Annotated in this window: 57 protein-coding genes and 3 tRNA genes (2 of these 60 running past the window's edge); 26 read left to right on the top strand and 34 right to left on the bottom strand. The window is 30.9% G+C overall.

The window, feature by feature from the left end:
- From bamA to UXY25_RS07720, 5 genes are all read right to left on the bottom strand, one after another.
- Positions 1–2,209 carry the 5' portion of an outer membrane protein assembly factor BamA gene (gene bamA / locus UXY25_RS07740; RefSeq protein ID WP_320815426.1) on the bottom strand. The gene continues 494 nt to the left of window position 1, outside the view, so only the first 2,209 of its 2,703 coding nucleotides appear in the window; its start codon is at positions 2,207–2,209; its stop codon lies off the left edge, out of view.
- Positions 2,139–2,882 (bottom strand): isoprenyl transferase, encoded by a 744-nt coding sequence (locus UXY25_RS07735; protein WP_320815507.1) that lies wholly within the window; start codon positions 2,880–2,882, stop codon positions 2,139–2,141. The genes bamA and UXY25_RS07735 overlap by 71 nt, the downstream gene beginning before the upstream one ends.
- A 1-nt stretch (position 2,883) precedes the next feature.
- Positions 2,884–3,567, bottom strand: a complete 684-nt coding sequence (locus UXY25_RS07730; protein ID WP_320815425.1) for a DUF6089 family protein — start codon at positions 3,565–3,567, stop codon at positions 2,884–2,886.
- Between the two features lie 108 nt (positions 3,568–3,675).
- Positions 3,676–4,551, bottom strand: coding sequence for an NAD kinase (locus UXY25_RS07725; protein WP_320815424.1), 876 nt, complete (start codon positions 4,549–4,551; stop codon positions 3,676–3,678).
- 9 nt (positions 4,552–4,560) lie between these two features.
- Positions 4,561–5,220 carry a CBS domain-containing protein gene (locus UXY25_RS07720; protein ID WP_320815423.1) on the bottom strand — a complete coding sequence of 220 codons (660 nt, stop codon included), beginning with the start codon at positions 5,218–5,220 and terminating at the stop codon, positions 4,561–4,563.
- 91 nt (positions 5,221–5,311) lie between these two features.
- Here UXY25_RS07720 and UXY25_RS07715 point away from each other — a divergent pair, with 91 nt between their 5' ends.
- From UXY25_RS07715 to clpX, 8 genes are all read left to right on the top strand, one after another.
- A complete protein-coding gene (locus tag UXY25_RS07715) occupies positions 5,312–6,025 on the top strand; it encodes a pyridoxine 5'-phosphate synthase (RefSeq protein ID WP_320815422.1) in 714 nt (237 codons plus the stop codon).
- Positions 6,025–6,789 carry an alpha/beta fold hydrolase gene (locus UXY25_RS07710; RefSeq protein ID WP_320815421.1) on the top strand — a complete coding sequence of 255 codons (765 nt, stop codon included), beginning with the start codon at positions 6,025–6,027 and terminating at the stop codon, positions 6,787–6,789. Before UXY25_RS07715 ends, UXY25_RS07710 begins: the two co-directional genes overlap by 1 nt.
- Before the next feature lie 120 nt (positions 6,790–6,909).
- Positions 6,910–8,145: an OmpP1/FadL family transporter gene (locus tag UXY25_RS07705; RefSeq protein WP_320815420.1), complete on the top strand. Its 1,236-nt coding sequence runs from the start codon at positions 6,910–6,912 to the stop codon at positions 8,143–8,145.
- An 18-nt stretch (positions 8,146–8,163) separates the two neighbouring features.
- The gene (locus UXY25_RS07700; protein ID WP_320815419.1) at positions 8,164–9,672 is read left to right on the top strand and encodes a G-D-S-L family lipolytic protein; all 1,509 of its coding nucleotides are present in this window, start codon (positions 8,164–8,166) and stop codon (positions 9,670–9,672) included.
- Between the two features lie 69 nt (positions 9,673–9,741).
- Positions 9,742–10,086 carry a phage holin family protein gene (locus tag UXY25_RS07695; RefSeq protein WP_320815418.1) on the top strand — a complete coding sequence of 115 codons (345 nt, stop codon included), beginning with the start codon at positions 9,742–9,744 and terminating at the stop codon, positions 10,084–10,086.
- Positions 10,087–10,187: 101 nt separating this feature from the next.
- Complete coding sequence (gene tig / locus UXY25_RS07690) at positions 10,188–11,513, top strand: trigger factor (protein ID WP_320815417.1); 1,326 nt, start codon at positions 10,188–10,190, stop codon at positions 11,511–11,513.
- Between the two features lie 91 nt (positions 11,514–11,604).
- Positions 11,605–12,279, top strand: coding sequence for an ATP-dependent Clp endopeptidase proteolytic subunit ClpP (gene clpP, locus UXY25_RS07685; RefSeq protein WP_320815416.1), 675 nt, complete (start codon positions 11,605–11,607; stop codon positions 12,277–12,279).
- Positions 12,280–12,322: 43 nt separating this feature from the next.
- Complete coding sequence (gene clpX, locus UXY25_RS07680; protein ID WP_320815415.1) at positions 12,323–13,555, top strand: ATP-dependent Clp protease ATP-binding subunit ClpX; 1,233 nt, start codon at positions 12,323–12,325, stop codon at positions 13,553–13,555.
- Between the two features lie 53 nt (positions 13,556–13,608).
- Here clpX and UXY25_RS07675 read toward each other — a convergent pair whose 3' ends face one another.
- From UXY25_RS07675 to UXY25_RS07660, 4 genes are all read right to left on the bottom strand, one after another.
- Complete coding sequence (locus tag UXY25_RS07675) at positions 13,609–13,743, bottom strand: hypothetical protein (protein WP_320815414.1); 135 nt, start codon at positions 13,741–13,743, stop codon at positions 13,609–13,611.
- 2 nt (positions 13,744–13,745) lie between these two features.
- Positions 13,746–15,320, bottom strand: coding sequence for an OmpA family protein (locus tag UXY25_RS07670; RefSeq protein ID WP_320815413.1), 1,575 nt, complete (start codon positions 15,318–15,320; stop codon positions 13,746–13,748).
- Positions 15,321–15,510: 190 nt separating this feature from the next.
- Positions 15,511–15,678, bottom strand: coding sequence for a hypothetical protein (locus UXY25_RS07665; protein WP_320815412.1), 168 nt, complete (start codon positions 15,676–15,678; stop codon positions 15,511–15,513).
- 10 nt (positions 15,679–15,688) lie between these two features.
- Positions 15,689–17,212, bottom strand: a complete 1,524-nt coding sequence (locus UXY25_RS07660) for a GH3 auxin-responsive promoter family protein (protein WP_320815411.1) — start codon at positions 17,210–17,212, stop codon at positions 15,689–15,691.
- 94 nt (positions 17,213–17,306) lie between these two features.
- Between UXY25_RS07660 and UXY25_RS07655 the strand changes: the two genes are divergently transcribed.
- Positions 17,307–18,098, top strand: a complete 792-nt coding sequence (locus tag UXY25_RS07655; RefSeq protein ID WP_320815410.1) for a DUF2797 domain-containing protein — start codon at positions 17,307–17,309, stop codon at positions 18,096–18,098.
- Between the two features lie 72 nt (positions 18,099–18,170).
- On the opposite strand, the gene UXY25_RS07650 is transcribed toward UXY25_RS07655, so the two are convergent.
- The 3 genes from UXY25_RS07650 to sppA form a co-directional block, all read right to left on the bottom strand.
- Positions 18,171–20,804: an AsmA-like C-terminal region-containing protein gene (locus UXY25_RS07650; protein WP_320815409.1), complete on the bottom strand. Its 2,634-nt coding sequence runs from the start codon at positions 20,802–20,804 to the stop codon at positions 18,171–18,173.
- A 103-nt stretch (positions 20,805–20,907) separates the two neighbouring features.
- Positions 20,908–21,618, bottom strand: a complete 711-nt coding sequence (locus UXY25_RS07645) for a queuosine precursor transporter (RefSeq protein WP_320815408.1) — start codon at positions 21,616–21,618, stop codon at positions 20,908–20,910.
- Between the two features lie 79 nt (positions 21,619–21,697).
- Positions 21,698–23,464: a signal peptide peptidase SppA gene (gene sppA / locus UXY25_RS07640; RefSeq protein ID WP_320815407.1), complete on the bottom strand. Its 1,767-nt coding sequence runs from the start codon at positions 23,462–23,464 to the stop codon at positions 21,698–21,700.
- 121 nt (positions 23,465–23,585) lie between these two features.
- On the opposite strand from sppA, the gene folK reads away from it, so the two are divergent.
- Complete coding sequence (folK, locus tag UXY25_RS07635) at positions 23,586–24,716, top strand: 2-amino-4-hydroxy-6-hydroxymethyldihydropteridine diphosphokinase (protein ID WP_320815406.1); 1,131 nt, start codon at positions 23,586–23,588, stop codon at positions 24,714–24,716.
- On the opposite strand, the gene UXY25_RS07630 is transcribed toward folK, so the two are convergent.
- A complete protein-coding gene (locus UXY25_RS07630) occupies positions 24,713–24,886 on the bottom strand; it encodes a hypothetical protein (protein WP_320815405.1) in 174 nt (57 codons plus the stop codon). The two genes, folK and UXY25_RS07630, sit on opposite strands and share 4 nt — an antisense overlap.
- Before the next feature lie 3 nt (positions 24,887–24,889).
- Positions 24,890–25,414: an RNA methyltransferase gene (locus UXY25_RS07625; protein WP_320815404.1), complete on the bottom strand. Its 525-nt coding sequence runs from the start codon at positions 25,412–25,414 to the stop codon at positions 24,890–24,892.
- A 197-nt stretch (positions 25,415–25,611) separates the two neighbouring features.
- On the opposite strand from UXY25_RS07625, the gene mutS reads away from it, so the two are divergent.
- The 5 genes from mutS (at position 25,612) to UXY25_RS07600 (ending at position 29,224) form a co-directional block, all read left to right on the top strand.
- A complete protein-coding gene (mutS, locus tag UXY25_RS07620) occupies positions 25,612–28,182 on the top strand; it encodes a DNA mismatch repair protein MutS (protein WP_320815506.1) in 2,571 nt (856 codons plus the stop codon).
- A gap of 144 nt (positions 28,183–28,326) precedes the next feature.
- Positions 28,327–28,399: transfer RNA gene (locus UXY25_RS07615), tRNA-Gly, on the top strand.
- Positions 28,400–28,423: 24 nt separating this feature from the next.
- A tRNA-Leu gene (locus UXY25_RS07610) sits at positions 28,424–28,509 on the top strand.
- 165 nt (positions 28,510–28,674) lie between these two features.
- Positions 28,675–28,760: transfer RNA gene (locus UXY25_RS07605), tRNA-Leu, on the top strand.
- 104 nt (positions 28,761–28,864) lie between these two features.
- Entirely contained in the window at positions 28,865–29,224 is a 360-nt protein-coding gene (locus UXY25_RS07600) for a DUF1508 domain-containing protein (protein ID WP_320815403.1), read from the top strand.
- 55 nt (positions 29,225–29,279) lie between these two features.
- Here UXY25_RS07600 and UXY25_RS07595 read toward each other — a convergent pair whose 3' ends face one another.
- The 3 genes from UXY25_RS07595 to UXY25_RS07585 form a co-directional block, all read right to left on the bottom strand.
- Entirely contained in the window at positions 29,280–29,468 is a 189-nt protein-coding gene (locus UXY25_RS07595) for a hypothetical protein (protein ID WP_320815402.1), read from the bottom strand.
- A gap of 148 nt (positions 29,469–29,616) precedes the next feature.
- Positions 29,617–31,761: a S46 family peptidase gene (locus tag UXY25_RS07590; protein ID WP_320815401.1), complete on the bottom strand. Its 2,145-nt coding sequence runs from the start codon at positions 31,759–31,761 to the stop codon at positions 29,617–29,619.
- 53 nt (positions 31,762–31,814) lie between these two features.
- Positions 31,815–33,044, bottom strand: coding sequence for a 3-deoxy-D-manno-octulosonic acid transferase (locus UXY25_RS07585; protein WP_320815400.1), 1,230 nt, complete (start codon positions 33,042–33,044; stop codon positions 31,815–31,817).
- 96 nt (positions 33,045–33,140) lie between these two features.
- Between UXY25_RS07585 and UXY25_RS07580 the strand changes: the two genes are divergently transcribed.
- On the top strand, positions 33,141–34,268 hold the full coding sequence (locus UXY25_RS07580) for a DegT/DnrJ/EryC1/StrS family aminotransferase (RefSeq protein ID WP_320815399.1): 1,128 nt from the start codon (positions 33,141–33,143) through the stop codon (positions 34,266–34,268).
- Between the two features lie 55 nt (positions 34,269–34,323).
- Complete coding sequence (gene galE, locus UXY25_RS07575; RefSeq protein WP_320815398.1) at positions 34,324–35,337, top strand: UDP-glucose 4-epimerase GalE; 1,014 nt, start codon at positions 34,324–34,326, stop codon at positions 35,335–35,337.
- Between the two features lie 59 nt (positions 35,338–35,396).
- Here the strand turns inward: galE and UXY25_RS07570 are convergent, their stop codons facing one another.
- The 7 genes from UXY25_RS07570 to UXY25_RS07540 form a co-directional block, all read right to left on the bottom strand.
- Positions 35,397–35,627, bottom strand: a complete 231-nt coding sequence (locus UXY25_RS07570; RefSeq protein ID WP_320815397.1) for a hypothetical protein — start codon at positions 35,625–35,627, stop codon at positions 35,397–35,399.
- A gap of 52 nt (positions 35,628–35,679) precedes the next feature.
- Positions 35,680–36,357 (bottom strand): peptidoglycan DD-metalloendopeptidase family protein, encoded by a 678-nt coding sequence (locus tag UXY25_RS07565; RefSeq protein WP_320815396.1) that lies wholly within the window; start codon positions 36,355–36,357, stop codon positions 35,680–35,682.
- A 69-nt stretch (positions 36,358–36,426) separates the two neighbouring features.
- Entirely contained in the window at positions 36,427–37,302 is an 876-nt protein-coding gene (gene fabD, locus UXY25_RS07560) for an ACP S-malonyltransferase (protein ID WP_320815395.1), read from the bottom strand.
- An 85-nt stretch (positions 37,303–37,387) separates the two neighbouring features.
- Complete coding sequence (locus tag UXY25_RS07555; RefSeq protein WP_320815394.1) at positions 37,388–38,194, bottom strand: energy transducer TonB; 807 nt, start codon at positions 38,192–38,194, stop codon at positions 37,388–37,390.
- Between the two features lie 32 nt (positions 38,195–38,226).
- Positions 38,227–38,757, bottom strand: a complete 531-nt coding sequence (locus tag UXY25_RS07550) for an NAD(P)H-dependent oxidoreductase (RefSeq protein WP_320815393.1) — start codon at positions 38,755–38,757, stop codon at positions 38,227–38,229.
- 3 nt (positions 38,758–38,760) lie between these two features.
- Positions 38,761–38,988 carry a (4Fe-4S)-binding protein gene (locus tag UXY25_RS07545; RefSeq protein ID WP_320815392.1) on the bottom strand — a complete coding sequence of 76 codons (228 nt, stop codon included), beginning with the start codon at positions 38,986–38,988 and terminating at the stop codon, positions 38,761–38,763.
- A 17-nt stretch (positions 38,989–39,005) separates the two neighbouring features.
- Positions 39,006–39,290 carry a GNAT family N-acetyltransferase gene (locus UXY25_RS07540; RefSeq protein WP_320815391.1) on the bottom strand — a complete coding sequence of 95 codons (285 nt, stop codon included), beginning with the start codon at positions 39,288–39,290 and terminating at the stop codon, positions 39,006–39,008.
- A gap of 98 nt (positions 39,291–39,388) precedes the next feature.
- Between UXY25_RS07540 and UXY25_RS07535 the strand changes: the two genes are divergently transcribed.
- On the top strand, positions 39,389–40,033 hold the full coding sequence (locus tag UXY25_RS07535; protein WP_320815390.1) for a hypothetical protein: 645 nt from the start codon (positions 39,389–39,391) through the stop codon (positions 40,031–40,033).
- A gap of 13 nt (positions 40,034–40,046) precedes the next feature.
- Here the strand turns inward: UXY25_RS07535 and UXY25_RS07530 are convergent, their stop codons facing one another.
- The 4 genes from UXY25_RS07530 to purT form a co-directional block, all read right to left on the bottom strand.
- Positions 40,047–40,763, bottom strand: coding sequence for a pirin family protein (locus UXY25_RS07530; RefSeq protein ID WP_320815389.1), 717 nt, complete (start codon positions 40,761–40,763; stop codon positions 40,047–40,049).
- Between the two features lie 79 nt (positions 40,764–40,842).
- Positions 40,843–41,418, bottom strand: coding sequence for a Crp/Fnr family transcriptional regulator (locus tag UXY25_RS07525; RefSeq protein WP_320815388.1), 576 nt, complete (start codon positions 41,416–41,418; stop codon positions 40,843–40,845).
- 1 nt (position 41,419) lies between these two features.
- Complete coding sequence (locus UXY25_RS07520) at positions 41,420–41,746, bottom strand: DUF6370 family protein (protein ID WP_320815387.1); 327 nt, start codon at positions 41,744–41,746, stop codon at positions 41,420–41,422.
- Positions 41,747–41,757: 11 nt separating this feature from the next.
- The gene (gene purT, locus UXY25_RS07515; protein WP_320815386.1) at positions 41,758–42,924 is read right to left on the bottom strand and encodes a formate-dependent phosphoribosylglycinamide formyltransferase; all 1,167 of its coding nucleotides are present in this window, start codon (positions 42,922–42,924) and stop codon (positions 41,758–41,760) included.
- Positions 42,925–43,275: 351 nt separating this feature from the next.
- Between purT and UXY25_RS07510 the strand changes: the two genes are divergently transcribed.
- Positions 43,276–44,223, top strand: coding sequence for a hypothetical protein (locus UXY25_RS07510; protein WP_320815385.1), 948 nt, complete (start codon positions 43,276–43,278; stop codon positions 44,221–44,223).
- 134 nt (positions 44,224–44,357) lie between these two features.
- Here the strand turns inward: UXY25_RS07510 and UXY25_RS07505 are convergent, their stop codons facing one another.
- Both UXY25_RS07505 and UXY25_RS07500 read right to left on the bottom strand, forming a co-directional pair.
- Entirely contained in the window at positions 44,358–45,542 is a 1,185-nt protein-coding gene (locus UXY25_RS07505) for a pyridoxal phosphate-dependent aminotransferase (protein ID WP_320815384.1), read from the bottom strand.
- A 24-nt stretch (positions 45,543–45,566) separates the two neighbouring features.
- On the bottom strand, positions 45,567–46,664 hold the full coding sequence (locus UXY25_RS07500) for an acyl-CoA desaturase (protein ID WP_320815383.1): 1,098 nt from the start codon (positions 46,662–46,664) through the stop codon (positions 45,567–45,569).
- A gap of 110 nt (positions 46,665–46,774) precedes the next feature.
- Between UXY25_RS07500 and rsmG the strand changes: the two genes are divergently transcribed.
- Positions 46,775–47,404, top strand: a complete 630-nt coding sequence (gene rsmG, locus UXY25_RS07495; RefSeq protein WP_320815382.1) for a 16S rRNA (guanine(527)-N(7))-methyltransferase RsmG — start codon at positions 46,775–46,777, stop codon at positions 47,402–47,404.
- A 45-nt stretch (positions 47,405–47,449) separates the two neighbouring features.
- On the opposite strand, the gene pruA is transcribed toward rsmG, so the two are convergent.
- From pruA to UXY25_RS07475, 4 genes are all read right to left on the bottom strand, one after another.
- Positions 47,450–49,075, bottom strand: a complete 1,626-nt coding sequence (gene pruA, locus UXY25_RS07490) for an L-glutamate gamma-semialdehyde dehydrogenase (protein ID WP_320815381.1) — start codon at positions 49,073–49,075, stop codon at positions 47,450–47,452.
- 102 nt (positions 49,076–49,177) lie between these two features.
- Positions 49,178–49,564, bottom strand: coding sequence for a Co2+/Mg2+ efflux protein ApaG (gene apaG / locus UXY25_RS07485; RefSeq protein ID WP_320815380.1), 387 nt, complete (start codon positions 49,562–49,564; stop codon positions 49,178–49,180).
- Positions 49,565–49,567: 3 nt separating this feature from the next.
- Positions 49,568–50,641, bottom strand: a complete 1,074-nt coding sequence (locus UXY25_RS07480; protein WP_320815379.1) for a DUF3667 domain-containing protein — start codon at positions 50,639–50,641, stop codon at positions 49,568–49,570.
- Positions 50,642–50,643: 2 nt separating this feature from the next.
- Positions 50,644–51,891, bottom strand: a complete 1,248-nt coding sequence (locus UXY25_RS07475; protein ID WP_320815378.1) for a DUF5103 domain-containing protein — start codon at positions 51,889–51,891, stop codon at positions 50,644–50,646.
- Positions 51,892–52,088: 197 nt separating this feature from the next.
- On the opposite strand from UXY25_RS07475, the gene UXY25_RS07470 reads away from it, so the two are divergent.
- The 6 genes in view from UXY25_RS07470 to nqrF are tightly spaced (at most 27 nt apart) and all read left to right on the top strand, a layout consistent with a single transcriptional unit that may run on beyond the window.
- Positions 52,089–53,435, top strand: a complete 1,347-nt coding sequence (locus tag UXY25_RS07470) for a Na(+)-translocating NADH-quinone reductase subunit A (RefSeq protein ID WP_320815377.1) — start codon at positions 52,089–52,091, stop codon at positions 53,433–53,435.
- A 27-nt stretch (positions 53,436–53,462) separates the two neighbouring features.
- Positions 53,463–54,677 (top strand): NADH:ubiquinone reductase (Na(+)-transporting) subunit B, encoded by a 1,215-nt coding sequence (locus UXY25_RS07465; protein ID WP_320815376.1) that lies wholly within the window; start codon positions 53,463–53,465, stop codon positions 54,675–54,677.
- 2 nt (positions 54,678–54,679) lie between these two features.
- Positions 54,680–55,405 (top strand): NADH:ubiquinone reductase (Na(+)-transporting) subunit C, encoded by a 726-nt coding sequence (gene nqrC / locus UXY25_RS07460; RefSeq protein WP_320815375.1) that lies wholly within the window; start codon positions 54,680–54,682, stop codon positions 55,403–55,405.
- A 2-nt stretch (positions 55,406–55,407) separates the two neighbouring features.
- Positions 55,408–56,082 (top strand): NADH:ubiquinone reductase (Na(+)-transporting) subunit D, encoded by a 675-nt coding sequence (locus UXY25_RS07455; protein ID WP_320815374.1) that lies wholly within the window; start codon positions 55,408–55,410, stop codon positions 56,080–56,082.
- 3 nt (positions 56,083–56,085) lie between these two features.
- Positions 56,086–56,835: an NADH:ubiquinone reductase (Na(+)-transporting) subunit E gene (gene nqrE / locus UXY25_RS07450; protein WP_320815373.1), complete on the top strand. Its 750-nt coding sequence runs from the start codon at positions 56,086–56,088 to the stop codon at positions 56,833–56,835.
- 2 nt (positions 56,836–56,837) lie between these two features.
- On the top strand, positions 56,838–57,671 hold the 5' portion of the coding sequence (nqrF, locus tag UXY25_RS07445; RefSeq protein WP_320815372.1) for an NADH:ubiquinone reductase (Na(+)-transporting) subunit F. The gene runs 480 nt beyond the window's last position; 834 of the gene's 1,314 nt are visible here — the first part of the coding sequence; it begins with the start codon at positions 56,838–56,840; the stop codon falls past the right edge of the window.

Here is a 57,671-nt window from a genome sequence, read left to right as displayed (position 1 = left end):
CCTTAAATTTAACTTTATAATATTCTAACCAATTGAATTTTTTCTGATCTACTTTTGCTTGATCTGCTACAGCATCATTGAAATCTGCTACAGCATCTCCATTTTCATCTAGATAAGCACCACTCGGAACCCAATTACTATTTGAATTAAAATAACCATTTCCAGTATTGTTTGTAACTTTATATGATTCCTGATTTTCTAAATCTCCATAATCTATACCGTTTAATAATGAATAGGGTAATGTAAACCTACCTGTCACGCTAAATTCAGATCCATAAGTAGGGAATACTGGGTTAGTTCCTTTACTATTTCTACTTAATCCAATTGTGTATGCTAAGTTTCTAGATGCACCATCTCCAAATGTAAATAATCCGGTGTTATAATTATTTAGTTTATAAAACTGAAATGAAGCTGTGTGTGATAATACAAAGAAGTCATCTGGTACAGTTAATCTTTTGGCAAGTCCAACTGTTAAAGATATAATGTCAAAGCTTTGATCTCTAGCTACGTCTCTACTTTGAAAATTAAATAAATATTGTTTACTATATGATATAGATGTTGACAAACTAACAGGTTTTTTTCCTCCAAACCATGGTTCAGAAAATGAAAGGCTATAGGTTTGGAATTGTTGACTTCCTTGCAGTCTTAATGACATTTTTTGACCATCTCCCATGGGTAGTGGTTTATAAGCACCTCTTTTAAACATGTTTCTAGCTGAGAAATTGTTAAATGACAATCCTAAGGTCCCAATAAAGCCTCCTCCGCCATAACCACCTTGAAGTTCTACTTGACTAGATCCTTTTTCAACCACACTATATTCGATGTCTACAGTTCCTGCTTGTGCATCTACATTTTTAAAGTCTGGTTTAATTGCCTCAGGGTCAAAAAAGCCAAGTTGCCCAAGTTCTCTTATTGATCTAATTAATTCTTCTTTGCTGTATTTTTGACCAGGCTTAGTTCTTAATTCTCTATAAATTACATGGTCATTCGTCTTGTCGTTACCTACAACTGATATTTTATTAAAATAAGCAATTGGTCCTTCTGTTATTCTTATTTCAAAATCAATTGTGTCGTTATAAGTTTTAACTTCAACAGGATTTATGCTTGAAAATAAATAACCGTTATTTTGATAAAGATTTGTAATATCCTCTCCATCCGGCTTAGATTGGTCAGCTATTCTTTTTTGAAGCATAACCCCATTATAAACATCACCTTTTTTAATTGCTAATATTCTATCTAATTGCTGGTCTGTATATATAGTATTTCCTAAATAACGAATATTTCCAAAATAATATTTCTTACCTTCTTCTAGGTTAACTTTGATCGAAACTGTATTTGATTTTTTATCATATGAAATTGAATCAGAAATTACACGAGCATCTCTAAATCCTTTTTCTTTATACTTGTTAATTACAGTAACTAAATCTTCTTTATATTTATCTTTTATATACTTTGATCTCTTAAAAACATGTAAAGGGCTTTTTTGCTTAGTATTTTTAAATGCTTTTTTTAGCTTACTATCTTTGATTTCATTGTTGCCTGTGAATTCTATTTTTTTAACTTTTACTTTGTCTCCTCTATTGATGCTTAGAAGCATTTTTACATTATTGTCTGTCGAGTCAGGAGTAGTACTTATAAAAACTTTAGTATTATAAAAACCTTCTTTTTTGTATTTACTCTCAATGTAGTTTTTAGTAGTAGTAATTAAATTTTCATTAACTATTCTGCCTTTTTTTAAATCAGCTTGCTTGATAATTTCATCAGCTTTTCCTTTTTTTAAACCAACAACTTTAACATCAGCTAATTTTGGAGATTCATTCAGGTTTAATTCAAGAAAAATACTATCGCCTTCAATTTTATTAATGTAAAAATTCACATCACTAAATAAGCCAAGCTTCCATAATTTCTTAATAGCCGAACTAATGTCTTCTCCAGGAACCATTATGTTTTGTCCTTTTTCAAGACCAGAGAACGTTACTACAGTTTGTTGGTTGTAACTTACTTTTCCGGTTACTTCAACATCAGCTAAAATATATTCTTTTCCGTTTTCAAATTTTGTTTCTTGAGCAACTGTTGTATTGTAACTACCTATTAACAATAAGGTAAATAACGCTTGTATTCCTTTTTTTAACATTTTTTTACTTTGAAATTTGTTCGCTTGTTTTTCCAAATCTTCTTTCTCTTTTCTGATAACTGATAATTGCTTCATATAGGTTTTCTTCACTAAAATCTGGCCATAAAACATCTGTAAAATAAAATTCTGCATATGCAATTTGCCATAATAAGAAATTACTTATTCTGTGTTCGCCACTAGTTCTGATTACTAAATCAACGTCAGGTAAATCTTGCGTGTAAAGATGCTGATTAATAATTGATTCATCAATAGCTTCATTGGAAATTATATTATTTTTAACTTTCTCACTTATTTTTTTAACAGCTTGAATTATTTCGTCCCTTGAACCATAACTCAAAGCTAAGGTTAAAGTCATTTTAGTGTTTGTTGCTGTTTTATCAATAACCTCGTTTAATTCTTTTTGTACTTTTATAGGTAAATTTGTTAAATTCCCTATGGCATTTAATTTGATGTTGTTTTCTTGAAAAGTGTTAACTTCTTTTTTTAAAGATGAAATTAATAACCTCATTAAGGTGTCGACTTCTAATTTTGGTCTATTCCAGTTTTCTGTTGAAAAAGCATAAAGTGTTAGGTTTTTAACTCCAAGTTTAGCACAACATTCTACAGTAGTTTTAACAGATTTAGTTCCGCCTTCATGCCCAATAGTCCTTAATAAGCCCCTTTGTTTTGCCCAACGACCGTTCCCATCCATTATTATTGCTAAATGGGTGGGTATATTTTTCTTGTCTATGTTGTTAAGCAAACTCATATCATTCTGTGCAAAAGCAAGGGTTTCTCCCAAAAGTATAAGTTAGAGTGAATCCTGAAAAGACATACCAATCTTTACTGTTTAAATTTCCAAATTTTAACGTTTCAAAATTTTCATTTATTGGGTTGCTTCCGTCAAGATTATCGGTAAATGTATATCTAGCTCCAACTTCAAACCCGATTATAAAATTTCTGATAAGTCTTGTTTTTAATCCTACTACTATAGGTATCGCAAAAGAACTATGTCTATAATCTATGTGGCTTTCGTTTCCTAAAATAAAAATTTCATTATAAATAAAATGGTTAATTCCTGTAAATACATAAGGAGTTGTTGTTTTTTCATTACTATGTAAGTCAAACTCCAAGAAATTAAACTCAATTCCAGCAGAAAACTCTTTAATGTTGTTTTTAAAACTATTACCTCTTAATTTTCTACCTGGCACATCGCTATCTATATCTCTTGAAGTAATGTTTCCTTGATAATATGAAAATCTATAGGAATGTCTTGTGCTTCTGTTCCATTTATAAATAACGCCAAATGCAGGCTCGTTAGGAGATATGTAATCAGTTGGACCAACGTCGCCAATATAATTACTTCCTCCTAAAAAAACTCCTAATTCATTGATTTGAGCAGTAGCATCTAAAGCACAAAACAATAATATTATATATAGGTATACTCTTCTCATTTTATTTATAGTTTGCAAATATAACAATATTGACTTCTTTACCACATTTTATGGTAATTTTTATAGTTATATTAAAACGTAAAAAAATGAATTTCTTATATGTTGTGATTAATTTCTTCTGTCTTCACCCCAGAGTAGTTTTTTTCTGATTGTTTTTAAGAAGCCTTCATCTTTAAATTCAATCATGTTTACTTGAAAGGATGTTTTGTTTATTTTTAGAAGAGTTTCGTTTGTTACAGAAGTAATTCTAGAGTCTAATGAAACAAGATATTGTTCTTCTCTACCTGTAACTCTTAGTTCAATCTCGGTATTGTCTGGAATAACAAGTGGCCTTGCGTTAAGGTTATGAGGAGCAATAGGGGTTATGACTAGACTGTTTACATCTGGCATTAAGACTGGGCCACCACAACTTAAAGAGTATCCGGTCGAACCTGTTGGTGTTGAAATAATTAATCCGTCTGCCCAGTATGATGTTAAGTATTCTCCATTTAAATAAGTTTCTATTGTAATCATAGAAGTTGAATCTTTTCTAGATACAGTAACTTCGTTTAAAGCAAAATTTAAATCTACTAAATCGGGATTCCTAGGCGTGCATTGAAGGCTTAGTAGGCTTCTTTTAGAGATTGTGAAATCTCTATTAATTACCTTATTTAGTAAAAGATTAATGTTTTCAATTTGAACCGTTGCTAAAAAACCAAGTCTACCAGTATTAATACCTACAATTGAGATGTTTTTATCTCTAACAAATGTTACTGCTCTTAAGATTGTTCCGTCACCACCAATACTTATCAAAATATCAATAGAATTGTTAAGCTGTTCGTGAGACGAAAATGTTTTATGATTAGTATCTATTGTTTTAAAACTATTTTTGAATTTTTCTTCAATTATAATTTCAATATTGTTTTCATCTAGAATCTTAATAACTTCTGAAACAATGTTTTCAGTGTTGCCTTGGTAGTTTTGACCAAATATTGCAATTTTCATAACAGTAAATTATATGTTTAAATATTTGTCTAAATATTCAGACCTCTCTTTAAGATTTTCTATATACGAATCCTCTTGATGTTGAGAAATTATTTCATATTCAAATCTTCTAAAAGTTTGAACAATACCATTTAATTCCCCTAAACTTATTTTTAATGTAATTTCAATTTCGTTGTTTTCAATTTTTGAAATAAATAAGCCTAATAATTTTGCGTTATTGCTTTCAACTATTTGGATTACTTGACTCATTGAAAAGTCATTGTTATTTTTCTTAACAACAATTATACCTCCTTCTTCTTTTAAAAATGGAGTTTCATTGAATATTTTAATGATGTCTTCCATTTCAAAATAACCAAGATACTGGTTTTTTTCGTCTAAAACAGGCATAAGGTTAGTTTGATTTCGAGCAAAAAGTTCTTGAACATCTAGCCAACTCATTGTGTTTTTAGCAAAAAAACGATCAAAATTAATTTTATTAGAATCAATCTTCACATCATGACCTAATGTTTCAGCATCTTCTCTGCTTAAACAACCTATGTAGATTTTATTCTCTAAAACAGGAAAATGTGAATATGAAAAATCTATGAATAAATCTTGCGCTTCATTCATAGTTTGATTGCAATCAAATGGTTTTATGTCGTTATTGATGTATTCTAAAATAGCATTCATTTATTGTTGTTCAATTTTAATGCAAAATAATCAAAAATTGCTTACTAAAGCTATATATAGTTTGTATTTTTGTAAAATTAATAAATAAAATATGACTAAATTATCAGTAAATATAAATAAAATTGCAACCTTAAGGAATTCAAGAGGTGGTGATGTTCCAAATTTATTAAAAGTAGCAAAAGATATTCAGACTTTTGGAGGCGAAGGAATTACAATTCACCCAAGACCAGACGAAAGACATATTCGTTACCAAGATGCTCGTGATTTAAAGTCAGTTGTTTATACCGAATATAATATTGAAGGTAATCCTCAGCATAATTTTATTGATTTAGTATTAGAATGTAACCCAACACAGGTAACACTAGTTCCAGACGCTGTGGGTGCTTTAACATCTAATGCAGGTTGGGATACCATTAAGCATCAATCTTATTTAAAAGAAGTTATTCAGGAATTTCAGCGTAACGGAATTAGAACGGCAATTTTTGTTGATGCTAATGAAAAAATGGTAGAAGGGGCAAAAGAGACTGGTACAGATAGGATTGAATTGTATACGGAAAGTTTTGCTCATGAATATGGATTAGGGAATAAAGCCGGAATCGATCCTTTTATAAAAGCAGCAATGAGAGCGAATGAATTGAATATTGGTATTAATGCAGGTCATGATTTGAATTTGGATAACATTAAGTTTTTTAAAGATAATATTCCAAATTTGTTGGAAGTATCAATTGGTCATGCTTTAATTTCAGAATCTTTATATCTTGGATTGGAAAATGTAGTGAATATGTATCTTCAAAAATTGAAATAATGTTATATTCAAAAATAGAGGGAGAAGGAAAACCTTTTTTAATATTACATGGCTTTCTTGGAATGTCGGATAATTGGAAAACACTTGGATTAGAGTTTTCTAAATTAGGTTACCAAGTTCATATGTTAGATTTAAGAAATCACGGAAGAAGTATACAGTCGCCAGAATTTAATTACCAAATTATGGCGCAAGATGTAAAAGACTATTGTGCTGAAAAAGGTTTGGAGAATATAGTTTTATTAGGTCATTCTATGGGTGGTAAAGTGGCTATGGAAATTGCTTGTGCTTGGCCTGATTTAATAGATAAACTTATTATTGCAGATATTGGTGTAAAGTTTTATCCGCCACATCATCAATCAATTATAGATGGGTTGATGTCAATTGACTTTTCGTTAAAGCCTTCTCGCTCAACAGTAGATGAGCAATTGTCTCAATACATTAAAGATTTTGGGACGAGACAATTTTTGCTTAAGAGTTTGTATTGGAAAGAGCCAGGTCAGTTAGATTATAGATTCAATATCAATTATTTAAATAATAATATTGATGAAATTGGTAAAGAATTGTCAAGTGATAAGTCTTTTGAAAAAAAAGCATTGTTTTTAAGAGGAGGTAAATCAAATTACATTTTAGATGAAGATGTTTTGCATATTCAAAACCATTTCCCAAATATGACCTTGAATACTGTTTCTAATGCAGGGCACTGGCTACACGCTGAAAATCCATTAGAGTTTTACGACTATGTCGTTAATTATTTAAATTCTTAGAAGAATTTACTATGAATGCATAATATTTTTTAACAAAATATTGGTAATTCCATATTTTATTATAATTTTGAATAATTGATTTTAATAAATTCAGAAAAAAAACTAACACAATTTTACATTATGAGAAAATTACTTTCTTTAACATTATTAGCCTTGGCTGGTTCTTCTGCTTTCGCAGGAGGATATAGAGTATCTATACAAGGGCAAAAGCAATTAGCTATGGGACACACAGGTGTTGCTGTGGTTAATAGTGCTGAGGTTACGTTCTTTAACCCAGCCGGAATGGCTTTTTTAGAAAATAAATTTAATTTATCTGTTGGGGCTAGTGCACTTTTTGCAGAAACAAAATTTCAAAATTCTACTTACAATTGGACGGCGTCTACAAGTAATGTGGGAACACCATTTAATGTTTATGCTACATACAAAATTAACGACTGGTTAACTGCAGGTATGGCAATTTATACGCCATATGGTAGTACTGTAGAGTGGGATCAAGATTGGCAAGGTTCTCATTTGGTAAATAATATTGATTTAAAAGCAATTTTTGTTCAGCCAACAGTTTCTGTAAGATTAGGAGAGCACTTTAGTATTGGTGGTGGTCCAATATATGTTACTGGTTCAGTAGATTTTAATAGAAATTTATCTAGAAATTTAACTGATGAAGATGGAGATAGAACAGATTTACAAATTAGCGCAAAAGGAATTTCTGCATGGGGTTATACTGCGGGTTTAATGTTTAATCCAACGGATAAGATAAGATTAGGACTTAATTATCGTTCTGAAATTATTATGGAAGCTAGAGATGGAGATGCTACATTTAATGATGTGCCTGCATATGCTGCTGGAACTCTAACAAATACTACTTTTAATGCTGATTTACCTTTGCCGGGTGAATTAACTACAGGATTGTCTGTTCAGGTTACTGATAAATGGTTGTTAGCATTTGATTATAACTATACTCTTTGGAGTGTTTATAAATCTTTAGATGTTGAATTCAATAATGGATTGCCAACTTCTGTTAATCCAAGAAATTATAAAAATTCTAGTTCTTATAGAGTAGGAACGCAATATACTGCTACAGATAAATTTACTTTTAGAGCAGGTTGGTATATTGATGAAAGTCCAGTACAAGATGGTTATTTTGCGCCAGAGACTCCAAGAAATGATGGAATGGGTTTCACGGGTGGTTTAACTTATCAAGTTAATAATAAATTAGGAGTTGACTTTTCATTCCTTTATTTACACTTTGATGAAATTGATAATTCTTATGATCATTATAGTGACGGTAGTAGTTTTGGTGGTACATATAAGTCTAGTGTGTTTTCACCTGGAGTTGGTGTAACTTATAGTTTCTAATTTAAAAAAAAGATTAAAATGAAAAATAAATTTATATACTTAGCTGTTTTGGCTGCAGGTTTCATTTCTTGTGAGCCAGAATTTGAAAATGAAGTTTCGAATGCAAGTTATTCATCTGGAGATGCAGACTTTTCTTCTTATGTTGCTGTTGGTAACTCTTTAACTGCCGGATATATGGACGGTACAGTTTCTAGAGTAGGACAATCGTATTCTTATCCAAATACCCTTGCAGGTCAATTTGCAGTAGTAGGTGGTGGAATGTTTACTCAGCCTTCTTTTGCAGACGATGTTAATAATTTGGGAGGTTTAACTTTAGGAGGATTTCCAATTGCTAGTACAAGACTAATAATTAATGCTGATCCATCAGTTGGAGGCCCTCAAAACATTGCAGGATCTTCAACTATTGAAGTGTCAAACTTACAAGCTCAGGCTTATCATAATATGGGAGTTCCTGGCGCGAAATCTTTTCATTTGCTTTCAAATACTTATGGAGATGTAGCAGGTGTTGTGCCTCAGACTTCAAACCCTTATTTTGTACGTCATGCTACTTCTGCTTCTGCTACTGTTTTAGGAGACGCAATGTCAATGAATCCTACTTTTTTCACAAACTGGATTGGTAACAACGATATTTTATCGTACGCTACTTCTGGTGGTATTGGAGTTGACAGATTAGGAAACTTAAATCCTGCAACTTATGGATCTAACGATATTACTGACCCTCAGGTTTTTGCAAGTGTATATTCTACTATAATAAATACTTTAACTTCTGGTCCTGTTCCAGCAAAAGGTGTAGTTGCGACAATTCCAGAGGTTACGTCAATACCTTATTTTACTACAGTGCCTTTTAATGCTGTGCCTTTAGATGCTGCAACTGCGGCACAATTAAATTCAGGTTATGCTCCTTATAATGCAGGTTTGGTATTTGCATTTAATAACGGTTTTATTTCTGAAGCAGAACTTTCTAAAAGAGCAATTAGCTTTAGAGCTGGTAAGAATGCAGTGGTAATGGTTGATGAATATTTGACAAATTTATCTGGATTTGGTATTCCTTCTTACCGTCACGCAACTTCTAGTGATCTTATTGTTTTACCTGCAATGTCTTTTATTGGGACTTTAGTAGGAGGGGATCCTTTACGAGTTAATGGTGTAAGTGAGCCTTTAGCTGATAAATGGGTTTTATCAAAAGAAGAAAAAATGTTAGTAGCTAACGCTACTGCAGCTTTTAACAATGCAATTGTTTCTATTGCAGCTTCAAAAAATATTGCTGTTGCAGATATGAATGCAATTATGACTAAATTAAAAGGTGGATTGACTATTGAAGATGGTACAATTTATACTGCTAATTACTTTTCTTCTGCTACTGCAGGAACTGTGTTGTTTTCATTAGATGGTGTTCATCCAAATGCAAGAGGTTATGCGGTTATTTCTAACGAAATAATTAAAGTAATCAATTCTTTTTATAATGCTAACATTCCTTTAGTTAGTGCAGCTGGGTTCCCTGGAGCTACAATCCTGACATCAAACTAAAAAATTAATATAATTTTAAAAAAGGCACCATTTTTGGTGCCTTTTTTTGTACAATAAAAATACATAGATATGAATTTATTAATTAGACTTATCATTACAACTATTCTAGTTGTTATTATTGCTCATTTTTTACCAGGAATTTCTGTTCAAGATTATACGTCTGCTTTATGGGTAGCTTTAGCTTTAGGCCTTTTAAATGCTTTCTTAAAGCCTGTACTTGTTCTGTTAACACTTCCAGCAACAATATTTACTTTAGGCTTGTTCTTGTTAGTAATAAATGCTGTTGTAATTTTAGTTGGTGATTATTTTGTTGATGGCTTTGCTGTTGATGGTTTTTGGAATGCTTTTGTATTTAGTATTTTACTGTCATTAGGTCAATCTGTCATGAATGGAATATTTATTTCAGAGAAATAATTTTTTTATACAATTGAAATTCAAATAATTAAAAACTTGTTTGAGTTGTAAAAAATGTATAATTTTGCAACCCAATTTTTATGACCTTTAAATAATTTAAAATGAATATTACAAAAGAAAATGTAGATGCGTTAAATGCTGTAGTTACAGTTGCGATTTCTAAAGAAGATTATTCTACTAAAGTTGAAAATATATTAGAAAACCACAGAAAAAATGCTAACATACCTGGTTTCAGAAAAGGGGCAGTTCCTATGAGCGTAATCCAAAAACAATATGGTAAAGCAGTTCTTTTAGAAGAAGTAAATAAAGTTTTGCAAGCGTCTTTAAATGATTATTTAGTTAAAGAAAAGTTAGATATACTTGGGAATCCTTTACCTAAAATCACTGAAGATTTTAACTGGGATAAAGAAGACTTTACTTTTGAATTCGAATTAGGTTTAGCTCCAGAATTCTCTGTTGATTTAGCTTCAGTTAAAAAAGTAAATAAATTTAATATTATTGCAGACGAGAAAATGCTTAACGAGCAAGTTGAGCGTATTCAAAAACAATACGGAAAACTAATTCCTCAAGATAAAGTGGAGCAAGACTTTACGTTAAGAGGAACTTTTTTAAATGAAGAAGCAAACATTAATAACGCAACAAATATTACATTAGATATTTTTAGTGATAAAAAAACTGCTAAATTATTCATTGGTAAAAAAGTAGGCGATGTAGTTGAATTATCTACAAAAGGTTTATTTGATGACGACCATAAATTAATGGATTTTTTAAAAGTAGATCATGATAATGTTCACGGTTTAGATGTTGTAGTTAACTTTACAATTGAAGAAATTAACGATATTGAAAAAGCAGAATTAAACCAAGAATTATTCGATAAATTATTTGGAGAAGGAAATATTTCTTCTGTTGAAGAATTAAAAGCTAGGATTAAAGAAGATGCTGAAGGTCAATTTGGGCAACAAGCAGATCAAAAATTCTTAAGTGATGTAATTGAAAGCTTAATCGAAAATACAAAATTTGATTTGCCAGCTGCGTTCTTGAAAAAATGGATTATGTCTGCAGGAGAGAATCCATTATCTACTGAACAAGCTCATGAAGAGTACGAAAAATCTGAAAAAGGTTTACGTTACCAATTAATTGAAGGTAAAATTATTGCTTCAAATAATTTACAAATTAGATTTGAAGATTTAAAAACGCATACTTCAGTTTTAATCAAACAACAAATGGCTCAGTTTGGACAATTAAATCCAACTGATGAAGAGGTTGAAGGAGTTGTAGCAAGAGTGCTTTCTAATCAAGAAGAAGCAAAAAGATTATCTGAACAAGTAATGAGCACTAAAATGCTTGAGCTTTTCAAAGGAAAAATTTCTGCTAAAGCAAAAGATGTTTCTTACGAACAATTTGTAAAAGAAATGTACGGAGAATAAATTCTCGTAAAAAATAATTATCTTTGAACGTCAAGCTTAAATAAGTTTGACGTTCTTAGTTTTAAAAAACACACATAAAAAGTAAGTCAATATGAATTTCGGAAAAGAATTTAAAAATTACGCTACAAAGCACCACGGAATAAATAACATGTATTACGATAAAATCGTAAATAGAATTACGCCAATGGGTATGACTCCATATATTATGGAAGAACGCCAAATGAACGTAACTCAAATGGATGTTTTTTCTCGTTTGATGATGGATAGAATTATCTTTATGGGAACAGGTGTTGATGATCAAATTGCTAATATAGTTCAAGCTCAATTGCTTTTTTTAGAAAGTTTAGATGCTTCAAAAGACATTCAAATTTATATTAACTCACCTGGAGGAAGTGTTTATGCAGGTCTAGGTATTTATGACACTATGCAGTTTATAAAACCAGATGTTGCAACAATTTGTACTGGTATGGCAGCTTCAATGGGAGCAGTTTTATTATGTGCAGGTGCAGATGGTAAACGTAGTGCATTACCTCATTCAAGAGTAATGATTCATCAACCTAGTGGAGGGTCTTCTGGAGTTGCTTCTGATATGGAAATCAACTTACGCGAAATGTTGAAATTAAAAGACGAATTATATCGTATTATAGCACAACATTCTAAACAAGATTTCGATAAAGTGTATAAAGATTCAGAACGTGATTATTGGATGATTGCAAGCGAAGCGAAAGAATACGGAATGATTGATGAAGTTTTAATTAGAAGTTAAGAATAAAGAAAAAAAACTTCTTTGAGGAGTAAAATAAATAAAGATGGCGAAGGAAATTTTAGAGTGTTCATTTTGCGGTAGGAAAAAGCCAGAGACTAGTTTGTTAATTGCTGGTATTGATGCACATATTTGTGACAAGTGTATTGAACAAGCACACGGGATTGTGTTGGAAGAAATTAAGCAAACAGGAAATGCTGACTTGCTTGCCGATACGGTTTTGCTTAAACCAAAAGAAATCAAAGCTTTTTTAGATGATTATGTTATTGGACAAGATCAAACTAAAAAAGTAATGAGTGTTGCGGTTTATAATCACTATAAAAGGTTATTGCAAAAAGAAACAAACGATGATGTAGAGATTGAAAAAAGTAACATCATAATGGTAGGTCAAACGGGTACAGGAAAAACATTAGTTGCAAAAACAATTGCGAAAATGTTAGACGTTCCTTTGGCAATTGTAGATGCAACTGTTTTAACGGAAGCTGGTTATGTAGGTGAAGATGTAGAAAGTATTTTAACAAGGTTATTACAAGCTGCAGACTATGATGTAGCTAAAGCCGAAAGAGGAATCGTTTTTATTGATGAGATTGATAAAATTGCTCGTAAGAGTGATAATCCTTCTATTACTAGAGATGTTTCTGGAGAAGGCGTTCAACAGGCTTTATTGAAGCTTTTAGAAGGTACTGTTGTAAATGTGCCGCCAAAAGGTGGTAGAAAACATCCAGATCAAAAATTTGTTGAGGTAAATACTCAAAATATTTTATTTATTGCTGGTGGTGCTTTTGACGGAATCGATAAAGTAATCTCAAAAAGATTAAACCGTCAAGCGGTAGGGTATAGTTCTTCAATAAGTAATGAACAAGTTGATAAGGATAATTTATTGCAATATATTATTCCGAAAGATTTAAAAGATTTTGGATTAATTCCTGAAATCATTGGCCGTTTACCCGTGCTTTCATATATGAACCCTTTAGATGCGGAAACGTTGAGAGCAATTTTGACGGAACCTAAAAATGCATTAATTAAACAATATCAAAAATTATTTTTAATGGATGATGTTGAGTTTACAATTGATGACGAAGCATTAGATTTTATTGTTAGTAAAGCATTGGAGTATAAATTAGGTGCACGTGGATTGCGTTCATTATGCGAAGCTATTTTAACTGATGCGATGTTTGATTTACCAAGTTCTTCAGAAACTACGTTACATGTGAATAGAGTATTTGCAGAAAGTACAATTAATAAAAATTTGTTGCAGCGTTTAAAAACTGCTTCTTAATTTAAGAGTTGATATAAAATAAAAAATCCCGCTAAAAGCGGGATTTTTTATTTTTATGCGTCTTTAGTTTTTTCAATTTCTTTAGACTTGTTGACTTTAACATAACTTGCTTTACAACTCCATCCACTAGAACATGATGTTAATAATGCAGTACTAGATAATGCTAATATAATTATTCCTTTTCTCATCTCTAATTTTTTGCTTTGTTAATTTTAAATTCAACACGTCTATTAGCTTGGTCTTGTTCAGGAGTGCAGTTAGAGCAATCATTTAAAGGTTTAGACTCTCCATAACCTTTATATGTTAATCTTTCTTTGGCAATTCCTTTAAATATTAAATAACTAACAGTAGACTTTGCTCTTCTTTGAGATAATGCTAGGTTATATTTACTAGATCCTTTATCATCAGTATGTGCATTGATTGTTAAAGTCATTTCAGGGAATTGATTTAACACCTCAACTATTTTGTTTAATGATAATTCAGATTCTGCTTTGATAAGATCTTTATCAAAAGCAAATAATATATTTTCAATTACAATAGCGTCAGCAGTAATTTCTGGTCTAGTTTGTTTAAGTTGTATTGGGTCACTTAATAAGTTTTCAGAAGTAAATCTACTTGTAAATGGTTCGTAACCTTCTTTTTCAACTGTAATAAAGTTATATGAGATAGGATTTAAAGGGATTCTAATTTTTCCATTTTCATCTGAAATTGTTTCATTTATAATGTCGCCAAATTCATTCTTAATGACAATTTTCGCATTTGGCAATGGTAATTGAGATAATTGTTCAACAACAGTATAAGTTGGTTTGCTTTTTTCTAAATGTTTGATTTCAAATTTTAAAATGTCGAAATTTCCAGAATGAGATTTATCAGTTGATAGATATCCTTTGTCTTCTGAAACAAGTACAAAAGCTAAATCGTCTCTTCTTGAGTTTAAAGTAACTCCTAAATTCAACGCTTCTAAGTATTTGTTGTCAACAATAGATGATCTAAAAACATCATATCCACCAATATTCATATGTCCTTTTGAAGAAAAATATAAGTGTTTGTTGTCTGCTGTAATGTTTGGGAATTTTTCATCTTCAGACGTGTTTATATTTGGGCCTAAATTAACAGGTTTTCCGTAAGTTCCATCTTCATTAATTGATGCTTCATATAAATCATAACCGCCTAATCCTCCAGGAATATTAGCTGCGAAAAATATTTTCTTTCCATCAGGAGAAACACTCGGTGTTTCAACAGAATAACCATCTGGTATTAATGAAACTTTCTTAATATCTGTCCAATATTCTTTTGAATCAAGGTTTAATGTTGCCTTATATAAATCTAATTTCCCTTCTTTTTCAGCACTTTCTTGAGTATAGTAAACTGTTTTTTCATCTGGTGAAAATGCAATTGAACCTTCGTTATCTTTAGAGTCAATAACACTTGAGAATAATAAAGGAAAAGATAAATCTCCATTCTCTTTAACATCTACACAATATAAGTTATTGTTTGGAGTGTTTGTTTTTTCATTAACAGTAGTTTCATAGTGTCTTCTTTTTTTATTAGACAAGATGATATACTTGTTTTTGAAAAAAGATGTTCCTACTTCATTTAACTCAGAATTTATTCCTGTATCATTTAAAACATAACGCACACCTTTGGTAGAAGCATTAATTAGATTAACAATTGAATCGTTACCATCTAAACGTTGTGGTTCTTGAGCAAATAGTGAAGAACTAATTAAAATGGTTAATGCAGTAAATTTGGTTATAAATTTCATAAATAAATTTCTAAGTTTCTGTTTATTAAATAGTTTTACTTAAAACGAGTGCAAAAATATACGTTAATTCTTGAAAAAAAATTTTTTTATAACTTTTTTTTTGCTTTTTGTTAATATTTACGATGAAATGCAAAAAAAAACGATTTAGCGTAAGCTAAATCGTGTAATTTTTTGCGAATAATATAATTTATCAACTATTTTGGGCTTCTTTATTCAGTGATTGTTTCTCTAAAGGTATTTTTATTGAATTTTGTTTAACTTCACACCTTCTTCCTGGACCGCATCCGTATCTCTTAGGACCACACGATATTAGAAAGAAAATTCCTAAAATTCCAATAATAATTGTTCTCTTTTTCATGTCTTCATTTTTAGGTTAAGTGTTCTTGGGCTGCTAATATTGATTCCAAATAATTACGTTCATTTGATAAGCGGGGTACTTTATTTTGTCCGCCTAATTTATTTTGGTTTTTAAGCCAATTATAAAACAATCCTTCGCTCGCAATATTAATTTTTAAGGGATTTAATGTGATGTTATTATTTCTTTTGGCTTCGTAATCTGAATTTAACTCTTGTAACGTATTGTCTAGCAATATACTAAATTTTTCTAGATCATTTGGGTTTTTTCTAAATTCAATAATCCATTCATGTGCTCCTTTTTCTTTTCCTTCCATAAAAATAGGGGCTACGGTATAATCAATTACTTCACAATTAAACTCTTTACAGGTAATTGCAATAGCTTTGTCTGTGTTTTCAACCATTAATTCTTCGCCAAAAACATTTATATGATGTTTTGTTCTTCCGGTTACCATAATTCTATGTGGACTTAAAGATGTAAAACGAACAGTGTCTCCAATTAAATAACGCCATAGACCAGAATTTGTAGTAATAACAATAGCATAGTTTTTAAAAAGTTCTACTTCACTCAATGGAATGACTTTTTGATTTTTTGTTCCAAATGTATCCATAGGAATAAATTCATAAAATATTCCATAGTCTAGCATTAAAAGTAGCTCACTAGAATTGTTTAAATCTTGAATCGCAAAAAAACCTTCCGATGCATTGTAAATTTCGTAATATTTGAAATTATCTTTTGGGAATAATTTTTTGTACTGTTCTTTATAAGGTTCAAAATTAACTCCTCCATGGAAGTATACTTCAGCATTTGGCCAAATGTCTAAAATATTTTCTTTTCCTGTTTCCTCAAGGGTTTTATTTAAAAGGACTAACATCCAACTTGGAACTCCAGATAAACTCGTTACATTTTCATTAATGGTTTCATTAATAATTGCAGGAAGTTTAGTCTCCCAATCACTCATTAATGAAATTCTACTACTGGGTGTAGAACTGAATTCTGCCCAAACAGGCATGTTATCAATCAATATGGCAGATAAATCTCCAAAAAAAGTATTGTTGTTCTCGTACATTTGCTTGCTCCCGCCTAATCGTAGACTCTTTCCAACAAACATTTGAGACTCTTCATTATTGTTTAAATACAAGCATAACAAATCTTTACTCGCTTTATAATGACAGCCTTCTAATGCCTCATTACTCACAGGGATAAATTTGCTTTTCGCATTTGTGGTTCCACTTGATTTTGCAAACCATTTTATGTTAGTAGGCCAAAAAACATTTTGAGCACCTTTTCTAGTTTGCTTAATCATTGGCGCAAGCTCTTCATAAGTAGAGACAGGAACACGTTCGCTAAATGTTTTGTAATTCTTAATTGAAGAAAAGTCATATTCCTTACCAACAACTGTGTTTTCGGCAGTTTTTAATAAATTAAAAAGTAATTCTTCTTGTACTTCATTTGGGTACTTAATAAACAATTCAATTTGATGAATACGTTTTTTTAAAATCCAAGTTGCAATAGAATTAATTATTGGTAATGCCATTTTTTAATTATGAATTATGCGTTATGAATGATAACTTTACCAAAAATAACAATTTTTTTATTTTTTCGACTATAACATTTAAATTTTAAGAAGAATGACATATCAAGGCGTCTTGCAAAAAATGCAAACCGAATTTTTAAGCCCTATTCAATATTATTTAGTATTTGAAGATAGTTTCTTGAATGTGAATCAACTAATAGGTAAAGAAATCTCTATTTCTTTTGAAGGTTATCAATGTTTGAATTGTGGAAAACCAAAGAAAATTTTTAGACAAGGTTATTGCTATGATTGTTTTATGAGTAGCGCATCAGTTGGAGATTGGATAATGCGGCCTGAATTAAGTACAGCTCATTTAGATGTTGAAGATAGAGATTTGGCTTATGAAAAGCGTGTGCAATTACAACCACATATTGTGTATTTGGCTTTGTCAAGTGATGTAAAAGTTGGAGTTACTAGAAAAACCCAAGTTCCTACACGCTGGATAGATCAAGGTGCGATAGAAGCTATTCCAATTGTTGAAGTTCCTAATCGTTATTTAGCTGGAATTACAGAAGTTGCTTTGAAAAATCATTTTGTAGATAAAACGAGCTGGCAAAAAATGCTAAAGAATAATGTTCCTAATGTGGATTTAATTTTTGAACGGAATTCTGTTTTACAATGGTTACCTGAAGAAATAAAACCCTATTTTGCTAAAGAACAAGAATTATATAAAATTGATTTTCCTATTACAAATTACCCAACTAAAATAAACAGTTTAAATCTTGAACGTACACCTTCATACAGCGGTAAAATGATGGGTATAAAAGGACAATACTTATTGTTTGAAGATGGAACTGTTTTTAACGTTAGGAGCAATGAAGGAATTGTTGTAAAAATAGAAGTTTAGTTTTTTAAAAAATCTAATAAAAAAAATCCCATTTCTTAATTGAAATGGGATTTGTCTTTTTATAAAGAATAATTATTCTTTTTTCTTCTTCCCACCAAGGATGCCTCCAAGTACGTTTTTAACGCCATCTTTTACATCGTCTTTTGTAGGTGTTTTAGGGACAACTGCTTTGGTAGTATCTGTTGTTGCAGCTGCAGGATTATTTGTGTTAGAATTATTCCCTCCTAATAAATTAGTTAAAGCTCCAGTTCCTTGACCAATTAATTTGTCTTTTTGCATTTTAACTAATTGTGTAACTAGGTTTCCAGTTGCTTGTTTCATGTCAGTAGTTACTTTTGGGCTACTAAAATTCCCGCCTAATAAAGCATTAACTGGTATGTTTTCAATTTTTGCTGCATCTGCAGGAGTTAATTTTGCTAAAAGGTTATTCACTTCTGGACCTAAATATTTAGCAGGAACATCAAACTTAACACTATAGTCCATTGTTTGATCGAAACCATGTGTTCCGCCAATTTGCATATTAATATCTTGATATTTTAAATTAAACGGTTTTACAGCAACTTTTCCGTCTTTAAATGTAAGTGCAGCTTTTATATCGTTCAAATTCAATTTAGATACATCTAGAAACTTTACATTAGAACTAAGTGCAGTTAATAATTGAGAATCATTTGCGTTTACTTTAGATTCTAATAATTGACCTAATAAATCACCTGAAATGGTTTTTAAATTAGGCGTCATATCATTTGTTAAGTCTCCTGATAATTTAATAGTAGAGTTTAATTTACCACTTATTGTATTTGCAATTGGAGCAATTGATTTTAACATGTCAAGCTGTGTAAATGACTCAGCTATGCTAACTGCGTTTAAGACTAAATTCATATTAAATTTCGGAGTATTTCCTTTTGTAGAAACGGTTCCGTCTAGTCCAATTTGACCACCAAAAATACCCATTTTTAAATTATTAAGCGCTATTGCTTCGTCTTTAACGACTAAATTTCCTGAAACGTCTTTTAAATTTAAATTGTCGTAAACTACAGTATTTGCTTTTGCAGTTATGCTGCAATCTAAGAAAGAAGGAATTTTTACGGCTTCTGTTGTTTTTTTACCTTCTCCAGTTGTTGATGTAGTTGGAGCCATGAAATCTTCAACCACTAATTTGTTTGAATTCATATTGAAATTCCCTTTCAAAACTTGGTTTTTAAACATAAAACCATAAAAATTATCTAATGCACCAGTTACATTCAAATCTGAACTTCCTGTTTTAGCATCAAATTGATTTAATTGAATTTTACTCGTATTGAAAGTTATATCAGCCTTGTTTATTAAGAATGGCTTAGCCATTTCTGGTCCTGTATAATTAAATCCAGTAATTGACATATTTCCTGAATTCTGAATATTTTGATACTGACTCGTTTCTACTGATTTCATATCAAACTTAGTTACAACGTCAGCTTTTAATATACCAGTTAAGGGTTTGTCTAATTGAACAGGATATGCTTTTGTAACATTTGCTAGATTGATAATGCCTTTTAATTCAGCGTTTACCAATGCATTTTCAGCAATATTTCTAATGTTTGCTTTTGCATTAAAAATATCTTGGTCAATTGAGAACGAAAGTTTGTCTAAATTGACATAAGTGTCATTTATTAATCCTGTTTCATTTACAATATGAGTATCAATGATAATGTTTTTAACTGCTTTTGGCAAATCTGGATATTGAAAAGAAGCATTGTTTGAAGCTATTTCAATATTGAATTTAGGAATTGTAGTTTCTGTTAATTCTCCGTTTACGATTCCTTTTACAGTAAAATCACCTGTTGTTTTTACCTTTTTAATATCTCCAGAATATGCTTCAGGAATTAAACCAAGAAAGTTTGTAAATGAAGATGTAGGTGTGTTGAATTTTAAATCATAAACTTGCCCGGCATCAACCATTTGAATAAATCCGTCAAACTCTAAAGGTAATTGGTTAATTAACGCTTTATTTTCCTTGAATTGGAATTTCATCTTGTCTAAATCAATTCCTAAAACGGCATCAAGTGTTATGGCTACATTATTCATGTAGTTCATCTTTTCCATTTCAAAAGAAAGTTTGGCTGTTGTTTGAGTGTTTAAATCAAGTTTTTGTGCAGCAAAATTTCCGGTTCCTTCATGATTAATACTGTCTAAAACCATTTTAATATCTGATGATTGATCTAAATAAGTAAAACGCATATTTTCAACAGAGTATTCTTGTATGTTTAATGAGAAAGGTTTGCTGTCTTCTTTTTTGTCCTCTTCTTTATTTTTTAAAGCAATGTCAAAATTTCCTAAGCCATCTTTATTGAAAATAACATTGACTATTGCATTTTTACTGCTAAAACCTTGAAGATTCATTGCTTCGCCTTCTCCTTTAAAAAGCTCTTTAATGCTCATTTTTAAATTCAATTCACCTGAGTAAAATAAAGTGTCGCCTTCAAAAGGTGCTTTGTTAATAATACTTAATTTTTCAATAGTAACATTTGCATTTGGAAAACTTTTAAATAAACTTAAGTCTACATTTTCAAAAGCAACTTTAGCATCTACATTTTCATTTATAGATTTAAGAACCATTGCTTGAATTTTATCTTTAAACAAAAAAGGTATTGCTGCCAGAGCAGTTATTGATAAGAAAAGGAATATACCTAGACCAATAAACACTTTTTTAAAGTTGATTTTTTTAGACATGACGATTTTCATTTTTTAAAGTTAAATGCGTTTAAGCTTAATTATCAGTACAAAAGTAATACCAATTTCAATTTTTTAGGCGTCTTTGTGATAAAATTATCAATTAATCGATATTTATTTCTTCTCCGTCTTTTAACTTGAATTTTTTCTGAAATAAAAAGACTGCTAAATACATAAAAGGAGTGTCAAAAACTGCAATCATTAATTTAAAAGCAAAACCACTAATGAATAATTTCCAAAAGATATTCCAAGGTAAGATTTCGAAGCAACACAATAATAATAACACAGAGAATGTGTCTACTGCTTGTGAGGTAATTGTTGAGAAATTATTACGTAACCAAAGCATTTTACCATTAGTTAGTTTTTTCCAAAAATGATAGACTTGTATGTCTATATATTGAGCTGCTAAATATGCGGTCATAGATGCAAGAACAGCCAATGATGTTTGTCCGAATACTTTTGAAAACAATTCGTTTGAAACAGGTGAATTTTCAATTGCTGGGGCAAAATTTGCGATGTAAATAATTCCTAAAGAGAAAACCGAAGCAAAAATTCCTGTAGTTACAACCTGATTGGCTTTTTTACGTCCGTAAATTTCTGAAATTATGTCGGTTACTAGAAACGTAATAGGATAGGGGATTATTCCAACTGAGATTTCAAATAAATTGGCTCCAAAAATGGTAAAATCTTTACCAAATGGGTACCAATAAAAGAATTTTTGAAAAATTAAGTTAGATACAACTAATGAACTGATGAAAAGACCACCAAGAATAAAATAAATTTTTTGGGCTAATTGTTTTTCTTTGCCATTCATAAATTCAAAAGTAAAAAAAGAAAGCCTAAAAAGAAAGCTATTCCGTTTCTGAAATAGCTTTTTATCTAATGTTTAATTCTTATTGTATCTTCAGTTCAAAAGGCATTAATGCTTGAACACCTTTTAGTTGATTTGCTTTTTTAATTTGTTGAATTAATAAATAACTTTCTTCTCCAAGATGTTCTCTTAATAAAGCATCTTTTGTTTGAAACATTGAAATCCCAGTTAAATTATTTAGTAAATCTTCAAAATTTTGTTCATATTCTGGGTAATTTTCTACTTGATATGATTTTGTTTTCCCTAAAGTTGCTGCGTGTTTTATAGCATCTTCAAGACCACCAATTTTATCAACTAGTCCAAGCTTTAAGGCATCAGTACCTGTCCATACTCTTCCTTGTGCAATAGAATCAACTTGTGCAGTTGTCATCTTTCTTCCTTGTGCTACTCTTTCCAAAAATGTTCCATATATGTTTTCCACACTTTCTAATGTGAATTTTTTGAAATTTTCATCTATTGGTTCGAATAAACTATATCCAGATGCATTTTCATGGGTTCTAACTTGTTCTGCATTTATACCAATGTTTTTAGCCAATGTAGACATGTTTGGTAAAACTCCAAAAACTCCAATAGAACCTGTTATCGTGCTTTTTTCAGCGAAAATAGCGTTAGCGTTACATGCAATATAATATCCGCCAGAAGCAGCTACGTTCCCCATAGAAACCACAACTGGTTTTACTTTTTTAGTCAATTCAATTTCTCTCCAGATCAATTCTGAAGTTAAGGCACTTCCTCCTGGACTATCAACTCTAAGTACAATAGATTTTACATTTTTGTCTTCACGAGCTGCTTTTAAAGAACGTTTAATTGAACCTTCTCCAATTATATTTACTCTACCTTCTCCTCCTTGAATTTCACCTTGCGCATAAATTACTGCGATGATGTCTTTTTTAGAAAAATCAGAAATTGAGGTTGCATTGTTTTTTGCGTAGTCTAGAATGCTTATTACGTTATAGTCTTCCTTCTTAGTAACTTTTAATTTTGTTTTAATAGCGCTGTGATATTCGTCTTCATAGGCAATTTTATCAATTAAATTATGAGCCAATGCTAGTTCTGGTGTTCTTGCGTCTAAGCTATTAGCAATTGCATTTAAGCTGTCAATTGGTATGTTTCTGCTTTCAGAAATATCGGTTACAATAGTATTCCAAACCGAGTTTAAAAGAACTGAAATTTGTTCTCTGTTATTTGCACTCATTTCTTGGTTTAAATAAGGCTCAACAGCACTTTTGTATTTTCCATGGCGAATAACTTCCATTTTTATTCCTGTCTTTTCTTGTAATTCTTTCATGAATAATACTTCAGAAGAAAGACCCTTGAAATCAAGTTCGCCAATTGGGTTTAAATAAACAGTATCGGCAACTGAATTTAAGTAATAATCTTTTTGCGTTAAAAAGTCAGAATAAGCAACTACAAATTTTCCCGATTTTTTAAAGTCAGCTAGTTTTTTTCTAATGGCTTGACTTTGGGCTAAACCTAAATTAGATTGATTTTTTAATATAGATATTCCTTTGATTTTATCGTCAGTTTTTGCATTTTCAATAGCATTTAAAACATCTGTTAATCCATTGTGATTGGTTTCAAAGTAGTTAAAGTCTTTGAAATTTATTTTTCCTGCATAATCAAGTGAAACTTCCGATAAGTCTAATTCGATTACAGAGTTTTTCTTAACCGATACTTTGCCATCATCACCTCCAAAAATAGCTCCAATTAAAATTATTCCGAAGAAAAATAACATACAGAATACAAATATTCCAATTATTGTAGCTAAAACATTACTTATAAATTTCATCTTTAAATGTGCTTTTAAATATTATACATATATGTCTTACTAAATGTTAAAATGTTACATGTTCATAAAAAAACAGAAAAGGTAATTCATAAAATTAAAATTGTTTGTTATTTTGCTTCCAATGAAGAATCAGAATAAAATTGTATTATCATTAGGAAGTAATTTAGGCGATAGGTTAGAAACTATTCAGCTATGTGTTGATGCTATACATGATAAAATAGCAACGGTTATAAAGGTTTCTATGGTTTATGAAATGCCTTCTTGGGGTTTTGAGAGTGAACCTTTTTACAATTGTGCAATACTAATTCATTCTTCAAATTCGCCACAAAAACTACTTTCTTCATTATTAAGTTTAGAAAAAAAGTTGGGAAGAGTTAGAAAGGATTCTAAAAATTATGAAGCTAGAGTTATTGATATTGACATTGTTTCGATAAATGAGGAAATTATTGAAACAGAATCTTTGAAAGTCCCACATCCTGAAATGCAAAATAGAAATTTTGTTTTGTGTCCAATGAACGACTTAAATTTAAACTGGGAACATCCTGTTTTAAAAAAATCGGTTTCAGAATTATTATCAACAAGTTTAGATGAAAGTAATTGTGTTGCTGTTAATAGATTAGTTTCCCCAATTGAAAAATTAAATGTTCAGCAGTTAAACTATATTGCAATTGAAGGAAATATAGGAGCAGGAAAAACAACACTAGCAACGAAAATTGCAAATGATTGCAATGCGAAATTGGTTTTAGAACGTTTTGCCGACAATCCTTTTCTTCCTAAATTTTATAAAGATCAATCTCGATATGCTTTTCCATTGGAAATGTCTTTTTTAGCCGATAGATACCAGCAGTTATCTGACGATTTAGCGCAATTTGATTTGTTTAAAGATTTTGTTGTTGCCGATTATCATATTTTCAAATCCTTAATTTTTGCAAAAGTTACTTTGCAAGAAGATGAATTTCGTTTGTATAAAACCATGTTTGATATTATACATAAAGAAATGCCAAAGCCTGATTTGTATGTGTATTTGTATCAAAGTACAGAACGTCTTTTGGAAAACATCAAAAAACGCGGTAGAAGTTACGAACAAGAAATTCCTGCTGATTACTTAGAAAAAATAAACAGAGGTTATTTAGATTATATCAAAACCCAAACCGATTTAAATGTTTTAGTTATTGATGTTTCTGATTTAGATTTTGTAAAAAAACAAGAAGATTATATTTTCCTCTTGAATGAGATAAATAAGAAAATCTAAGGCTTCTTTCTTTGTTTTGTAACAATTAGTCTTCCAATTACTATAAACTGTAAGGCAGCAATAAGTTTATAATTTGTTAATGGATTATTTGGAATCCAATCTAAAATAGTAACAAGCATTATAGCAAATGAAATAAGTAAAATAAGTATTGATAGTGGTCCGATTTTCATAGTTTACATTTTTTGAAATAAATCCCAAATTACAATTCCAGCACTTACTGAAATATTTAGCGAATGTTTGCTTCCTAATTGCGGAATTTCAATGACGCCATTACTTGCATTTATGGCTTTTTGATTTACACCTTTAACTTCATTTCCAAAAATTAAAGCATGTTTTTTACAAGGTTCAGGTTGAAAATCATTCAACATAATTGAGTTTTCAGTTTGTTCAATAGCATAAATAGCTACGTTTTCTTGTTTTAGTTTTTCAATAACATCTAAAACATTTTCAGCATGTTCCCAAGCAACGGTTTCTGTTGCTCCCAAAGCTGTTTTATGAATTTCCTTATTTGGGGGCACAGCTGTGATTCCGCACAAATATATTTTTTCAACCAAAAAAGCATCTGAACTTCTAAATACCGAGCCAATGTTGTGAAGGCTTCTAATATCATCTAAAATAATAATAATTGGAGTTTTTTCAGCTGCTGCAAATTCTTCTTTACTGATTCTATTTAGTTCCTCGTTGACTAATTTTTTCATTGTTTGTTTTGAATTACAAAGTGCCAAAGATACAAAGTTGAAATTGTATTTTGTCATTGAAATTGGCTTTTGAATTTGTCATTGATTTTTCCAATTGCAATTGCACTTGATTTTTGTAACTTCGCAAGCAGTATTTAAAAAATAGAATTGTGGCGAAAAAAGCAGCAGCACCCAAAGAGAAAAAGGAAACTCCATTAATGAAACAATACAACGGTATTAAGGCGAAATATCCTGATGCTTGTTTATTGTTTAGAGTTGGGGATTTTTATGAAACTTTTGGAGAAGATGCAGTAAGAGCTTCCAAAATTTTAGGAATTACACTAACAAAACGTGGGGCTGGTTCTGAAACCGAAACTGCTTTGGCGGGTTTTCCACATCATTCTATCAATACCTATTTACCAAAACTGGTTAAAGCCGGACTTCGAGTTGCTATTTGTGACCAATTGGAAGATCCAAAAATGACGAAAACCATCGTGAAACGTGGTGTGACCGAATTAATTACGCCTGGAGTTTCTATGAACGATGAGGTTTTAAACTCTAAATCTAATAATTTCTTAGCTTCGGTTTCCTTTGGTAAAAAAAATCTAGGTGTTTCATTTCTAGATGTTTCTACAGGAGAATTTTTAACAGCGCAAGGAAACGAAGAATACATTGATAAATTATTGCAAAACTTCAATCCAAGTGAGGTCTTAATTCCAAAACAAAACAGAGTTCAGTTCAAGGAGGTTTTTGGAGAAGATTTCCATACTTTTTACCTAGAAGATTGGGTTTTTAAAGAAGATTATGCTTTTGAGAGTTTAACCCAGCATTTTCAGACAGTCTCCTTAAAAGGATTTGGAATTGAAGAATTACATGATGGCGTTATGGCTTCTGGAGCAATTTTGTATTATTTATCGGAAACTCAACATAATAAAATTCAACACATCACAAATATTCAACGTATTGCAGAAGATGCATACGTTTGGATGGATCGTTTTACGATTCGTAATCTTGAATTGTATCATTCTATGAATGTAAATGCGGTTACGCTTTTAGACGTTATTGACAAAACACTTTCGCCAATGGGTTCGCGTTTGTTAAAACGTTGGTTGGCTTTGCCTTTAAAAGATGCAACACGAATTAGAAGCCGTCATGAAGTTGTTTCTTATTTAAAAGAGAACAAAGAAGATTTACAAAAAATACAATATCAAATCAAACAAATTTCCGATTTGGAACGTTTGATTTCAAAAGTAGCAACAGGGAAAATTTCGCCAAGAGAAATTATTTATTTAAAAGATTCTTTAGATGCTATCATTCCAATCAAGACATTGGCCTTGGCAAGTAAAAATGAATCGTTAAAAGTAATTGGTGATAGTTTGCATGCTTGCGATTTGTTGAGAGAGAAAATTTCAAGCACATTAAATCAAGATGCGCCTGTAGCTATTAATAAAGGAAATGCAATTGCAACAGGAGTAAATGAAGAGTTAGATGATTTACGTGCTATTTCTTCAAAAGGAAAAGGTTTTTTAGAAGATCTAGAGCAAAGAGAAAGCGAAAAAACTGGAATTACATCTTTAAAAGTAGCCTTTAATAATGTTTTTGGCTATTATATTGAAGTTAGAAATACGCATAAAGATAAAGTCCCAGAAGAATGGATTCGTAAACAAACATTAGTAAATGCAGAACGTTATATAACGGAAGAATTAAAAGAATACGAATCGAAAATTCTTGGTGCAGAAGAAAAAATACAACAATTAGAGGGTCAATTGTTTGAGCAATTGGTCAATTGGATGGGAACGTATATTAAACCAGTTCAGTTGAATGCTAATTTAATTGCGCAATTAGATTGTTTGAATTCGTTCACGCAATTGGCAATTGAAAACAACTACTCAAGGCCTGAAATTGATGATAGTTTTGATTTAGAAATCACAGAAGGTCGTCATCCAGTAATTGAAAAACAATTACCTGTTGGAGTTCCTTATATTTCTAATAATGTTTATTTAGATAGAGAAACCCAACAAATGATCATGATTACCGGGCCAAATATGTCAGGTAAATCAGCTATTTTGCGTCAAACAGCTTTAATTGTGCTGTTGGCTCAAATGGGAAGTTTTGTTCCAGCAGAAGCGGTTAGAATGGGAATTGTAGATAAAATTTTTACTAGAGTAGGAGCGAGCGATAATATTTCGATGGGAGAATCTACTTTTATGGTAGAAATGAACGAAACAGCTTCTATTTTGAATAATATTTCAGAAAGTAGTTTGGTTTTATTAGATGAAATTGGAAGAGGAACTTCTACTTACGACGGAATTTCTATTGCTTGGGCTATTGCCGAATATTTACATGAACATCCAAATAAACCAAAGACCTTATTTGCAACGCATTATCACGAGTTAAATGAAATGGAAGTTTTGTTTGACCGAATTAAAAATTATAATGTTTCTGTAAAGGAATTAAAAGATACGGTTTTATTTATTCGTAAATTGGTTAAAGGTGGTAGTGCTCATAGTTTTGGTATTCATGTTGCTAAAATGGCTGGAATGCCACAAACGGTAATTCAAAAAGCACAAAAAATATTAAAAAAATTAGAGAAAGATCATTCTGGAGAGAATTTAAGTGGAACTGTTTCGAAAACTGAAGATGAGTTGCAATTGAGTTTCTTTAATTTAGATGATCCTTTATTAGAGGAAATTAAAGAGGAGATAATGAATATAGATATTAATACATTGACTCCAGTGGAAGCTTTAATGAAGTTAAACGAAATAAAACGCATGCTAATAAAAAAATAAATTGAAATAATTATTTAGCAATCAATTCGTTATATTAAAAATTGTATTTTTTTATAAAAAGTACTTGTAAAAAATAAAATAGGTCTTATATTTGCATCCGCAATAAGAGATAATCTATTTGCCTCGTTCTTTAAAATATATTATGCGAAAATAGCTCAGCTGGTAGAGCGCGACCTTGCCAAGGTCGAGGTCGCGGGTTCGAGCCCCGTTTTTCGCTCAAATACTACTTCTTAAAATATTTGCTTGAGTGGTGGAATTGGTAGACACGCTGGACTTAAAATCCAGTGGGTAGTAATGCCCGTGCGGGTTCAAGTCCCGCCTCGAGTACTAAAAGCTTCAAACTTTGTTTGGAGCTTTTTTTGTTTAAATTAATTGTTTAAATAGTTTGTGAGTTTAATTAAAAGAATTATATTTGCACTCGCAATCAGGGAAAAAGATTGATTAAAATCTTGTCTCTTTTTATTGAAAAAATACTACCTTTTTAAAATACTTGCTTGAGTGGTGGAATTGGTAGACACGCTGGACTTAAAATCCAGTGGGTAGTAATGCCCGTGCGGGTTCAAGTCCCGCCTTGAGTACTAAAAGCTTCAAACTTTGTTTGGAGCTTTTTTTGTTTATATACTTTTCAACATTATATGTGCTTTTTAAATTGTAATTACTATTTTTAAATTTTAAATAAAATATGGCAACATTCGTAATTACAAAACGGTTAAACGACTTATATAAATATGAACTTACTTCTCGAAAAGGGAAGACTATTTTTACGAGTAATAGTTTTGAATTACGTTTTGAGTGCGAAGAACAAATAGGCTATTTGCAAGAATCGTTAGAAAGAGTTGTTTTTTTAAAATTTAAATCAGGTAGAGGAAAGTTTTTCTTTAGACTTGTTTTAGATGATAAAGAATTAGCTATAAGTAGAAAATTTTCGACTCAATTAATGTTAGAGAAAAGTATTAATGAAATTCTAAAGTATACGCCTGTGGCTGAAATTTTAGATTTTTCTGCAGACATTGATGTTTTTAATGATTTAGATACTATATAAAACAAAAAAAAGCCCCACTAGTGGAGCTTTATTTTTTTTTGATAGCGTTAGCTAATTAGTGAGCAGCAGGAGCTTCAACAGCTTCAACAGCTTCAACAGCTACAGTAGTATCAACAGCAACTTCTTCAACAGCTTCAACAGCTTCAACTGCAACTTCTTCTACAGCAACTTCTTCAGTAGCAGCTTCTTTACATGATACGAACATAACAGCAACTAATGCCATACTTAAAACAACTTTTTTCATCTTAATTTTTATAAAAGGTTAATTATTAATTCGAAGCAAAGATATAAAATTTTTGACACGACAAAATATTTTTATACTTTTTTTTTATCTTTTTTTTAAATTCTTACTTTTTCATTATCAACGGGTTATAAGAACTCTTTTGAAAATATTATTTATTTGACTTTACTTTTGGGTGAACTAATTCCATTTCTTCTATTAAGTGTTTTGCACCTGCATACTTATCGATAATAAATAATACATATCTTACGTCAACCATTATGTTTCTGCAAATAGAAGGGTCGTAGTGAATATCACTCATTGTTCCTTCCCAAACACGGTCAAAATTTAATCCAATTAAGTTTCCGTTTGCATCTATTGCAGGACTTCCTGAATTTCCACCAGTAGTATGATTGGTTGCAATAAAACAAACAGGCATCTTTCCGTTTTCTTGATACTGCCCGTAATCTTTGTTTTTTATTAATTCAAGTAATTTTGCCGGAACGTCAAATTCATAATCTCCAGGAACATATTTTTCCATTACACCTTCTAAATGTGTAACCGGTTCATAATATACTGCATCATTTGGATTGTAGCCCTTTACTTGACCGTAAGTAATTCTTAAAGTACTATTTGCGTCTGGAAAGTATCTTCCTTCTGGAAACAGCTCTAATTGGGCTTTCATATAGTTTCTTTGTAATGCGCCAGTTTCTAGATTTAACTCATCATATTTTGGCGCAATGTTTTTGTAAAAATTATCAGCTAATTTTTTAACTAATTGATATCCTAAATCCTTATTTAAGTTTCTCAATACAGTTTTTGAATCTCCTTTTAATAATGATTTTAAACCTTCATAAGAAGTTAGCTTGGACTTACTGTAAATATCTGTAGTAGTTTTACTGTAATTCATTGTTTTTAAATCAGCAGGAACTAATGGAGATTTTTGGCCGTAAAGAGCAATTAATTTCTCAAAAACTTTTTCGTCAACATTTGCATTGAAATCTTTATAGAAACTTTCTAGTCCTTTTATAGTGTTTTCTTTCCTATCTGTAAAAGATTGTTCGCCTTTAGTGGTGTATACTTGTTCTAATTGGTATAAACGAAATCCAGCGCTTAATAGTTCAGTGTTTCTTAATACTGTTTCTATGAAATAATCTCTAGCTAATGAATAATCATTAATTGCTTTGTAATTTTTTTCAAAATCAGCAAGTAATGAGCCGTATTCATCTGTTTTATTGTTTTTGATTACTCTTTTTTGGAATTCTATTTCAAAATTTTGTTTGATCTGTATAGCATTTGATTTTTTTAAACCTTGACTTTCTCCAATCCATTTTTTCCAATAGTTAGCAACACTTGCAAACTTTGAAGCATATTGAATTTTAATAGCTTGGTCTTTTCTCATGAAACCATCTTGCACTTTCAAAGCTGCATCTCTTAATTCAATTTTTGCAGGATTTAAAGTGTTTACAATTTGTTCAACTGCAAATGATGGTAAATACTCTTGTGTTCTTCCTGGGAAACCAAAAACCATTGTGAAATCATTTTCAGCAACTCCATCTAATGAAATTGGTAAAAAGTGTTTTGGAGTATAAGGAACATTGTCTTTTGAATATTCAGCAGGTTTATTGTCTTTGTTAGCATAAATTCTAAATAAAGAAAAATCACCAGTATGTCTTGGCCAAACCCAGTTGTCTGTATCTGAACCAAATTTACCAATAGAACTTGGTGGAGCACCTACTAAACGAATGTCTTTGAAGGTTTCAGTTACAAATAAAACGTATTGATTTCCTTCGTAAAAAGTTTTAATCTTATTTTCTTGCCAAGATTCTTTAGGGAAAGAAGTTTGTAGTCTGCTAATGTTATCTGCAATTTTCTTTTGTTTTTCAATTTCTGATGAAATTTGAGATACACCTTCTAAAACAGTATTGGTTACATCGTGAATACTTACTATTAAAGTAGCAACCATTCCTGGGTTTGTTAGTTCAGAATTTAAGTCTTTTGCCCAAAAACCATCTTGTAAATAATCGTGCTCGACTGTAGAGTGACTTTGAATTTCTCCATAACCACAATGATGATTCGTTAACATAAGTCCTTTAGAAGAAATTAATTCTGAAGTACAGCCTCCATCAAAATGAACAATTGCGTCTTTAAGACTAGAGTTGTTAGCATCATAAATATCTTGAGCCGTCATTTTCATTCCTAAAGCTTTCATTTCGCTTTCGTTCATGCCTTTTAGCATGCTTGGAATCCACATTCCTCCTTGTTGTGCTTGTAGTTGAACAACAAATAGGATAATAAATAATTTTAAAATTCTCATAAGTTTAATGGTTTTATAATGTGTGCAATTTACTTAAAATTGTATATTTTTTATTAATTAAGGTGATTTATTATTCTGTTAGTAGCTCCTTTATTCATCTCTACAAATGTGCTGCAAACATGACCCTTTTCTACTCGTTCATCTTCATTTTGGAGCAGTAAATCAAATGCTTCTTTTAATTGACTTGAATTGGAAATAGAATTACAACCTTCCATGTTTACTAATGCAGTTGCTTCTGCAAAATGAGAATAATTTGGACCAATTACAATTGGCAACCCAAAAGTAGCTGGTTCTAAAATGTTATGAACGCCAGGTTTTCCAAAACCACCTCCTACGTAAGCAATGTCTCCATAAAAATAAATTTTGGTTAGAATTCCTATCGTATCAATAATGAATACTTGATATTCTGATAATTTTTTACCTTCTTTTTCGGAAAATAAAACGGTCGATTTTTTTATTAGAGAAGTAAGATTTGCAATTTGTTCTTTTTTGATATTATGTGGTGCAATAATGAATTTTACATTTTCTGATGACTGATTAATGTATTCAATTAATATATTTTCATCTTTTGGCCACGAACTTCCAATAACAATTGTTATGGTGTTGTTTTTAAATTCTTCTACAAAATCTAAACTATTGTCTCTTTCTAAAATTGCAACAACTCTATCAAAACGTGTGTCTCCTGAAATTTTCACATTGTTAAATCCAATGCTTTGAATCAGTTTTTTTGATTTTTCATTTTGCACAAAAAAGTATTCAAATGTTTTTAAAGCATCTTTGTAAAATGAACCATACCATTTAAAGAAAGCTTGGTTTTCTCTGAAAATGCCAGAAATTAAATAGGTTTTTATATTTTGCTTCTTTAACTCGTTTAAGTAATTAGGCCAAAATTCATATTTAATAAAAAATACCATTTCTGGATGAGCTAAATCTAAAAACTGTTTTGCATTTGATTTGGTGTCTAAAGGTAAATAAACAGTAACATCAGCAACTGTATTGTCCTTTCTAACTTCATAACCAGATGGAGAAAAGAAGGTAATTATGATTTTATGAGTTGGGTATTGTGTTTTAATTTTTTCTATAACAGGTAAACCTTGTTCGTATTCGCCTAAAGAAGCAGCATGAAACCAAATTATTTTATCTGAAGAGTTAATTTTGTTTTGTAAAGTTGAAAAAACTGTTTTTCTACCTTCTACAAAAAGTTTCATTTTTGGGCTGAAAAGCGCCAGTAATTTAACTATTTGTGAGGCAATAATTGATATGATATTATAGATAAAAAACATTTCATACTTTTTGAGGAGTTAAAAATACGTTTCTTTTGGGTAACTTTAAATTATACAGCATAATTTCTTACTTTTGTTCTACTTAATTTTATTCAAATGAAAAAACTACAAATGGTTGACCTTAAAAGTCAATACGAAAAAATAAAAGAGGAAGTTAATGCTTCTATTCAAGAAGTTTTAGAAACAAATACATATATAAACGGACCTCTGGTTCATCAGTTTCAAGCTGATTTAGAAAAATATTTAGGTGTAAAACATGTAATTCCTTGTGCTAATGGAACAGATGCATTGCAAATTGCCATGATGGGATTAGATTTAAAACCTGGTGATGAAGTTATTACTGCCGATTTTACATTTGCAGCTACGGTTGAGGTTATTGCCTTATTGCAATTGACTCCAGTTTTAGTGGATGTTGACATGAACAATATGAACATTTCGCTTGAAGCTATTAAAAAAGCAATTACTCCAAAAACAAAAGCAATTGTTCCAGTTCATTTATTTGGACGTGCAGCTAATATGGATGCAATTATGGAAATTGCAAGAGAGTACAATTTATATGTAATTGAAGATAATGCACAAGCTATTGGAGCTGATTATACTAATAAGGATGGTTCTAAAACTAAAGTAGGAACGATTGGTCATGTAGGAGCAACTTCATTTTTTCCTTCTAAAAATTTAGGATGTTATGGTGATGGTGGAGCTATTTTTACCAATGATGATAAATTAGCACATACTTTAAGAGGAATTGTAAATCACGGGATGTATGAAAGATATCATCATGATGTAGTTGGAGTGAATTCGCGTTTAGACAGTATACAAGCGGGTGTTTTAAAAGCAAAACTACCTCATTTAGATAATTACAATAAAGCACGTCAAGATGCTGCTAGAAAATATTCAACAGCTTTAGGTGTAAACCCAAATATAGTGGCGCCAACAATTTGTGATTCTTGCGATTGTCATGTTTTTCATCAATATGTAATTCGAATTACAAACGGAAAAAGAGATGCTTTATTAGCGCACTTACAAAGTAAAGATATTCCATGTGCTATTTATTATCCAATTCCATTACACAGTCAAAAAGCATATGCTGACACAAGATACAAGGAAGAGAATTTTCCTGTAACAAGTCAACTGTGTAAAGAAGTTATTGCATTGCCAATGCATACTGAATTAGATGATGATCAAATTAAATTTATTACAGATTCAGTTTTAGAGTTTCTGTAATTAATAGTTTTTTGTTTGAAATTTTAAATCGAAAACAAAATTGTAAACTTAAAGAATGAAAATAGTAGTAACTGGAGGATTAGGTTTTATAGGATCGCATACCGTAGTTGAATTGCAGAATGAGGGTTTTAATGTTATTGTAGTTGATGATTTATCTAATTCATCTGAAAGTGTTTTAGATGGTATTTTTAACATAACAGGGAAAAAGCCAGCTTTTGAAAAGTTAGACTTGCGTGAAAAATCAGCAGTACAAACTTTTTTCAAAAAGTATAATGATGTGGTAGGTGTAATCCATTTTGCTGCAAGTAAAGCGGTTGGAGAAAGTGTTGAAAATCCATTGTTATATTATGAAAACAATATCAACGCGTTGGTTTATGTTTTGCAAGAATTAACAAAATTACCACAAGCTAATTTTATATTTAGTTCTTCTTGTACGGTTTACGGTCAAGCCGGAAAAATGCCAATTACAGAAAACGCATCTATTCAGCCAGCAATGTCGCCTTATGGGAATACCAAAAAAATTGGTGAAGAAATCATTACAGATGTTGCCAAGGTGACAAATGTTAACTCAATATTATTACGCTATTTTAACCCAATTGGAGCGCATCCGTCGGCTGAAATAGGAGAATTGCCAATTGGAGTTCCTCAAAATTTAGTTCCTTTTATTACGCAAACAGCAATGGGTTTAAGAAATCAACTTTCTGTTTTCGGAAATGATTATCCAACATCAGATGGAACTGCAGTTCGTGATTATATTCATGTTGTGGATTTAGCCAAAGCACATGTTATAGCTTTAAAACGTTTATTAGATAAAAAAAATATTGAAAAAGTTGAAACTTTTAATTTAGGAACTGGAACAGGAAGTTCGGTTTTAGAAGTTATAAATACATTTGAAAAAGTTTCAAACCAAAAATTAAATTATCAAATTGTTGGTAGAAGAGAAGGTGACATAACCGAAGCTTATGCCAATACAGACAAAGCAAATACTATTCTAGGTTGGAAAGCACAATCTTCTCTCGAAGATGCTTTAGCAAGTGCTTGGAAATGGGAAAAAAAAATTAGAAGTTAATACAAATATAAAACCCCATATAACCAAAGTTATTTGGGGTTTTCAATTTTTAAAAGAAATTACTTTACAGCTTCTTCTACTTTTTCACCCATCTTTTCTGCTCCTTCTTTCATGTCGTTTCCAACTTCAGTTGCAGTAGAGTCCATAGCATCAATTGCATTTTCAGTAGCTTCTTCCATTTCAGCTCCAACAGCTTCAGTTGCGTCTTCTACTTTGTCTTCAGTAGACTCTTTACAAGATACAAATGCTAAAGTTGATACAAATGCTAATGCTAAAATTGCTTTTTTCATAAATTTATATTTTTAAAATTAATAATTATTTGATAATCAAATATATAAAAATCTATTCAATCTTCAATAACCAATTTGGATCTGGACAATTTTTAGAATAAAAAGACAACGTGTTTAAACTGCAAACACCAGCATAATCACCTTTTTTACCCTCCATGTCAATAATAATTTGAAAGTGTAAATGCGGTGCATAATCGCCATTAATTGGAGGTAATCCAAGGTTCCCTATTTGTTCTCCTTTTTTTACAACTTGTCCAATTTCTTTTCCAACTAAACTATCCTCATTTAAATGACCATATAAAGTATGAAATGTAAAATTTTCAACTGTGTGTTCTAAGATGACAACAGGTCCGTAATCACCAAGTGCGGTGTTGTTTTGAAAACTGTGTATTTTTCCATCCAAAGCGGCATAAATAGGAGCGGCTTCATTAATCCATAAATCTAATCCTATATGAATGTTGCGTTCATCGGTTAAATCGTTTTTAAAAACAGTACTACGTTTATATAAATTCCGAGTTTCCTTATAGCCACCATAAGCCATTTTTGCATTATTGGCGACTAAATAGTTTTGAATGAATTTTTCGTAATCTTGTGCTGTTTCTAGTTCAATATTATTTAAAGCACTATTGTCTGGAGATAAGTCTAAAGCAACATATTTAGAATAGTCAATTTCGCTTGAAATTACTTTAGCACAATCTAGTTGATTAAAAAATTCTTTGACATTCTTCATAATAGGTTTATTAAAATATAAAAAAAACCTCATAATTTTATGTATGAGGCTTTTTGTAAATTGTATAGATTATGCAGAAAATGTTTCTGCTTCTTTATTGATTTTTCCAACTAATCCAACCAATACTTTTCCTGGTCCAACTTCTGTAAAGCTTGTTGCACCATCAGCAATCATTTGCTGAACCGATTGTGTCCATCTTACCGGAGCAGTTAATTGAATGATTAAATTTTTCTTTATTTCAGTTGCATCAGAAACAGCGCTAGCAGTAACATTTTGATAAACCGGACAAATAGGAGTAGAGAATGTAGTTGCTTCAATCGCAGCTGCTAATTCTTCTCTTGCTGGCTCCATCATTGGTGAGTGAAATGCTCCTCCAACAGGTAAAATTAAAGCTCTTTTTGCACCGGCTTCTTTCATTTTTTCACAAGCTTCTTCCACAGCTTTATATTCTCCAGAAATTACTAATTGACCTGGACAGTTATAATTAGCTGCAACAACAATTCCGTCAATAGAGGCGCAAATGTCTTCTACGATTTTATCGTCTAAGTTTAAAACTGCTGCCATTGTAGAAGGCTTAATTTCACATGCTTTTTGCATTGCTAAGGCACGTTGAGAAACTAGTTTTAATCCGTCTTCAAATGATAAAGCTCCATTGGCAACTAATGCAGAAAACTCACCTAATGAATGACCTGCAACCATTTCTGGTTTAAAGTCTTCACCAAGTGTTTTTGCTAAAATTACCGAATGTAAAAATACCGCTGGTTGTGTTACTTTCGTTTCTTTTAATTCTTCTGCAGTACCTTCAAACATAATGTTGGTAATGCGAAAACCTAAAATTTCGTTCGCTTTTTCGAATAATTCTTTGGCTAAAGTTGAGTTTTCATATAATTCTTTGCCCATTCCTGAGAATTGTGCTCCTTGACCTGGAAATATGTATGCTTTCATTTTTTTAATTTAAAGATTGAATGATTTAAAATTAAATCGGATACAAAAATAGTAATTTTTTTAGGAGCGTAAAAGTTTGATAATCTTACTGCAATCTAAAATTTATAGGTATTCCATACTTCACTTTTACTGCTTTTCCTTTTTGATAACCTGGAGTAAATTTTGGTAATAGCGACATTATTCTATGTGCTTCCTTTTCCAATAATTCTCCGCCCATAGGCCCTCTTGTCTTTATATCGTTGACATTGCCAAATTCATCAACAATAAATTGAATAGAAACTCTACCTTGTATATTTTTCTTTTGAGCCTCTTGAGGGTAATTAAAGTTTATATTTATGTGCTCCATCATTTTTTGATTAAAGCAATCAATAGCATCTTTTGCGCCTTCACAGCCTGGAAAAATAGGAACTATATCTATATCAGCTAAAAAATATTCGTTAACTTCATATTGAAAATGGTTTAGCTTTTTACTTTTTACATTAAATTTTCCAGTAAATTCTATTTTATAAGGTATTGTCTCGTTATTATCATTAATTGCAGGAGTAAACCTAGGTAACATATTTATAATAAGTTTCATGTAATTATTAAAACTTGTAATAGGAGTGTTTATGATTGTTGAATCATTTTCAATATATCCATAGGCATCAATTATGTATGATATTTGAAACTCGATAGAATCATTTTCTTTTAGTTTCATTCTTTTTAAAAATAAACTATCTGTTTTTTTAGAGATGAATTCTAATGTTTTAAAAACTATATCTTTCTTTTTAATCCCAGTAAAAGAAGATTGATCACTTCCGAAAAAAGTAGGAACTGACTTGGGATTAGAAAAATCTTGTGCAAAAATTGAGAAAGTAAATAGAAAGAAAATAATTGGTATGATAACTCTCATAAAGTAAATTTTGCGCAAAAATAACATTTTTATTATAATTCGATTGAATTTACAATTTCCAAGAATTGATTTTTTAATTCTTCGTTTGTGATTCCCTTTTCAGAATCAAAATTAGCGTTAAAACTAGGCAAAGAAAAACTCCCTTTTATATCAGCACCTTGATACGGAAAGTAATTTTTTGCTATTTCTAAAACAGTACTTCCACCACGAGCACCAGGAGATGTTGCTAAAAGCAACATGGGTTTTTGTTGAAATGTTTTGGCATTTATACGTGATGTCCAGTCTAAGATGTTTTTAAAAGCAGTAGAATAAGCACCATTATGTTCTGCCAAAGAAATTACAATTAAGTCTACACTACCTAGTTTGTTGTAAAAATCATGTGCTAAAGCATGTATTCCGTTTTCTTTTTCTTTATCTACAGAGAAAATGGGCATTTCATAATCGTTTAAATCTAAAACTTCTACATTAGAGTTCTTAAATTGTTGGGCAGCGTACGTAGCTAATTGTTTGTTTATTGAATTTTTGCTTGAAGAAGCGCCAAAGGCTATTATTTTTTTAGTCATTTTTTATTTTTTGTTGATGTAATAGGTCAGTGCTCCTGAAGGACATTTTTTAACTGTTTCTATGATTTTTTCTGTTGTTGAGCCTTCAGGATGAATCCATGGTTTTTCACGCGGTTTGAAAACATCAGGATTATTTTTTACGCAATTTCCAGAATGAATACACTTTCCAGATTGCCATACAATGGTAACTTCACCATTTGTATATTCTTTTGTAATGTCTTTTGGATCCATAATTTCTTTTTTTATGTTTATAAAATATCTTGAAATTCAGGTATTTTATTAATTACACTTTTTGCAAATGGACAAAGGGGAATAATCTTTATGTTTTTTGCTCTAGCAAAATCTACTGATTTTACAACCATCATTTTGCCATAGCCTTTTCCATTATTTCCAGGATTTACTTCTGTGTGATCAATAATAATTTTATCGTCACCAGCAAAAACAAAAGTCATTTTTGCTTCTACTTTTCCGTCAACTTCTATATAAAAATAGCCATTTTTATCGTTTAATTCAAATTTTACCGTTTCGTTCATAATTATTTTTGTTAAAGAGTTTGTTGTTTGTTTTAAAAGATTCCTCTTCTGAAAGATTTCATTACATTTATAGCAAATAATAAATAACTTTATTTTTTATGGAAAATTATTTATTGGCTTTTTCTATTAGTTTATTAGGATTGTTTTTTCTGTTTTTTAATGTTATTTATAGCTTTAAAATTAGAAAAAAAGTAAACCAAATAGCTTTTAGATTTTTTATTTCATACATCTCAATAATGTTAATTATTGAATTGTTTTGTCATGTTATTGGTTTCTTAGATCCAGGTTCAAATATATTTATTTCCCATTTTTACTTTAATTTCCAATTCATATTAGTAACGACTTTCTTTGTTTTTTTATTTAAAAACTCAAAAAAAATTCAAAACGGATTAATTTTAATATCAACTATTGTGTTGTGTTTAATTCTTGCTTCCTATTTAATGGGATATTTTAGTTTCTGGGAATTTAATTTATTAGAAATTGGCTTAACTTCACTGGTTTTAGTTTCTTATATCATTTTCTATTTTTACGTTAACTTTGAAAACAATAATGTTCCTTTTTACAACTTTTTCGGGGGCTTAGCTGTTTATTTACTTAGCAGTTGTTTGATATTTTTAACCGGAAATGTTGAACTTGTGTTTATTGATGAACCATTGATTGATATTTGGGTATTAAATTCTATTTTATATATAATCTTTCAATTCTTTATTTTTAAAGAATTGAAAGATTTTGAAAAAGAATAAACCTTTTTAAAGATTAGACTTCCATTGGAATTTCCATAATTAAAAATTTAGCATTTGTATTAGCTTTAATTTCTAATTCTTTTGTTTCCCAAATACCAATTGCATCTCTTTTTTCTAAAACTTCGCCGTTTACTTCAATCTCACCTTCAATAGCCATAATGTAAAAACCATTCCCTTCTTTTTTTAGAGATAATTTTTTAGAAAAATCTTTATCAAAATCACTTAAATAAAACCAAGCGTCTTGATGAATCCAAACACCTTCGTCATCTTCATTAGGAGATAATATTTGAGCAAAAGCATTTTTTTCTAGGGTTTTGTCAAGTGTGATTTGTTGGTAACGTGGCTCAACATTTCTTGTTTTTGGAAACAACCAAATTTGAAATAATTTTGTTTGTAGATTTTTGTTTGGATTGAATTCACTGTGTTGAATTCCTGTTCCAGCACTCATAACCTGAACGTCTCCTGTTTTTATAGTTGCAGCATTTCCCATACTGTCTTTATGTGCTAAATCGCCTTCTAATGGAATAGTAATGATTTCCATATTGTCATGAGGGTGTGTGCCAAAGCCCATTCCTGCAGCGACTGTATCGTCATTTAAAACACGCAAAGCGCCAAACTGAACTCTTTCTGCATTGTACCAACTAGCAAAGCTAAAACTATGGTAAGCATTTAACCAACCGTGATTTGCATTTCCTCTTGTGTTTGATTTATGTAAAACTGAATTTTTCATTTGTATATAAATTTAGTAATTATTATAATACAAATTTACAATGACATGAGAGAAATGGCACTTAACCTAGATTAAGAAATTATCTTTTCAGCATTTTGGCCTTCATTTTACTGAAAAATTCTGGCGTTACGCCAATATAGGATGCGACTTGCTTTTGAGGCACTTTTTGGATTAAAGTTGGGTATTTGTTGCAAAATTTTTCAAAACGCTCTTCAGCTGATAAGCTTAAGTTATCCATTAAACGTTCTTGATTTGCTACTAATGAATTTTCGGTAAGAATTCTAAAAAAGCGTTCTAGTTTGGGTATTTCTCGAAACAATTCTTCTTGATTTTCTTTAGAGAGTAAAACGACTTCAGCATCTTCATTTACTTCAATATAAAGATTGCCTGGTTTTTGAGTTATCAAGCTATACATGTCTCCAATCCACCAACCTTCACAGGCAAATTGCAAAACGTGTTCGACAATATTGTCGTTTATGTTGAAGCTTCTTAAAATTCCTGAATTTACAAAATAAGAATATTCGCAAACTTCCCCAGCTTGTAATAAAACAGTTTTTGCTTCGTATTTGTACACTTCAATTTTAGATAAAATTAGCTCCTTTTCTTGTTCAGAAAGTGAAACTATTTTTTCTATATTTTGAAGAATTAAAGGCATTTTATTTTTCTTCTTTTATAGGGAAAAGTTTAAAAGTTTTTATTTTGAATTTATTGTCAACGATTGTTCCTTCTATTTCAGCTTTTCTAATTGCTGAACAAAAGCCATCTTCAGCATGTGCATCACCATGATCGTCAATAGTTGTTCCATCAACAAAATAGGATTTTCCTTCAATTCGAACGGCTAAATCACAGCCTTGTCCTTCCATATTAAATTTACATTGTCCACATGATGCTTGTACAATTTGTTTCTTAACGATGATTTCTTTCTCTTGTGCCGAGATAGAAAGTGAAGTGATTATAAGTAATAAAGTGACTATTTTTTTCATTATAAGTTGCTTTAAGAATTAACAGTTACTAAGGTAGCGGTTTTTTTTGCTCTTTCAGTAATTTCTTCAATTGAAGTTTCTAAAGTGTCATAAGTTAATACAACTCCCATTCTTCTATAGGGTCTTGAGGTTGGTTTTCCAAATAACCTAAAGTCTGTTTTAGGTAAACAGGCTACATTTTCAATACCTGTAAAAGTTGGATTATTTGAATTTTCAGAAGCTAAGATAACTGCACTCGCTCCATTTTTTTCTAAAGTGATTTCAAAAATTGGTAAACTTAATATAGCACGTAAATGCAGTTCAAATTCGTTGAAATTTTGTGTGTTGGCTAATGTTACCATTCCCGTATCATGTGGTCTTGGAGATAATTCAGAAAAATATACACCTTCATTAGTTAAGAAAAACTCTACACCAAAAAGACCAGCTCCGCCAAGTGCTTCGGTAACTTTTCTTGCCATGTCTTTTGCTTCTTCTAAATCTTTGTCAGAAACTCTTGCAGGTTGCCAACTTTCTTGGTAATCACCGCGTTCTTGCCTGTGTCCAATTGGGGCACAAAATAGAGTAGGGTTATTGTTTTGAGTAACGGTTAATAAAGTTATTTCGGAATGAAAATTAACAAAAGCTTCAACAATTACTTCTACAACATCGCCACGTGAACCTTCTACAGCATAATTCCAAGCTTTTTCAATATCTTCTTTTGTTTTTATAGTCGATTGTCCTTTTCCAGACGAACTCATTAATGGTTTTACTACACACGGGATTCCAACAACTTCGACTGCTTTTTGCAATTCTTCAGCAGTTGTTGCGTAACGATAATTTGCAGTGCGTAGACCTAAATCTTTCGCCGCTAAATCACGAATGGCTTTACGGTTCATTGTAAAATTGGCTGCTTTTGCAGAAGGAACTACATTGATTCCTTGTTTTTCGTAATCGTAAAAACGTTCAGTACGAATAGCCTCAATTTCGGGAACAATAAAATCAGGTTTGTGCTTGGCTACAATTCGGTCTAATTCAGCACCATCTAACATATTAATAACTTCAAATCCGTGTGCCACTTGCATTGCAGGAGCATTTTCATAACTGTCTACCGCAATTACAATCTGACCAATGCGTTGTGCTGCAATTACAAATTCTTTTCCTAGTTCACCTGAACCTAATAGTAGTATTTTTTTGTTCATTGTTGTTGTGTTGTTTCAATTTACGAAGATACATAATTACAAATAAAATTATTTTCAAATAAGAAATTATGATAAAATTGAAAGATATGTAATAAAAATATGTAGTAAATGTTTGAATTTAAATCCTTTACTATTGCTGTTTTTATTTTATTAAAAATCTTACAATTTTTTTTAAATTTGTGCGTTTTTCTTTAAGACCAAATTAAAAAATAAAATGCCTAAAACTCTTAACATCTTAATAGTAGAGGATCATCCAATGATGATTGATGCATATGTTTCCATAATCAGTAATACTGTTGAAAATCGAAATCCTTTTTAACATACAACGAAATAAGAATTAATATTTGTAGAATGAATAAATTAATAAAAAACAGTTTTCTAGTAATATCGGTTTTGTCTTTAACCTTGATTTCTTGTAAAAGCAACTACACAAAAATTGGCGATAAAAATGCTAATTATATACCATATTATTTAAAAGTATATGAAGCTGACAGTTTGAATCTTGTTGGAGATTACAAACGTTCTAATAAAATTTTAGATAGTTTGTTTAAAAAATTTGAACCAATAAATCAACAGACTTATTCGGAGTATATTACTTTTATGAAGAATAAGATTATATTAAATGATTTTAAAAATATTGATAAAATTCTAAAAAAATCAATACAAGTTTATGGTTTTAGACCCGAATATTGTGCAAAAGATTCTTTAATAAGTATTGCTGTAAAAAAATCAAATTTTGATGAAAAAGATTTAATTGGTTTTTATGATACTTATGTAAAAAGTTTAAATCTAAGTTATCGTTATGCTATTAATGAAATGATAGAAAATGATCAAAGAGTTAGGTTAGCAGTACCCAAAAACAAGGAAGAATGGGAAAGAGTAGATAAAGAAAATGCAGATAGTATTAAAATTTTAATTAAAAAACACGGTTATCCGAGTATCAAAAAAGTTGGTAGATATGATTACGATTATAAAGGTGCTAATGTAGATATACTTTTTTTACATGCTACTAAAGAGGCAAGAGAAAGTTATATTTTAGATTTAATGTTAGAGTCTGTAAAAAAAGGCGAATGTGAGCCATCAGATTTTGCAACTGTTTATGATAAATATTTATGGGTTACAGGGAAATATGGGGATAAACTTTTGTATGGTGAGTTACGTGACCGAAAAACGAGTATTGACATGTTAGTTGTAAATCCAAAAAAAATAGATTCTATCAGAAAATCAATTGGATTAGAAAATATCGAATACAGAAGGTGGAAGATAAAAAAAATGACTGGGATTGACATTTTTAAATAATAAATATTAACTAATAATTGAAATATTATGAAAACTTTGAATGATTTTAAAAAAGACTATCCGAAATAAATATAGCATTCATCTAAAATAATTATATAAAAAAAGCCTCAAGAAAACTTGAGGCTTTATATTTATTAAGCTAAAGCTTGTTTAATTCTGCGCATTGCTTCTGTAAGTAATTCTTCGCTTGTGGCATAAGAAAAACGAATACAATCTGGATTTCCAAAAGCATCTCCTGTTACTGTTGCTACATTAGCTTGGGATAAAAGATACATTGAAAAGTCGGTTGCGTTTTCAATTTTGGTTCCGTTTAACGTTTTACCAAAATAAGAAGAAACATCTGGGAATACATAAAACGCTCCTTCTGGAACATTGATTTTTAACCCTGGAATTTCTTTAATTAATCCAACTACTAAATCACGTCTTTTATGAAAAGCTTCCACCATGTAGTTTAGTACATTTGGATCTGCTTCAACAGCAGCAATAGTTGCTCTTTGTGCAATTGAATTTGCTCCACTAGTAACTTGACCTTGAATTTTTGTACATGCTTTTGCAATAAATTCTGGTGCCCCAATATAACCAATTCTCCATCCTGTCATGGCAAATGCTTTTGCAACACCATTAACAGTGATTGTTTTTTCTAACATTCCTGGAATCGATGCAATACTGCAAAATGTTCCAGAGAAGTTGATGTGCTCGTAAATTTCATCTGAAACTACGTATATGTTTGGATGTTTCTCTAATACTTTAGCTAAAGCTGTAAGTTCTTCTCTACTGTAAACAGAACCACTTGGGTTACAAGGAGAACTGTACCAAATCATTTTCGTTTTTGGTGTAATTGCTTTTTCTAATTGTTCTGCTGTAATTTTAAAATCACTATCAATTGAAGTTGGAACTTCAACAGGAACTCCTCCAGAAAGCTTGATGATTTCAAAATAAGAAACCCAATACGGTGCAGGAAGTATAACTTCATCACCTTCATTTAACATTACTTGTGCAATATTATAAAGAGATTGTTTAGCGCCAGTAGAAACAACAATGTTTGCTGGTTTATAATCTAAATCATTGTCTCTTTTAAATTTTTTGCAAATAGCTTCTTTTAATTCGGGATATCCATCAACTGGAGTGTACGTACTGTAGTTTTCGTCAATTGCTTTCTTAGCAGCTTCTTTAACGAAGTCAGGAGTGTTGAAATCAGGCTCTCCTAAACTTAAACTGATAATGTCTTTTCCTTGGGCTTTTAATTCTCTTGCTAAAGCAGCCATGGCTAAAGTTTGAGATGTAGATAAATTGTTAATTCTATCAGATAATGGATTCATTGTGTTGTTGTAGTTAAAGCTTTATTATGCTATTTGTGGTTCTTTTCCTAAGTCTTTTAGATGTTTGAAATGCGCAATAACTGCACTTCTCATCGTTTTATATTCATGATATGGTAAGTTGCATTCTGCTGCTGTTTTCTTGACAATTTCTGCGATTTTATCGTAATGAACATGGCTAATGTTTGGGAATAAATGGTGTTCTACTTGATGATTTAATCCACCTGTATACCAATTTACAATCCAGTTTTTTGGAGCAAAATTAATAGTTGTAAATAATTGGTGAATAGCCCAAGTATTTTCGATTTCGCCAGTTTCGTTAGGTTCTGGATTTGTAGTATCGTCAATAATATGTGCTAATTGGAATACAACACTTAAAATTAATCCGGCAACATAATGCATAACAAAAAAGCCAATTAATACTTTCCACCAAATAACACCAACTACCATTGGTACCACTAACCAAACTGAAAAATAAATTATTTTTGTAATAACTAAAGTTGTCCAAAGGATTTTTGGGCTTTTAGCCTCGCCATATGATAACTTTCTTTTTAAATATCCAGCCATTTGCTTGAAATCAGTAGTTAAGCACCAATTAAAAGTTAATAAGCCATATAAAAAGATAGAATAATAATGTTGAAATTTATGGAACTTTTCCCATTTAGCTTCTTTTGTAAAGCGGATTACACGACCTGCATCTAAGTCTTCATCATGTCCGGGGATATTTGTGTAAGTGTGGTGTAGAACGTTGTGTTGAACTTGCCAATTGTAAACATTTCCAGCAAGAATGTAGATACTTCCACCCATAAATTTATTGACCCAGTTTTTGGTTGAATATGCGCCATGATTTCCATCATGCATTACATTCATACCAATTCCAGCCATTCCAATACCAATAATTATTGATAATAAAATGAATATTCCAAAATGGATTTTTGGAGACGCAACTATAATAAAATAAGGTGCTATAAAAAGGGTAAACAGTATAATCGTTTTTATGTACAATTTCCAGTTCCCTGTTTTTTTAAGATTATTATCTTTAAAATATTCGTTTACTCTTTTGTTTAAAGTTCTAAAAAACTTTGTATCGTCTTTTTTAGAAAAAATCGGCACATTTGTATCCATAATCAAAATGATTTATTTGCTTCAAAGGTAATAATATTCTTTTTGAGCTTTGTTAAATTTTCAAATAAAATGTTAATCTAAATAAGTACTTTTGTTAAAATTTATAAATAATGGAGCTTTTATTAAGTTATTTCCCTCATTTAACTGAGGTACAGATAAAACAATTTCAAGATTTGCAAAATTTGTATGAAGATTGGAATGCAAAAATAAATGTGATTTCTAGAAAGGATATTGACGAATTATATTCACGTCATGTCTTACATTCTTTAGGGATTGTAAAAGTTTTGGAATTTAAACCCGGTTCTAGAATTTTGGATGTTGGTACCGGAGGTGGTTTCCCTGGAATCCCATTAGCTATTATGCATCCAGAAGTTGATTTTTATTTGATAGATGTTATTGCTAAGAAAATCAAAGTAGTCAACGAAGTTGCTACAGCTTTAGGATTAAAAAATGTAAAGGCAGAACAAAAACGTGCTGAATTAGTAAAAGATAATTTTGATTTTATTGTAAGTAGAGCTGTTACTAATATGCCTGATTTTGTAGAATGGGTAAGCGATAATGTAAAGAAAGAATCGAAACACGAATTAAAAAACGGTATTTTGTATTTAAAAGGGGGTGATTTAACCGAAGAATTGGCTTCTTTTCCATATGCTACTCAATATGAACTTTCTGATTTTTTTAAAGAAGATTTTTTCGAAACAAAAAAGGTGGTTCATTTACCGCTTAAATTTAAGAAATAATAAAAAAGCCCTTTCAAACTTTGAAAGGGCTTTTTTAATGATTGATTATCCTAAAAATGGATAACTATAATGCTCGGGTGTTACAAAAGTTTCCTTGATAGTTCTTGGAGAAACCCATCTTAAAAGGTTTAATATAGAACCAGCTTTGTCATTTGTTCCTGATGATCTAGCACCTCCAAATGGTTGACATCCAACAACAGCTCCAGTTGGTTTGTCGTTAATATAAAAGTTTCCAGCGCAATTTTGTAAAGCAATAGTAGCTTCTTCAATTGCATATCTACATCCGCTAAATACAGCTCCAGTTAATGCGTATTCTGAGGTTTGATCAATTAACTCTAAAGTTTCAGCCCATTTAGCATCTTCATATATATAAAGAGTAACTACTGGTCCGAATAATTCAGTTTCAATTGTTTTGTATTTTGGATTTGTAGTTACGATAACTGTTGGTTCAATAAAGTAACCTTTTGATTTATCGTAGTTTCCACCAACAATAATTTCAGCATCACTATCTTTCTTAGCTTGGTCAATATAACTTGCTAATTTGTCAAATGAACCTTCGTGAATAACTGCTGTTATGAAGTTTTTCATATCTGCAGGAGAACCCATTTTCATTGATTTCACATCAGCAATTAACTGTTCTTTTGCTGCTGGCCACATGCTTTGTGGAATATAAACTCTTGAAGCAGCGCTACATTTTTGTCCTTGGAATTCAAAAGCACCTCTTATAATTCCAGTTACAACTTGTTTCATGTTGGCAGAAGGATGTGCAACGATAAAGTCTTTTCCTCCAGTTTCTCCAACAATTCTTGGGTATGTTTTGTAATTATGGATGTTTCCACCAATTTTTGCCCATAAATCTTTAAATACATGAGTTGATCCTGTAAAGTGAATTCCTGCAAAATCAGGACTTGCTAAAACAGTTTCAGTAATCATTACCGGATCTCCGTAAATTACGTTGATAACACCATCAGGAACACCTGCTTCTTTAAAGATATCGATAATTACTTTTGCTGAGAATATTTGACTATCACTTGGCTTCCATACGACAACGTTACCCATCATAGCAGCACTTGCAGGTAGATTTGCGGCAATAGCTGTGAAATTGAAAGGAGTTATTGCATATACAAAACCTTCTAAGGGTCTGTGTTCAACTCTATTCCAAGTTGTAGAGTCGGAACCGGGTTGTTCTTTGTAAATTTGCGTCATATACTCTACGTTAAAACGTAAAAAATCAATCAATTCACATGAAGCGTCGATTTCAGCTTGATGAATTGTTTTTGATTGCGCAATCATGGTAGCAGCGTTTATTTTTGCACGGTATGGACCAGCAATTAATTCGGCAGCTTTTAAGAAAATCGCAGCTCTGCTTTCCCATGACATTGCTGCCCATTTTGTTCTAGCTTCAAGTGCATTACTAATTGCTTTTTCAACATGTGATTTTTCAGCTAAATGGTACGTACCTACAATATGTTGGTGATCATGAGGAGCTGACATTGTTCTTGTGTTTCCAGTTCTTATTTCTTCAGAACCAATATATAAAGGAACGTCAATTGTTGTGTTCCACATTTCATTATAAGTTGCTATAACACGATCTCTTTCTGGAGAACCAGGAGCATAAGATTTTACAGGCTCATTAACTGCTTTAGGAACATTAAAAAATCCTTTTGACATAATATTATTTTTTAAGAATTATTAAATTTTTGCAATGCAAATTTAATAAAAAATAATCGATTTTTATGTAACTTCAACGATAGACTTTTGAATGCTAGAATATTAGTTTATTGCAAATGGTGCGCTAAATCTAAATGTAGGAATGATGACTTTGAAGCTTTTTGTTGAGGTGAAATTTATCATATTGTAAAAACCATTCATCGCTCCAATTGGTGAAGAAAGTAAACACCCAGAAGAATATGTATGGGATTCACCAGGCTTAATAACGGGCTTTTTGCCCACAACACCTTCTCCGTCTACAATTTCTTTATTATTTAAAGCGTCAAAAATTTCCCAATGTCTGGATATTAATTGAACAGAATCTTTACTTTGATTGTCTATTGTAATTTGGTAACTAAAAGCAAAATGAATCTTGTAGTTTTTGAAGTAAGTGCCTTCAAAACTAGTGAGTACAGAAATTTTTATGCCTTTGGTTATTTGAGTTACCATTTATTAAAACAATATTAAAGCTAGTGAAATTACGAAAAAGGAAGTAATTAGCATTGCTGGTAAAAATAAGATATTCAAAAGTACAAATTTAAAAATGGTTTTCCAACGACTAGTTTCATAAAAATATCTTAAAGATTTGTATAAGTATATTGGAAAAATTAAGACAAAGCACAGTATTTGTAAAGTGGTTGATAAACCTTCGTTTAAATAACTTACTAGTTCTAATAAGAGTAAAGATATAAATACAAAAGTGTAAAATGTATAAGTAAAGACTAAAACTTCAGCATAGTTGTATTTTTTATCATAAAAAACAAGCCAAAAAATCACTGTAAGCATTGGTAGCGCTAGGAAAATTAAAAATGGAAGTTTAGCAATGACATAGTTGGTTATTTCTTTGTCGATATTATTCGATTTAAAATGCTGCGCTTTGTTGAAAATAAACTGATTTACTCTTGTGTTTTCGTATCCTAAATTTATTAATGCATCTGGTGTTTTAGTTTTTGGGTCTTTTTTGTGGTAATTTCTAAACGATGTAATTCTATAATAGGTGTTTCCAAGGAAATTTTCGCTTAGTTCAGATTTGGTGTAAATAGAATCTGCATGAAAATCTTGGTTTAAACCCAATTGGTCCATTACAGAAAATACCGACTTTTCACCAGCTATATTTTTACTTATACTATCTTGTTCTTTTAGTTGGTCGTTTAAATTATTTGCTTCGTTTGTTAAGGTATTGTTTTCGTTGAAATCGAAAGTGTTGTTAAGGTTGTAGGAAATAAATAAAAGCAATGAAATGCTTAAGAATAATCTAAAAGGATTAGCAAATGTTTGTCTTTTTCCTTCCACAATTTGTTTTGCAACAAAGCCAGGTTTGCTGAAAAGAAATAAGAAAGTGTTTCTTATTTTAGAATCGTAAGCATAAAAATTCGCAAAAAACTCTTCTAGGAAATCTAAAATAGTTAATTTTTTAGTAGAGTTTAATTGACCACAAAAATGACAGTATTTTTCGCTAACATCTAAAGATGTGTTGCAGTTTAAACATTTGTCGCTTCTGTAAGATATGTTTTTTCTTTTGGTCATTTTTAATTCCTAATTGTTTCACTGTTAGATTTTGTAATTCCTATTACACGGTCTGTTCGATCGTTATTGCCTCTGTAATATATAATTGCAATATAATTATTTTCGGTTTGATAAAAATTTCCGTCAATTGCATTTTCAAAATCAATATTTTTCTCAGTATCTGCAACTATGTATTGATAATTTATATATCCTTGTTTTAGAAGAACAGCTTTCTCAAATAGACCGGTTTTTGAATTATAGTTTAATTTGAATTCGTCGCTTAAATTATAATTGTTAAACATTCCGTTTATATAAATACTCTTGTTTAAAAAATAACTCGGGGCTTCAAGTGTAAAATAGACCCAAGCATAATCGGCTTCTGTTTTTGGGAATTCAGAGTTGATGTTTAGACTATAGAAATTCCCGTTGAAATCTGGAAAATAAGTGTATTGTTTGTTTTGTCTTGCATAATTTACATATAAATGAGAATTATAAATATCTCCCGCTGTTACTTTTGAAACTGAATTATTATTGTTTCTAATATTAGAATTGTCTAAGGTGTAAAACTCATTTCCTGCCCAAAATTGAGTTTCTTGATTGTATCTATAAATCAATTCGCTTCCTAAAGTGTATTGAGGTTTAACATTGTGTATTGCGTTATTCCAATTTCCATTTTGGAAAAAAGAAACTTTTACATTTTTAATTGGGTTTTGAAGAACTCTTTCGCCATAATTAATGGTTAATTCTAAATTTTGTTTTTCGTTTAAAGATTCAAAATCTCTAGCTCTTTTTACGAATAGACTTGCGCCTACAATATCTTCGTATAAAATTACTTTTTTTGAAAAAACAATTTCTTGCTCGTCATTGAAAATTTTAATAATGTAATTTCCGCTTTTAGTAATTCTATTGAATTTATTTGGGAAAACTTGGGTGTAATGTGAATATTGTTGTAAGGTATTGAATGAATTCTCATAATTCATAATCCTCTGGTTGTCCATTCCTGATAGATATTCCGATTTTACCAATGAACTTTCCGTCCAATCATAATTATAAAGAGTTATGGTATAATAGTAATCAGCTTCGTTTCCAAATAAATCATCAAATTCTAAGGCAAAACTATCTCCTAGTTTAACAAAAGGTGTAATGTTATTGCTGTTTTGTGTAAAAGCAATGGTTTTGATGTTAAACGGAGGTTGAATTTCTTCCTCAACTTGAGAATAACAGCCTAGATTGAAAGCTATCGATAATAAAGTGATTAAAATTTTACGCATGTAATCTTTAGTTAATAAATGTAAAAATAAGAATTCTCTATATGTTAATACAAATTTTATGCTGTAATTCCTTTTTTAATTCAGTTTAGAATTATTATAAATAACGAAAATGAGTGGCTATATTTTTGGTATCGTGTTACCTAATTATTTAAATTTGCACGTTTTATAAAATAGTATTAACCATATCTTCAATACACATGTCAAAAGACATTCGAATAAAAAAGGGTTTAGACCTTAAGTTGAAAGGTGAGGCAGAAAAGTCAAAATCTGGCGTTACCCGATCGAAAGTCTATGCTATTAAGCCTTCTGATTTTCATGGAGTTACTCCTAAAATGTTAGTTAAAGAGGGTGCGATTGTAAAAGCTGGAGAAGTAATTTTCTACTCAAAAAATGATGAGTCAGTAAAATTTTCATCTCCTGTAAGTGGAACCATTCAAGAAATCAAAAGAGGTGAAAAAAGGGTTATTTTAGAAATTCTTATCACTGCTGATTTTCAAGATATCCATTTAGAGCATAGCAAGAAAAATCCTAAAGACTTATCATCAGAAGAAGTTAAAGCACATTTGTTGGCTTCTGGTTGTTGGCCATTTGTTAAACAACGTCCTTATGATGTTATAGCAAATTCAGCTGATACACCAAAGGCTATTTTTGTTTCTGGTATTAATTCTGCGCCATTGGCTGCCGATTTAAATTTCACTATGAATGGAAAGCAAGACGCTTTAGCTGCTGGTTTTACTGCATTAACAAAATTAACTTCGGGACAAGTTCATGTAACTGTATCACCTTCGGCAGATTTCATGCCAAATGTAGATGGAGTTTCAGTTCATAAAGGACAAGGAGTTCATCCTGTTGGATTAGTTTCAACTCAAATTGCAAAAATAGACCCAATTAACAAAGGAGAAAAAGTTTGGACTATCCAAATGGAAGATGTTGCTATTATTGGTGAATTATTCTTAACAGGAAAATTAAACTTACACAGAACAGTTGCTTTAGCAGGAACTGGTTTTAATAAGCCTTCTTATGTAAATGTTACAATTGGTGCCCAAATGAGCGATGTTGTTGCAGGAAACTTACAAGACGGTAACTATAGAATTATTAGTGGCGATGTTTTAACGGGTGATAAAAAATCAAAAGAAGGTTTCTTAGGTTTTTATTCAAATACAGTTACTGCAATTCCTGAAGGAGATGATTACGATTTCTTTGGTTGGAATATTCCTAGACCTAATAAATTTAGTGTTTATAGAGCGAATATGTTTTCGTTTTTAACACCAAATAAAAAATACGATTTAAATACAAATACTAATGGTGAGCATAGAGCTTTTGTTCTTACTGGCGATTATGAAAAAGTATTTCCTTTAGATATTTATCCAATTCAATTGTTAAAGTCAATTTTGGTTAAAGATATTGATCAAATGGAAGCTTTGGGTATTTATGAAGTAGCACCAGAAGATTTTGCACTTACAGAATATATTTGCGTTTCTAAACAAGAGCATCAAGCAATTGTTAGACACGGTTTAGATATAATGATAAAAGAAGTAGGTTAATCTTCAAGAAATTTAAAAATCACTATAATGGGATTGAAACAAAATTTACATAATTTAAAGGAAAAGTACAAAGGTACTAAGATGGAGCAGGGCTTTAATGCTTTGCATACTTTCCTTTATTTGCCTAATATGACTACTCATAATGGTACTCATATTAAAGATGCAACCGATCTAAAACGTGTTATGAACACGGTAATTATGGCAATGGTGCCAGTTTTAATTTTCGGTATGTTTAATGCTGGTTTTCAGCATTATTCACAAATTAATGGCTTTCCAGAAGGAATTGCTTTTTTATCTAGCGAATTTTGGACATTAGCTAACTTATTAGTTGGAGCTGAGAAAATACTTCCTTTATTAATCGTCTCTTACGGTGTTGGTTTAGGTATTGAATTTATTTTTGCGACAGTTAATAAACACGAAGTAGAAGAAGGTTACCTTGTAACAGGAATGCTTGTGCCGCTTATTGTTCCTGTTGATTTACCATTGTGGATGCTTGCTGTTGCAGTAGCATTTGGAGTTGTAATTGGAAAAGAATTATTTGGTGGAACAGGAATGAATGTTCTAAATCCTGCTTTAACAATTCGTGCATTCTTATTCTTCAACTGGGCAGCTTGGATGTCTGGAGATAAAGTTTGGGTTCACGGAGCTGTTGATGGAGTAACTAAAGCGGGTAGCGTAGATGCTATTTCAGGAGAAACAATATTAGGAACTTTAGCTGCTAATCATACACCAAATTTTACTTGGACAGAAATGTTCTTTGGTATGATACCTGGCTCTGTTGGAGAAACATCAACATTCTTAATTTTATTAGGAGCTGCTTGGTTAATTTTTGCAGGAATAGGAAGTGCTAGAATTATGATATCTTCAGTAGTTGGAGCTGTTGTAATGGGATTAATTTTTAACGGAATTGTTGATGCTGGTGTTATTACTGAGTCAAGTAAATTCTTCGGATTAATGTCTTTCCCTTTTTGGCAACATTTACTAGTAGGTGGTTTAGCTTTTGGTATTGTGTTTATGGCAACAGATCCTGTTTCTGCAGCGCAAACAAACAAAGGGAAAATTATTTACGGATTCTTAATAGGATTCATTAGTATTTTAATTCGTGTATTTAACCCTGCTTATCCAGAAGGCGTTATGATGGCGATTTTATTAATGAACGTATTCGCTCCAACAATTGACCATTATGTGGTTCAAGGAAATGTGAATAGAAGAATGAAACGTTTAAAAATAAAAACAACTTAATTATGTCAACTAAACGTACAGATACAAATTCATATACTATTATTTTTTCTATAATATTAGTATTAGTAGTAGGTTCTTTATTGGCATTTTTTGCAAATGCTACAAAAGAAATGCGTGATAACAATGATAAAGTTAAAACGCAAATGGATATTTTAACTGCAATGGGTGTCGATTCTGATAGAACTAACGCAACTGAAGTATTCAATGAATATATTAAACAACAATTCGTTATCGAAGGTGAAAAAGTTACTGAAGATAAAGAAGCGTATTTAATTAATATTAAGAAAGAATTAGATAACGCAAAACAAGGATTAGTTCAAAAATTGCCTTTATTTGTTGGAGAAAAAGATGGTAAAAAAGTCTATATTGTCCCAGTTAGAGGTAATGGTCTTTGGGATGCTATTTGGGGATATATCGCTTTAAATGATGACTTAAAAAGTATCAACGGTGTGTATTTTGACCATAAAGGAGAAACTCCTGGATTAGGTGCAAATATCACAGAGTCTTTCTTTAAAGATGATTTCAAAGGAGAAATGTTGTTTGATGCTGAAGGAAATTATAAGTCAGTTGAGATTTCTAAATCAAACGGTGACCCAAACAATGAGGATAAAACAGATAATCAAGTAGATGCAATTTCAGGAGCAACAATTACCGGTACTGGTGTTGGAGCAATGTTAAAATCTGGAATTAAATTGTACTTGCCTTATTTCGAAACTTTAAAAAAATAACTATGGCAGAAAATAAAAACACAGAAAAAGAGCCATTGTTCTCAAAAAAGAATATCGGTTTAATCAAAGATCCTTTAACAGACAGTAATCCTATTACGGTTCAAGTATTGGGTATTTGTTCTGCTTTAGCAATTACTGCAGAGCTTAAAGCATCTATCATTATGGCATTATCTGTAATGTTTGTTTTAGCAGCAGGTAATGTTGTTATATCGTTAATGCGTAATATTATTCCATCTGCAATTAGAATTATTGTGCAACTTGTAGTTGTTGCTGCTTTAGTAATTTTAGTAGATTTAACGTTGAAAGCTTATGTGCCAGATTTGGCTAAGAAACTTTCTGTTTTTGTTGGATTAATTATTACAAACTGTATTATTATGGGGCGTTTTGAAGCATTCGCTTTGGCAAACAAACCTTGGAAGTCTTTCTTAGATGGAATTGGTAATGCTGCAGGATACGGATTAATTTTAGTAGTTGTAGGTTTCTTCAGAGAATTATTAGGTTCAGGAAAATTATTAGGTTTTCCAGTATTTGGTGATCCAGTTGAAAAAACAGGTTTATATGCTACAGGGTATGAAAATAATGGTTTTATGTTATTAGCACCAATGGCGCTTATTACATTAGGATTAATTATCGGATTCCAACGTTCAAGAAATAAAAGTCTAATAGAAACAAATTAAGAAATGGAATTAATACAATTATTTTTAAAATCAATCTTTATTGATAATATGGTATTTGCAACATTCTTAGGAATGTGTTCTTACTTAGCAGTTTCTAAAAAAGTTTCTACAGCAGTAGGTCTTGGAGCAGCAGTTATTTTCGTAATGTTAGTAACCGTTCCATTAAACTTTTTACTAGATCAATATTTATTGAAGCCAGGTGCATTGGTATGGATGGGACCTGAATACGCAGAATATGATTTAAGTTTCTTAACATTCATTCTTTTTATTGCTACTATTGCTACAATGGTACAATTAGTTGAGATGATTGTAGAGAAATTTGCTCCAGCATTATATACATCATTAGGGATATTTTTACCTTTAATTGCTGTAAACTGTGCAATCCTTGGAGGATCATTATTTATGCAGCAAAAAGAATTTAACAATATTACGGAAGCAACTGTTTACGGTGTAGGTTCAGGAATTGGATGGTTTTTAGCAATTTTAGCTATTGCAGCTATTAGAGAAAAAATCAGATATTCAAATGTTCCTCCTGCATTTAGAGGATTAGGTATGACTTTTATATTAACAGGTTTAATGGCAATCGGTTTTATGTCTTTTGGAGGTATGCTTTCAGGAGGTGACAGTGCTGAGCCTAAAAAAGAACTAGTTGAAAATGTTGCTCCAGCTACAACTGAAGTTGTGGAAGTTGCATCAGACTCAACAGTTGTTGAAACAGCAAACGATTCATTAACCAAAACAGTACAAGAATAATTATGATAGCTTTAGAAATTAGTACTACTGGTTTAATCAGTGTAACGGTTATAGCGTTTTTAATTTTATTATTAGTTTTAGTTGCGGTAATTTTATTTGCAAAAGCTAAGTTAGTACCGTCTGGTCCTGTTAAAATTAAAATAAACGGAGAAAACGAAATTGAAGTAGGTTCTGGTAACACATTACTTTCTACATTAAGTGCAAGTAAAATATTTTTGCCATCAGCTTGTGGTGGTGGTGGAACTTGTGTTCAATGTAAATGTATTGTTAAAGATGGTGGTGGTGAAGCATTGCCAACTGAGACTCCTCATTTCAGTAGAAAAGAATTAGCTGAAGGTTGGCGTTTAGGATGCCAAGTGAAAGTTAAGGCAGATATGATTATCGAAGTTCCAGAAGAAGTATTTGGAATTAAGAAATTCGAAGCAAAAGTATATTCAAACTACAACGTGGCATCTTTTATTAAAGAATTCATTGTTGAGTTGCCAGAAGATATGCACTACGAAGCAGGTGGATATATCCAAATTGAAATTCCTAAATGTGAAATCAATTTTACAGATATTGATATTACAGCACATCCAGTTGAGCATCCAGGTGAACCTGAAAAATTCAAAGCAGAATGGGATAAATTTAATTTATGGCCATTAGTAATGAAAAATGATGATTTAGTTGAAAGAGCTTATTCTATGGCTTCTTATCCAGCTGAAGGAAGAAAGATTATGTTAAACGTTCGTGTTGCTACTCCGCCTTGGGATAGAAATATTAACGGTTGGGCAAAATTAAACCCAGGTATTGCGTCTTCTTATATTTTCTCAAGAAAATCAGGAGACCCAGTTACG

Source organism: Flavobacterium sp. (assembly GCF_034111225.1).
In the GTDB taxonomy this organism is placed as follows: Bacteria; Bacteroidota; Bacteroidia; order Flavobacteriales; family Flavobacteriaceae; genus Flavobacterium.
This window is presented reverse-complemented; position numbering and strand designations above follow the sequence as displayed.

Coding starts and splice junctions, on each gene's coding strand:
- UXY25_RS07665 (WP_320815412.1), bottom strand. CDS start 15,678: ATGAAAAAGAGAACAATTATTATTGGAATTTTAGGAATTTTCTTTCTA.
- apaG (WP_320815380.1), bottom strand. CDS start 49,564: ATGGTAACTCAAATAACCAAAGGCATAAAAATTTCTGTACTCACTAGT.
- UXY25_RS07715 (WP_320815422.1), top strand. CDS start 5,312: ATGACTAAATTATCAGTAAATATAAATAAAATTGCAACCTTAAGGAAT.
- UXY25_RS07570 (WP_320815397.1), bottom strand. CDS start 35,627: ATGAAAAAAGCAATTTTAGCATTAGCATTTGTATCAACTTTAGCATTT.
- UXY25_RS07655 (WP_320815410.1), top strand. CDS start 17,307: ATGACATATCAAGGCGTCTTGCAAAAAATGCAAACCGAATTTTTAAGC.
- UXY25_RS07710 (WP_320815421.1), top strand. CDS start 6,025: ATGTTATATTCAAAAATAGAGGGAGAAGGAAAACCTTTTTTAATATTA.
- mutS (WP_320815506.1), top strand. CDS start 25,612: ATGAAACAATACAACGGTATTAAGGCGAAATATCCTGATGCTTGTTTA.
- UXY25_RS07705 (WP_320815420.1), top strand. CDS start 6,910: ATGAGAAAATTACTTTCTTTAACATTATTAGCCTTGGCTGGTTCTTCT.
- clpX (WP_320815415.1), top strand. CDS start 12,323: ATGGCGAAGGAAATTTTAGAGTGTTCATTTTGCGGTAGGAAAAAGCCA.
- UXY25_RS07675 (WP_320815414.1), bottom strand. CDS start 13,743: ATGAGAAAAGGAATAATTATATTAGCATTATCTAGTACTGCATTATTA.
- UXY25_RS07720 (WP_320815423.1), bottom strand. CDS start 5,220: ATGAATGCTATTTTAGAATACATCAATAACGACATAAAACCATTTGAT.
- UXY25_RS07540 (WP_320815391.1), bottom strand. CDS start 39,290: ATGAACGAAACGGTAAAATTTGAATTAAACGATAAAAATGGCTATTTT.
- UXY25_RS07465 (WP_320815376.1), top strand. CDS start 53,463: ATGGGATTGAAACAAAATTTACATAATTTAAAGGAAAAGTACAAAGGT.
- folK (WP_320815406.1), top strand. CDS start 23,586: ATGAAGAATCAGAATAAAATTGTATTATCATTAGGAAGTAATTTAGGC.
- purT (WP_320815386.1), bottom strand. CDS start 42,924: ATGAACAAAAAAATACTACTATTAGGTTCAGGTGAACTAGGAAAAGAA.
- pruA (WP_320815381.1), bottom strand. CDS start 49,075: ATGTCAAAAGGATTTTTTAATGTTCCTAAAGCAGTTAATGAGCCTGTA.
- UXY25_RS07660 (WP_320815411.1), bottom strand. CDS start 17,212: ATGGCATTACCAATAATTAATTCTATTGCAACTTGGATTTTAAAAAAA.
- UXY25_RS07700 (WP_320815419.1), top strand. CDS start 8,164: ATGAAAAATAAATTTATATACTTAGCTGTTTTGGCTGCAGGTTTCATT.
- rsmG (WP_320815382.1), top strand. CDS start 46,775: ATGGAGCTTTTATTAAGTTATTTCCCTCATTTAACTGAGGTACAGATA.
- UXY25_RS07530 (WP_320815389.1), bottom strand. CDS start 40,763: ATGAAAAATTCAGTTTTACATAAATCAAACACAAGAGGAAATGCAAAT.
- UXY25_RS07545 (WP_320815392.1), bottom strand. CDS start 38,988: ATGGATCCAAAAGACATTACAAAAGAATATACAAATGGTGAAGTTACC.
- nqrC (WP_320815375.1), top strand. CDS start 54,680: ATGTCAACTAAACGTACAGATACAAATTCATATACTATTATTTTTTCT.
- UXY25_RS07695 (WP_320815418.1), top strand. CDS start 9,742: ATGAATTTATTAATTAGACTTATCATTACAACTATTCTAGTTGTTATT.
- UXY25_RS07645 (WP_320815408.1), bottom strand. CDS start 21,618: ATGAATGGCAAAGAAAAACAATTAGCCCAAAAAATTTATTTTATTCTT.
- UXY25_RS07555 (WP_320815394.1), bottom strand. CDS start 38,194: ATGAGAGTTATCATACCAATTATTTTCTTTCTATTTACTTTCTCAATT.
- UXY25_RS07670 (WP_320815413.1), bottom strand. CDS start 15,320: ATGAAATTTATAACCAAATTTACTGCATTAACCATTTTAATTAGTTCT.
- UXY25_RS07650 (WP_320815409.1), bottom strand. CDS start 20,804: ATGTCTAAAAAAATCAACTTTAAAAAAGTGTTTATTGGTCTAGGTATA.
- galE (WP_320815398.1), top strand. CDS start 34,324: ATGAAAATAGTAGTAACTGGAGGATTAGGTTTTATAGGATCGCATACC.
- UXY25_RS07480 (WP_320815379.1), bottom strand. CDS start 50,641: ATGACCAAAAGAAAAAACATATCTTACAGAAGCGACAAATGTTTAAAC.
- UXY25_RS07630 (WP_320815405.1), bottom strand. CDS start 24,886: ATGAAAATCGGACCACTATCAATACTTATTTTACTTATTTCATTTGCT.
- fabD (WP_320815395.1), bottom strand. CDS start 37,302: ATGAAAGCATACATATTTCCAGGTCAAGGAGCACAATTCTCAGGAATG.
- UXY25_RS07535 (WP_320815390.1), top strand. CDS start 39,389: ATGGAAAATTATTTATTGGCTTTTTCTATTAGTTTATTAGGATTGTTT.
- UXY25_RS07455 (WP_320815374.1), top strand. CDS start 55,408: ATGGCAGAAAATAAAAACACAGAAAAAGAGCCATTGTTCTCAAAAAAG.
- UXY25_RS07730 (WP_320815425.1), bottom strand. CDS start 3,567: ATGAGAAGAGTATACCTATATATAATATTATTGTTTTGTGCTTTAGAT.
- UXY25_RS07580 (WP_320815399.1), top strand. CDS start 33,141: ATGAAAAAACTACAAATGGTTGACCTTAAAAGTCAATACGAAAAAATA.
- UXY25_RS07475 (WP_320815378.1), bottom strand. CDS start 51,891: ATGCGTAAAATTTTAATCACTTTATTATCGATAGCTTTCAATCTAGGC.
- UXY25_RS07505 (WP_320815384.1), bottom strand. CDS start 45,542: ATGAATCCATTATCTGATAGAATTAACAATTTATCTACATCTCAAACT.
- UXY25_RS07600 (WP_320815403.1), top strand. CDS start 28,865: ATGGCAACATTCGTAATTACAAAACGGTTAAACGACTTATATAAATAT.
- nqrE (WP_320815373.1), top strand. CDS start 56,086: ATGGAATTAATACAATTATTTTTAAAATCAATCTTTATTGATAATATG.
- UXY25_RS07585 (WP_320815400.1), bottom strand. CDS start 33,044: ATGTTTTTTATCTATAATATCATATCAATTATTGCCTCACAAATAGTT.
- UXY25_RS07625 (WP_320815404.1), bottom strand. CDS start 25,414: ATGAAAAAATTAGTCAACGAGGAACTAAATAGAATCAGTAAAGAAGAA.
- UXY25_RS07510 (WP_320815385.1), top strand. CDS start 43,276: ATGAATAAATTAATAAAAAACAGTTTTCTAGTAATATCGGTTTTGTCT.
- UXY25_RS07725 (WP_320815424.1), bottom strand. CDS start 4,551: ATGAAAATTGCAATATTTGGTCAAAACTACCAAGGCAACACTGAAAAC.
- UXY25_RS07735 (WP_320815507.1), bottom strand. CDS start 2,882: ATGAGTTTGCTTAACAACATAGACAAGAAAAATATACCCACCCATTTA.
- UXY25_RS07565 (WP_320815396.1), bottom strand. CDS start 36,357: ATGAAGAATGTCAAAGAATTTTTTAATCAACTAGATTGTGCTAAAGTA.
- clpP (WP_320815416.1), top strand. CDS start 11,605: ATGAATTTCGGAAAAGAATTTAAAAATTACGCTACAAAGCACCACGGA.
- UXY25_RS07525 (WP_320815388.1), bottom strand. CDS start 41,418: ATGCCTTTAATTCTTCAAAATATAGAAAAAATAGTTTCACTTTCTGAA.
- UXY25_RS07520 (WP_320815387.1), bottom strand. CDS start 41,746: ATGAAAAAAATAGTCACTTTATTACTTATAATCACTTCACTTTCTATC.
- UXY25_RS07470 (WP_320815377.1), top strand. CDS start 52,089: ATGTCAAAAGACATTCGAATAAAAAAGGGTTTAGACCTTAAGTTGAAA.
- UXY25_RS07550 (WP_320815393.1), bottom strand. CDS start 38,757: ATGACTAAAAAAATAATAGCCTTTGGCGCTTCTTCAAGCAAAAATTCA.
- UXY25_RS07500 (WP_320815383.1), bottom strand. CDS start 46,664: ATGGATACAAATGTGCCGATTTTTTCTAAAAAAGACGATACAAAGTTT.
- UXY25_RS07595 (WP_320815402.1), bottom strand. CDS start 29,468: ATGAAAAAAGTTGTTTTAAGTATGGCATTAGTTGCTGTTATGTTCGTA.
- tig (WP_320815417.1), top strand. CDS start 10,188: ATGAATATTACAAAAGAAAATGTAGATGCGTTAAATGCTGTAGTTACA.
- UXY25_RS07590 (WP_320815401.1), bottom strand. CDS start 31,761: ATGAGAATTTTAAAATTATTTATTATCCTATTTGTTGTTCAACTACAA.
- sppA (WP_320815407.1), bottom strand. CDS start 23,464: ATGAAATTTATAAGTAATGTTTTAGCTACAATAATTGGAATATTTGTA.